This window comes from Cupriavidus sp. DB3, assembly GCF_020418465.1.
GTDB classification, from domain to species: Bacteria; Pseudomonadota; Gammaproteobacteria; order Burkholderiales; family Burkholderiaceae; genus Cupriavidus; species Cupriavidus cauae.
Window position 1 is genome coordinate 1 of sequence record NZ_JAIZPL010000009.1, and the last position, 55,754, is coordinate 55,754.

Sequence of the window (55,754 nt, forward strand, 5' to 3'; positions counted from 1 at the left end):
ATCGACTGTGACTGCCGCTATCGAGCGCCCACACTTATCGGTTGTTCGTTTGTTAAAGAACTCACGCGCCGGCTTTGCCGTTCGCGTCGCTGCATTGTCAGCAGCAGAGAAACGAGATTATGCAGAACGTTTCGCTTCTCGTCAACAGGTTGTCAGCACTTTTTTGCTGCGGCTCCAGCACCGCAGCGCTTTCGCCTTCCCCGCCAACCCCGCCGCCGTTCGGCTGCGAGGGGGCGAATATTAAGGGAGGGCGCGGCCGCCTGGCAATACCTTTGTCATCTTTTTATGCCAGGCGGCGCGGCGGCCGCTTCAGCGGTGCTGGAAGTTGGGCGCGCGCTTCTCGACGAAGGCGGCCATGCCCTCCTTCTGATCCTCGGTGGCGAAGGTCGAGTGGAACAACCGGCGCTCCAGGTGCACGCCTTCGCTCAGCGAGGTCTCGTAGGACGCGTTGACCGACTCCTTGATCATCATCACGACCGGCAGCGAGAAGCCGGCAATGGTCTCGGCAGCGGTGACCGCCTCGTCGATCAGCTTGTCGGCCGCCACCACGCGGGACACCAGGCCGGCGCGTTCGGCCTCGGTGGCGTCCATCATGCGCGCGGTCAGGCACAGATCCATCGCCTTGGCCTTGGACACCGCGCGCGGCAGCCGCTGGGTGCCGCCGGCGCCGGGCATCGTGCCGAGCTTGATCTCGGGCTGGCCAAACTTGGCGGTGTCGGCGGCGATCACGATGTCGCACATCATCGCCAGCTCACAGCCGCCGCCGAGCGCGTAACCGGCCACCGCGGCGATCACCGGCTTGCGGATGCGGCGGATCGTCTCCCAGTTGCGGGTGATGTACTCGCCCTTGTAGACATCCATATAGCTGTACTTCGCCATCATGCCGATGTCCGCACCCGCGGCGAAGGCGCGTTCGCTGCCGGTGATCACGATGCAGCCGATGCCCTCGTCCTGGTCGAAGGCCGTCAGCGCGGCGCCCAGTTCGTCCATCAGCGCGTCGTTGAGCGCGTTCAGCGCCTTCGGACGATTCAGCGTGACCAGCCCGACGCGACCACGGTTTTCCACCAGGATGTTCTCGTACGCCATGGGTTTCCTCTGTCTCCAATGAAAAAGGGATGCGGGCCTCGAATGCGAGCCCGGAAGCATCGCTGCGACCCGCAACGATACCCGGCTTCGCCGCCCCGCGGCTATTGCGGACACTACGCGGGCACGACGCGGACACGACACGCTCGCAAACCGGCGGCCGGCCATAGCAAACCGCAAAAGATTAATGCTAACATTTGCCGACCGACTGGTCGGTTAATTAAAACGACCGTCGCGCTTCCCTACAATGCCAGACGGAGCCGCCACCCGGCTCCGATCCAGAACAACCTTCCGGAGCGGCCGCTGCAGCGTCGCCGCAACCGGGACATGGCAGGAGACAAGCCCATGCACGCCACGCCCACGCCGTCGCACCGCACCGCCGTCGAGGCCGGCCCGGTACTGCTCGCCTGGCACGGCGACGTCGCCGTCGTCACGCTGAACCGCCCCGACAAGCTCAACAGCTTCACCCGCGAGATGCATGCCGCGCTGGTGCAGGCGCTGGACCATGCGGAAGCGGGCCACGCGCGCGCCCTGCTGCTGACCGGAGCCGGGCGCGGCTTCTGCGCCGGACAGGATCTGGCGGATCTGGATTTCACGCCGGGCCGCATGACCGATCTGGGCGACCTGATCGACAGCGCCTTCAATCCGCTGGTGCGCCGGCTGCAGTCGATGCCGCTGCCGGTCATCGCCGCGGTCAACGGTACGGCCGCGGGTGCCGGCGCCAATCTGGCGCTGGCCTGCGACATCGTGCTGGCCGCCCGCTCGGCCAGCTTCATCCAGGCCTTCGTCAAGATCGGACTGGTGCCGGATTCGGGCGGCACCTGGTTCCTGCCCAAGCGGCTCGGCATGGCGCGCGCGCTGGGACTGGCCATGACCGGCGACAAGCTGTCGGCTGACGAAGCCGAGAAGTGGGGCCTGATCTGGGAAGCGATGGACGACCCGCTGCTGATGGAACAGGCGCTGGCGCTGGCCACGCACCTGGCCGCGCAGCCGACCCGCGCGCTGGCGGCGATCAAGCGCGCGATATACGCCAGCGCGACGCAGACGCTCGACGCGCAGCTCGACATGGAGCGCGACCTGCAGCGCGCGCTCGGCGGATCGCACGACTACGCGGAGGGCGTCAACGCCTTCCTCGAGAAGCGCGCCCCGCGTTTCACCGGTCAGTAACGCCGCCCCCTCCCCCTTCTTCTCTTCAGGAGATCCGCTTGAGTCCCGATCCGCAAGCGCTGGCCGAAGCGGCCGCGGCCAGCATGTACGAGGCCGACAGCTGCAGCCGCTGGCTCGGCATCACCATCGACGCGATCGCCCCCGGCTATGCCCGGTTGTCGATGCCGGTGCGCAATGAATTCCTGAACGGCCACGGCATCTGCCACGGCGGCCTGATGTTCACGCTGGCCGATTCGTGCTTCGCCTTCGCCTGCAACAGCCACAACCTCAACACGGTCGCCGCCGGCTGCAGCATCGAGTTCCTGAAGCCGGTCCGCGGCGGCGACGTGCTGACCGCCGAGGCAAGCGAGCAGGTCCTGTCGGGCCGGCACGGCATCTACGACATCCGCGTGACGAACCGCGACGGCGAGGTGGTGGCGATGTTCCGCGGCAAGTCGGCGCAGATCAAGGGCCATGTCGTGCCGCCGCCCGAAGCGGGCTGACAACGGCCCGCCTTCCATCGCCCAACCGTTGCAGCCGGCCCGCAGCGATACCCATGGCAACAACCCAGGCAACACCCGGGGCCACACCAGTAGCCACGTCCGTAGCCACACCCCCAAGCGCCACCCATAGCAGGAGAGAACGATGAGCACGCGCCTGACCGATCTGCCGCTGGAGCCGATCGAGACCGCCAGCCGCGACGAATTGCAGGCCTTGCAGCTGCAGCGCCTGAAGTGGTCGCTCGACCATGCGTATCAGCATTCGCCGGTCTATCGGCGCAAGTTCGACGAGGCGGGGGTGCACCCGGAGGATCTGAAATCGCTGGCCGACCTGGCGCGCTTTCCGTTCACCACCAAGCAGGACCTGCGCGACAACTACCCGTTCGGCATGTTTGCGGTGCCGCAGGACCAGGTCGCGCGCATCCACGCCTCCTCGGGCACCACCGGCAAACCCACCGTGGTGGGCTATACGCTGCGCGACATCGACACCTGGGCCACGGTGATGGCGCGCTCGATCCGCGCCTCGGGCGCACGGCGCGGCGACAAGGTCCATATCAGCTACGGCTACGGGCTGTTCACCGGCGGCCTGGGCGCGCACTACGGCGTCGAGAAGGCGGGCCTGACGGCGATCCCCTTCGGCGGCGGCCAGACCGAGCGCCAGGTGCAGCTGATCCAGGACTTCCGCCCCGAGATCATCATGGTGACGCCCAGCTACATGCTGGCGATCGCCGACGAATTCGAGCGCCAGGGGCTCGACCCGGCCGCCAGCTCGCTGCAGGTCGGCATCTTCGGCGCGGAGCCGTGGACGCCCGAGATGCGCGTGGCGATCGAGCGGCGCATGGGCATTTCCGCGGTCGACATCTATGGGTTATCCGAGGTGATGGGCCCGGGCGTGGCCAACGAGTGCGCCGAGACCAAGGACGGCCCGACCATCTGGGAGGACCACTTCTATCCCGAGATCATCGACCCGAACACCGGCGAGGTACTGCCCGACGGCAGCTTCGGGGAGCTGGTGTTCACCTCGCTGAGCAAGGAGGCGCTGCCGATCGTCCGCTATCGCACGCGCGACCTGACCCGGCTGCTGCCCGGTACCGCGCGGCCCGCGTTCCGCCGGATGGAGAAGATCACCGGCCGCTCCGACGACATGATGATCATCCGCGGGGTCAACGTGTTTCCGTCGCAGATCGAGGAACTGATCCTGAAGCACGCCGAACTGGCGCCGCACTACCAGTGCGTGCTCGGCAAGGAGGGCCATCTCGATACGCTGACCGTGCGCGTCGAATGCGCGCATGGCGTCGAGCCCGACACCGTGCGTCAGGCGCGCGATACGTTGACGCACGAGATCAAGGCCTATATCGGCGTGACCGTGGCGCTCGAGATCCTGCCATCGGGCGGGGTCGAGCGCTCGGTCGGCAAGGCGCGGCGGATCGTCGACCAGCGGCCGCGCTGAATCGCGCCGAATCTCGCTGAAGCGCCCTGACCCACGCTTATGGGCGCTGCGGTCCCTGATCCGCGCTAACCCGCGCTAATCCGCGCCAACCAACGCTGAAGCGCGCTGCCCGACGCTGATCGGCGCGACGGCCGCCAACCACGCTGAACCACGCTGCGCCCCGCCGATACCGCGCCTCAGCTGCGCGGCATCAGCACCCACATCCGGCCGGCCTGCTTCATGCGGCCGGCCGTCTCGCCCGCGGCATCGCCCGCGCCCCAGAAGAAGTCGGCCCGCACGCCGCCCTTGATCGCGCTGCCGGTGTCCTGCGCGAACACCAGCCGCTCGATCGGCTCGCTCGACAGCGGCCGCGTGGTCGACAGGAACACCGGCACGCCGAGCGGGATGGTGGCCGGATCGACGGCGATCGAGCGCTCCGGCGTCAGCGGCACGCCCAGCGCGCCGATCGGGCCGTCGTTGTTCGGCGGCAGCTCGCGGAAGAACACATAGCGCGGATTGACGTTCAGCATCTCCTCGACCCGCGCCGGATTGGCGCGCGCCCAGGCCTTGATGCCCTGCATGGTGGCCTGCGCCGGCGTGATCTCGCCCCGGTCCAGCAGCCATTTGCCGAAGGAGCGGAACGGCTGGTCATTGGTGCCGCCGAAGCCGACCCGCATCATGGTGCCGTCGGCCAGGCGAATGCGGCCGGAGCCCTGGATCTGCAGGAAGGCGGCCTCGACCGCGTCGTCGACCCAGACCACCTCGTTGCCGCGCAGCGCCGGATCGCGCAGCAACTGCGCGCGCGGCGGCAGCGGCCGGTTGCCCCATTGCGGCGGCTTGCGGTGCAGCGGGATCTGGTAGGCGCCCTGGCGCGTGCGCGACCCATGCAGGATCGGCTCGTAGTAGCCCGTCACCAGTCCACTGTCGGTGCCGTCGCCGTTGATGACGCGATACGGCTGGAAATGCTGCTCGAAGTAGCCGCGCAGCGCCTGCGGATCGCTGGCATCGACCATCAGCCCGGCCGTGCAGGGGGCGCGCCATTCCGGGCGCTTCTTCAGCGCCTGGCAGCTGGCCTGCAGCGCCGGCCACGCGGCCCGCACGTCGTCGCGCGTCCAGCCGCCGATCTCGCTCCAGCTTGCCGGCTGCAGGCGGCCCTTGCCGCCCGCCCCGGTCACCGGGGGCGTCGGCTGTCCGGTTTCGATGCGCGGCGGCGGACCGCTGACGCAACCGGCCAGCACGGCGGCCGCACCGACGATGGCCCACAGCGCGCGGGCGCCGGGCAGGTGGCTGGCGACGCCGGCAGTGCGGGGAGAGCGGGTGGAAAACAGGGGAAGACGGCGGATGGCGAAAGCGGAGTCGTGGTCAGTCATCGTTTGCGTTGTGGTTGTCGCCCGGCGAGGCGGCGGCGGCAAGGACAGTGGCAAGGTTGGTGGCGCACAGCGGCGCGGACGCGGACCGGCCGGAGGCCGATGCCATACAATGCTCGGGCTGGTTCGGACAGAATTCTGCGGGCAATTTCCGCAGGCGAATCCGCGGGCGGATTCCGCCATGCCGGACCGGCTTTGCCTCGAACGCGGGAATCATCCATGAGTGAATTCTTTCAAGACCATCCCATGCTGCTGTTCGCCCTCGAGGCCGGCGTGGCGCTGTTCCTGCTGATCTTCATCGTCGTCTGGACGATGGGCACGGCGAAGAAGCATCCGCGCCCCAGCCGCGCCCCGGCCGATCACCCGTCGCGCGCGCCTTCGGCGGCGGCGCCGGGCCAATCCGCGCAGGCGGGCCAGGCAAACCACGCCGCGGGCCAGGCGCACAGCAAGGACAACGCGCCGGGCGCCTAGGTTCCGGCGGCGATTCCCACCGCGGCCCGAACCGGTTCCCCGCCGCGCCTCAATGCAGCATGCGCGGCAGCACCAGCGCGAACTCGGGAATCGGCACCTCGAAGCGATGGCCGTCCTCGGCCACGCAGAAATACTTGCCCTTCATCGAGCCGACCGGCGTGGAGATCGTCGCCCAGCTGGTGTACTCGAAATGCTCGCCCGGCTTGAGCAGCGGCTGGTGCCCGACCACGCCGAGCCCCGCCACCTCCTGCGTGGCGTTGTCGCTGTCGGTGATCTGCCAGTGCCGCGAGATCAGTTGGGCCGCGACCTCGCCGGTGTTCTGGATCGTGATGGTGTAGGCAAAGGCATGGCGTCCGTGTTCCGGGTCGGACTGATCGGGCAGATACTGCGTGCGCACGGAAACGGAAAAAGCGTACTCGCTCATTGTGGGGAAGGCCTGTGGCAGGACAAGGGTAGCGGCATTGTGCGGCAAGGGCAGGGGTGCGGCAAGTCGGCCCGGCGCCGCGGCCGGCCCGGACCGGCGTCCGCCCCGCCGCCCTCGCCCGCTGCAAAGGCGGCGTAAAATGGCGCCCTTGTGCGCCGGCCGCACCGGCGGGACGCGCCCTTGCATCCTTGCCACGTCGCCACCCACGTCGCCACGTCGCCGCAACCCGAGCCGCAACCCGAGCCGCAACCCAAGCCGTCACCCAAGCCGTCACCCACGCCATCATGAGCACGCCCACCTACCGCATCGCCCCGTCCATCCTGTCCGCCGACTTCGCCCGCCTGGGCGAGGAAGTGCGCCGCGTCACCGAGGCCGGCGCCGACTGGATCCACTTCGACGTGATGGACAACCACTACGTGCCGAACCTGACGGTCGGCCCGCTGGTCTGCGAGGCGATCCGCCCGCACGTGACCGCACCGATCGACGTGCACCTGATGGTCCGCCCGGTCGACCGCATCATCCCGGACTTCGCCAAGGCCGGCGCCAACATCATCACCTTCCATCCCGAGGCGAGCGATCATGTCGACCGCTCGCTGGCGCTGATCCGCGACCACGGCTGCCAGGCCGGCCTGGTGTTCAACCCGGCCACGCCGCTGCACCATCTTGACCACGTGATGGACCGGCTCGACGTGATCCTGCTGATGTCGGTCAACCCGGGCTTCGGCGGCCAGGCCTTCATCCCCGAGACGCTGAACAAGCTGCGCGCGGTGCGCGAGCGCATCGACGCCTACGCCGCCCGCACCGGGCGCGCGATCCTGCTGGAGGTCGATGGCGGCGTGAAGGTCGAGAACATCGCGCAGATCGCCGCGGCCGGGGCCGACACCTTCGTCGCCGGCTCGGCGGTGTTCGGCAAGCCCGACGCCGACGGCGGCTATCGCGGCGTGCTGTCGGCCTTGCGCGCCGAACTGGCCAAGGCGGGCCAGTGATGGAAGGGGCGACGCTCAAGCGCACCGACTGGCGCGGCATCCGCGGGGCCATCGTCGACCTGGACGGCACCATGGTCGATACCGCGGGCGACTTCCATGCGGCGGTCAACGCAATGCTGCAGGCGCTGTCGCATCTGCATCCGGCGCTTGGGGACATCGCCCCGCTGCCCCTGCCCGAGATCGTCAGCTTCGTCGGCAAGGGCTCGGAGAACCTGATCCGGCGCGTGCTCGACACGCGCCTTCCGCCCGCCGCGGCCAACGGCCTGTTCGCCGACGCGCTGGCGCTGTACAACCGCGAATACCTGCGCATCAACGGCCAGTTCTCGGCGGTCTATCCCGGCGTCGAGGCGGGGCTGGCCGCGCTGAAGGCCGCCGGCCTGCGGCTGGCCTGCGTCACCAACAAGCCGCACGACTTCACCGCGCCGCTGCTGGACAAGTCCGGCCTCGCGCCCTATTTCGAGCTGGTCTACGGCGGCGATGCCTTTCCGTTCCGCAAGCCGGACCCGCTGCCGCTGCTGAAGGTATGCGAGGCGTTCCGCCTCGAACCGGCGCAGATGGTGGCGATCGGCGACTCGGAAAACGACGCGATGGCGGCCCGCGCGGCCGGTATCGGCGTGCTGCTGGTGCCCTATGGCTACAACCATGGCAACCCTGTACAAGGCGTCGACGCCGATGGTATAGTCGGCTCGCTTGTCAAGGCTGCTGAGGTCTTGACGGCACACCGGTAGTCTCCGGGCAGTTTCCGACGCCAGCCCCGGCCGTTCCAATTGCAATGGCGCCGGGCCTCCGGCAATCCGCGAGACCGCCCTCTCCGCATCCCGCGCAGACACCCCGAACACGATTTCATGTTCCTGAACCGCAAACGCATCTTTACTGACAGTGATCGGCAGGCCTGGCCCTGGCGTCGCTGGCGCGCCTGCCAACAGGCGTAAAGTGCGTTCGCGACTGCGCTGATCGCGCCCGTCCGATTCGATCGGCGAGGCGTTTCGATCAGACCGGCGGTCCTTGCCGGCCCGGTTCCCCTTCCCGGCAATCCCTGCTAGCGTTACCCGAACGCGCATTACGCCCCCCTGGCTCGACACGGAGCGACAGCGGAACGACCGGCCCATCGGACCGTCCGCATGCCCCCTCGAGCCGCCCGACGGGGCCGGTGCTTCGGCCATCCAGCCCCTCCCAGAATCGCCCGCCGGGGATCGCGTTGCCGCAGCCCCCGTGCGCCGTCCCAGAGGACCGTCATGACCGAACTCGAATTCAAATCGCTGGCCGACCAGGGCTACAACCGCATTCCGCTGATCGCGGAGGCCTTCGCCGACCTCGAGACGCCGCTGTCGCTGTACCTGAAGCTGGCGCAGTCGCAAACCCGCGGCGTCAACACCTTCCTGCTCGAATCGGTGGTCGGCGGCGAACGCTTCGGCCGCTATTCCTTCATCGGCCTGCATGCGCGCACGCTGCTGCGCGCCTACGGGCAGCGCACCGAGGTGGTGACCGACGGCAAGGTGGTCGAGACCCACGAGGGCAATCCGCTGGACTTCATCGCCGCCTTCGAGCGGCGCTTCAAGGTCGCGCTGCGCCCCGGCCTGCCCCGCTTCTGCGGCGGCCTGGCCGGCTACTTCGGCTACGACACGGTGCGCTATATCGAGAAGAAGCTGGCCGACACGCAGAAGCCCGACGACCTGGGCCTGCCCGATATCCAGCTGCTGCTGTGCGAGGAGCTGGCCGTGATCGACAACCTGTCGGGCAAGCTCTATCTGATCGTCTACGCCGACCCCGGCATGCCCGAGGCCTATTCGCGCGCGCGCCAGCGGCTGCGCGACCTGCGCATGAAGCTGCGCCAGCCGGTCGACGTGCCGGTCACCAGCCCGTCGGTGCAGACCGAGGTCTACCGTGAATTCGACAAGGCCGACTACCTGGCCGCGGTGGCCAAGGCCAAGGAATACATCGCGGCCGGCGACATGATGCAGGTGCAGATCGGCCAGCGGCTGACCAAGCCCTACCGCGACGCGCCGCTGTCGCTGTACCGCGCGCTGCGTTCGCTGAACCCGTCGCCGTACATGTACTTCTACAACTTCGGCGACTTCCAGATCGTCGGCGCCTCGCCGGAGATCCTGGTGCGTCAGGAAACGCGCCGCACCAGCGAACAGGGCGAGACGCGCTCGCGCCGCGTGGTGACGATCCGCCCGCTGGCCGGCACGCGGCCGCGCGGCAATACGCCCGAGCGCGACGCGCAGCTGGCCACGGAGCTGCTCAACGACCCGAAGGAGATCGCCGAGCACGTGATGCTGATCGACCTGGCCCGCAACGACATCGGCCGCATCGCGGAAACCGGCTCGGTCAAGGTCACCGACCAGATGGTGATCGAGAAATACTCGCACGTGCAGCACATCGTCAGCTCGGTCGAGGGCACGCTGAAGGACGGCATCAGCAACCTGGACGTGCTGCGCGCCACCTTCCCCGCCGGCACGCTGAGCGGCGCGCCGAAGGTGCGGGCGATGGAGATCATCGACGAGCTGGAACCGCGCAAGCGCGGCATCTACGGCGGCGCGGTCGGCTATCTGTCGTTCGGCGGCGAGATGGACCTGGCGATCGCGATCCGCACCGGCATCGTCAAGGACGGCAATCTCTATGTGCAGGCGGCCGCCGGCATCGTGGCCGACTCCGATCCCGATGCCGAATGGCGCGAGACGGAGGCCAAGGCGCGCGCGGTGATCCGCGCCGCCGAGCAGGTCCAGGACGGGCTGGACTCGGACTTCGCGTAAGCGACAGGTAGAAGCCGTCGCCCCCGCGAACGCGGGGGCCAGCGGCCCCGTCGCCGCCGCATCGAAGCCATCCGGTTCCCGCCAGCGCGGAAACGACGGCCCTTACTTCACCGCCGCCGGCTCCCGGGCCAAGGTCTGCGGCAGATGCACGTCGGCGATGGTGCCGTCGCCCTCATGGTCGACCACGGCCACCTTGGCCCGCTGCAGCGCGCGAAGCTGCTGGCCCGACACGTTGAAGCTGCGCGCCAGCTCGTCGTCCCGCAGGGCCGGAATCGGCTTGCGCCGATCGAGCCCGGAGAAGCGGTACTGGTTGTACAGCGCCCAGGTCAGCAGCACCACGCCGTTGAACAGTCCCACCACCACGTAGATCGACAGCGTGCCGGCGGTCGGCAGCAGCGCCGACCAGAACGGCACGTCGGGTCCGGCATTGGCGTGCCGCAGCACCGCCAGCAGCCCGGTCACGCACAGGTAGCCGAAGCCGATCCACGCCAGCGCGGTCAGCAGCGCATCGATCAGCCAGCCCAGCCGCGTGCGCCGGGTGCGAACGATCATGTCATCGGGATTCATCACGACCTCATCGACTTGATGCCGCGATCCGGGCTGGTCCAACGGGCACGGCGCCGGGTCTTGAGCATGACTTTGGGAAAGGCCATCAGCGTGGTCAGCATGCCGATCATCCAGAAGGCAAGCGGATACCAGATGGTCCAGTACATCGAACGGCCGAGCTTGGGCTCGTAGCGGCGGTCGATCGCCACGCTGATGGCGAACTGCAGCACGCACACCACCGCCAGCACCATGCCGGTGAAGCCCGGCGGCACCAGCCGCTCGATGTGCAGGTTGTCGGGCAGGTCGACGAAATGGCCGAGCGCCCACAGGATGATCGACATCGCGAAGATGAACGCCCAGCCCGCCGACAGGCAGTACTCGGCCATCAGAGGCCACAGCCGGCGATGGCGCCAGATCCAGATCGAGCGCACGTTCTTCAGGAACACCTCGGCGCCGCCCTGGGCCCAGCGCAGCCGCTGCTTCCACAGCCCGCGCAGCGTCTCCGGCATCAGGATCCAGCACAGCGCGCGCGGCTCGTAGAAGATCGACCAGTGGTCGCGCTGCAGCTTCCAGCTGATGTCGATGTCCTCGGTGATCATGTCCAGGCTCCAGTAGCCGGCGCGATCGAGCGCGCGGCGCCGGAAGGCCGCCACCACGCCGGACACCGTGAAGACCTGGCCATAGACGCGCTGGGTGCGCTTGATCAGCCCGATGATCGAGGAGAACTCGCCCACCTGGATGCGGCCGATCAGCGTCGAACGGGTGCGGATGCGCGGGTTGCCGGTCACCGCGCCGACGCGCGGGTTGTCGACCATCGGCGCGACCAGATAGGCGGCGGCATCCGGATCGAGCACCGCGTCGCCGTCGATGCAGACCAGATACTCGCCGCGCGCGGCCAGCGCGCCCATGCGCAGCGCCATCGCCTTGCCCTGGTTCTGGGCCAGGTGGACCACGCGCAGCCGCTCGTGCTTCGCCGCCATCGCGTCGAGCAGCGCGCCGGTGCCGTCGCGCGAGCCGTCGTTGATGGCGATCACCTCGAAGTTCGGATAGCGCTGCGCCAGCGCGGCGCGCAGCGTTTCCTCGCCGTTCTTCTCCTCGTTGAAGCACGGCACCAGGATCGAGATGAAGGGCTCGCCTGCCACCTTGGGCGGCTGGCGATCCTCATCCCAGGACCACTTGCGTTCCCAGTGCCACCAGTAATAGACGCCGCCGGCCATCCACAGCCCCGACATGAACAGCGGGTAGAAGAAGACGAAGGCAAGCAGCAGGTCGCCGGTCGCCACCACGGCCAGGCCGATCGGCAGGCCGAGCGCGATGCACAGGACGATCAGGGCAAATAGACGTTCGATCATGGCGCGGGATACCAGGCGTTGGACAGCGCCGGCCGGATCACGTCGAGCCGAGGCTGGTTGTTATGGAAGTCGTCCGGGTAGTAGCCGAAGCTGCGGGCGCCGCGGCGCTGCAGGCGCTGCATCCAGCCCGCCAGCACGGCGCTGTCCACCGGCGGCGCATCGGCCTTGCGCCAGTCGCGGCCCTGCAGCTCGAACACCGTGCGGCGCAGCGCGCCGGGACGCCGGGCCACGGTGTCGACCAGCGAGTCCAGCCAGGCGTTCTCCTTGCCGGCCGGGACCTGCTCCATGTAGGGCATGGCCATCGGCGCGGTCCAGTCGTAGGCGCCGAGGAAGTCGTCGAGGTTCTGCGCGAACCAGGCCTCGCTCTCCGGCTGCAGGATCGGCGCGGCGAAGATATTGCGCGCGGTCTTGATCGCCGGGCCGCGAATGGCGCGCACCTTGGCGGTCAGCTCGTGCGTGAAGTCGACCAGGGCACGGCTCTTGAATCGCGTCCAGCGCTGCATCGTTTCCGGATTCGCGCGCAGGGCCTCGATCGAGTCGGGCAGCCCGGCCTTGCGATATGCCGCGAGGGCCGGCGCGCTGGCATCCTCGAAGTCGCTCAGCAGCGCGTCGTCGTGGAACAGGATGCCGTCGAACATCGCATGGCGCGCCAGGTCCTCGTACAGCTCGCCGATGCGCTGGCGGGCCACCGGATCGAACGGCGACAGGCGGCGGTACTGCTTCGGGTCGACGTCGGTGCGGCCGCTCTCTGGATCCCAGCGCGTCACGCGGGCGATCGACTTGTCCAGGTCCAGGCTCAGCACCGGCATCCACGCATAGAGCTTGACGTCGGCGCGGTTGCGCAGCTGCCAGGCCACGCGGTTGAACAGGTCGGCGCGGACCGGCAGCACGCGGTTGGGAAAGTAGACCGACTTCACCAGGCCGCTGGCATCCGGATCGGCGAAGGCCTGCAGGAACACCGTGTCGATCTTCAGATCGAAGATGCGCTGCACCAGCTTGTCCAGGTTGCGGTCCATCTGCGCCGGATCGGCGTCGTAGACGTAGTCCAGGTCCACGTGGGCGACGCGCATGGTCTGCTGCTCGTCCATGTCCACCACCGACTGCGCGAAGCTGCGCAGGCCCGGATCGTTGGCCAGCAGCATGCGGGCGCCCGACATCATGCGATCAACCCTGGCCAGTCCGTCCTCCAGCGTCAGCGCCATCTGGTAGCCGTTCTCGCCGATGATGCGCAGCGCCGTGCCGCCCTCGGCGCCATACGGCCAGATCCAGACGCGCACCGGCTTGCCGGTGATGCGGTGAACCTTCTCGGTGATCCGCTTGACGTCGTTGCGCACGCGGGCCTCGTAGGCGGCATCGGTCTCGTACTTGCCGGTCTGCTTGTCGAAGGCGCGCACCGCCGCGACCGGCTGCGTGTTCCCTTGCGGGTTGGCCAGCACGCCGTAGTGATGCGCGTCGGTGTGCGCGCCGATCTCGACCAGCCCCGAGGCGGCGATCTCGCGCACCTGCTGCCAGGTCAGCATGCGATCGCGCTCGGTGGGCTTGCCGCCGAAATCGACCGGCTCGGTATCCGGCGTGTCGAGCCACACGCCGACCGGTGCCAGCACGGCGGGCCAGCGATAGGCCTTCAGGATCGGCAGCACGCGCGTATAGAAGCTGCGATAGCCGTCGTCGAAGGTCAGCAGCACGGCGCGGTCGGGCAGCGCCGGCCCGCCGTTGCGCGCGGCGAGGATCTGGTCGACGGTGACCGGCCGGTAGCCGTTCTCGCGCAGCCACGCCAGTTGCTCGATCAGATGGTCGGTGCGCACGCTCAGGTAGGCCTGGTCGGCGTCCTTGTCCTCGACGTCGTGGTACGCCAGCACCGCGACATGGTTGCGCGGCCAGGGCTGCTCGGCGTTGGCGACGGGGCGTTCGGCCGGCGGCGTGAACACCGGAATGTCCTTGGCGCAGGCGGCCAGCAGCATGGTGGCGACAGCCAGCAAGAGCAGCAGAAAAGCGCGATAGGGGCGCATCAAGGTTGCGTCCATGGCATGCATCCCGTTCAGAATCGATAGGTCAGGTCGAACACGATGCGCAGTTCGCGCTCGCGCCGGCCGTCGTAGGGGCGGCTGGTGCCGGTGATCGTGGCGCCGACGTCGAACACGTCGTTGGCGCGGAAGCGCTGGCCGTAGCCGATCAGCATCATGGCGCCGGTGCCGAAGCCGCGTTGCGCGTAGGCGCCCACGCCGGCCAGGAACTGCTGCTCCCAGGCGGTCTCGTAGCGGCGGTACAGCGTGTGGGTCAGCCGCACCGACGGCAGCATCGTCAGGTCCGAGCGCGGGTTGTAGTACGGCGTGTCCTCGCGCGTATTGCGCGAGGCCCACAGATCCACCAGCAGATCGGCCTTCAGATGCGGCGCGGTGTAGAAGCGCTGCACGCCGGTCACGCCGGCCTCGAGCCGGTCGTTGCCGTCGCTGAAGCGCGACGGCGCCACCGTGAACAGCCATTCGCTGCGCTCGCTGGCGCGGTAGCGCGTGAACACCGACAGCGTGTCGGCATAGATGCCTTGCTTGAGCGCGCGCAGCGGCGTGCCGGTCGAGCGCAGCGCGCCCGATGCGCCCACCTGCCAGCGGTCGTCGATGTCGTACTGCGCCGACAGCCGGCCGCCGGCACGGCCACCGCCGCCATACGAATGCGTGGAAACCTCGCCCTCGAGGGTCAGGTCGCGCACGCGGTACTGCACGCCGGTACGCGCCCAGCGGTAGTCGACGTTGCCCTCGTCGAAGCGTCCGGTCGCATAGCCGATACCGCCGAAGGCGCGCCAGTCATAGTTGATGGGCGGGCTGTACAGCACGGCCTCGATGCCGAAGTTGCCGTTGCCGACCACCTCGCTGTCATTTGCCAGGCCGCGATAGCCCTCGATGCGCAGTTCGGCCTTGTTGTGCACGTTCCATTCGCGATCGAGGCGCTTGACGGCCAGGTCCTCGGGATAGCGGGCCAGCGTGTCGTTGCGCAGCATCTCCGCCTGGCGCCACTCCTGCAGATCGAGCGCGGCGTGGCCCTGCTGGACCTCGAGCGGCACGCTGCGCGGGTCCAGCGTTTCGGCGAGCTTCAGCTCGCTCTCGGCGCGGCGCGGCCAGGCGCGCGCCCGGTAGACGTCGGCCAGCGCGACGCGCAGGCCCGAGTTGGCCGGCGCCTTCTGCACCAGTTCCTCCAGCTGCTGCTGCGCGTCGATGGTGTCGTCCGCCTGCCGGCGCGATTGCGCACGGACCTGAGCGGCGTCCAGCCACAGGTCGTTCGGCTGCGCGGCCGGCTGGCCCTGCACCCAGCGCCAGCGCGGCTGCTCGGCGCTCGCCTGCTGCACCACGTCGCCGGCCGGCGGGAATTTCTCGGCCTCGGCGTGCGAGTAGTACAGCCCGGTCTGCGCCGCCAGCCGCGCCTCGGTGTCGCCCTCCGGCGGATAGGCCTCGCTCAGCGCCCGCTGATACAGCTGCTCGGATTGTTCGGGCTGGCGCAGATACAAATAGGCGGCGGCGACATCGGTCAGCGCGTAGGCCGGCACCTGCACGCCCTCGGCGCGCAGCGACTCGTATTCGTCGACCACCTCGCGCATGCGCACGCGGGCATGCAGCGCGGCCAGCCGGTCGACGCGCGCGCGGCGCAGTTCGCTCTCGCCCTGCGGCCCGAGCGCGCGCAGTTGCGGCATCAGTTCGTCATAGCGCGCCAGCGCGCGGTCGGCGATGGCGAAGCGCTCGGCCTCGGTGCGGGTCGGCTTGTCGGCAAGACGCACCTGCTCGGCGACCGCGTCCAGCTGCAGCGACAGCCAGTCCATCCGGTCCAGCAGGCCGGGACGCTCGCCGGCGATGCGCAGCGCGGCCTCCGGCAGGCCGGCATGCTGCAGCGTGCGGACGTATTCGCGCACGATGTCGTTGCGCTGCGGCGCCAGCGTATTGGCCTTGTCGGCCTCGTACAGCGCCTCGTAGGGTTCCCGGGCGCGGATATGGGCGTACGCCAGCGCGATGCGGGCATCGGCGTTCGACGGCTGGCGGCGCACCAGCGCCCGGCCGGCGGAGATGGCGTCGGCGGTGCGGCCGCTGTCGGCCAGCGTCAGGATCTCGCCCAGCACGAAGTCCTGGCGCGCCGGGAAGCGCTGCTGGCCTTCCCGGTAGCGCGCCAGCGACGCGTCCCACTGGCGCTCGTCGCGATGCGCGCGGGCCAGCGCGGCCAGCGCCTCGGGGGGCAGTTGCGCGGCGTCGCCCAGCTGGCGGTACGTCTCGAGAACCTCGGCCGGGCGACCCGCCCAGCCGGCGATGATCATGCGGTCCCAGGCGGCGCGGCGATCGGTCGGTGCCTGCGCCAGCCGCTCGCGCAGCGCGGTCAGGGCCGGCTCGTGGTCGCCGGCGCGGGCGCGCTGGATCAGGGCATCGTATTGCTGGTCGGCCTGCGCCGGTGCGGCATGCGCCGGCACCGCCAGGCAGGACATCGCCGCCGCCAGCCCGACGGCCAGCTGCACCGGGGTACGCCGCCGCAACGTCTGCAAACGGCGGGTATCGGCCGGAACGCGGGCAGGAGAGCGCGAATGACGCGTCATCAATGACTCCATGGGGACTCCGCAGCCTGTCTCGCTGTGATGGTCAAGCGCCCGCGGCGTGCCATCGAAGCGCGCACGCGAGTCCGTTATCGGCTAGGAAGAGGCGGCACGAGGGCACGGAACCCGATCGGGTCTGTCCCGCCTGCGGAGATCGACGGGGGAGGACCTACGGGATCCGGCGGGCACCGAAGAACCGCGCCGGATGGCCATCCGCAGCAGGGATGGCGTCGTGCAACCGCAAGCGCAAATGAAGCGCAAGGTGCGGAGCCGCAAAACTTCGCAAAGTGTAGTGAAGAAGCTGAAAATCGATTGTGAACGATGGAAAACACGCCAAATTCCGCCGCCGCAGCCCCCTACCTTGGTCGGGGATTGCGGGACGGGCCCGCCGCCGGTCGGCGCTCGCGCTCGACACCGGCATGCGAGGCAAGTTAAAGTAGCGACTTCGTTCCGGATGCGCGGTGTCCCACAGAGCGTCGCTTTCCGTGTAACCTCCTACACGCATCCCGAATCACCCGATCCCCGATCACCCAATCGCCTGACGCAGAACCACGATGACCTTCCGGGCTCCGACCGTTTCGTCGCATTCGTCCCGTTGGTGGCGCTTCCACTAGGAAGCGGCACGTCGTTGCGTTCTTGTTCGCACCTTGCCGCCGTTCCGGTTGGCAAACGTGCGGTCCGACAGCTCACCGGTGCGGCGGCTCCTAGATACCCCAGGAGATCTGCCGATGCCGTCGAATCCCTCCCCCGCTTCAATCGTTTCGAATTCCGCCGCGCGCATGCCTGCGCCGGGGACGCTTGCCGCTTCGTGCATTCATGCGTCCATGCGCGGTCCGTCCACGCACGCCGTACGCGCCTTCCGTTTCCACCAACATCAAGCCGGGTGAATCATGCTGCTGATGATCGACAACTACGACTCGTTCACCTACAACCTGGTGCAGTACTTCGGCGAGCTCGGCGCCGACGTGCGGACCCACCGCAACGACGAGATCACGATCGAGGAAATCGAGGCGCTGGCGCCCGAGCGCATCTGCATCTCGCCCGGTCCGTGCAGCCCGGCCGAGGCCGGCATCTCGGTGGCCGTGCTCAAGCACTTTGCCGGCAAGCTGCCGATCCTCGGCGTGTGCCTGGGCCACCAGGCGATCGGCGAGGCGTTCGGCGGCAAGGTGATCCGCGCCAAGCAGGTGATGCACGGCAAGGTCAGCCGCATCGAAACCACGCAGCAGGGCGTGTTCGCCGGCCTGCCGAAGGCGTTCGACGTGACGCGCTATCATTCGCTGGCGATCGAGCGCGAGACGCTGCCCGACTGTCTTGAAGTCACCGCGTGGACGCCCGACGGCGAGATCATGGGCGTGCGGCACAAGCAGTTTGCGATCGAGGGCGTGCAGTTCCATCCCGAATCGATCCTGTCCGAACACGGACACACGCTGCTGGATAACTTCCTGAAGGTGGCGCGATGAAACGGCTCGATGCCCCGCTCGCGCCTGCCCTTGCTGCCTCTGCCCTTGCCGCCCTTGCTCCTGCGCCTTCACGCGACCGATCGAACGAACCCCACGCCTGCGAGACCGCCATGCCCATCACGCCCCAGGAAGCGCTGACGCGCTGCATCGAACACCGCGAGATCTTCCACGACGAGATGCTGCATCTGATGCGGCAGATCATGCAGGCGCAGATCTCGCCGGTGATGGCGGCCGCGATCCTGACCGGCCTGCGCGTCAAGAAGGAGACCATCGGCGAGATCACCGCCGCCGCGCAGGTGATGCGCGAATTCGCCAACAAGGTCACCGTGTCCGAGCGCGAGCATTTCGTCGACATCGTCGGCACCGGCGGCGACGGCTCGCATACCTTCAACATCTCGACCGCGTCGATGTTCGTCGCCGCCGCGGCCGGCGCGCGCATCGCCAAGCACGGCAACCGCGGCGTCAGCTCCAAGTCCGGCAGCGCCGACGTGCTCGAGGCGCTCGGCGTCAACATCATGCTGACGCCCGAGCAGGTGGGCCAGTGCATCGCGCAGACCGGCATCGGCTTCATGTTCGCGCCGACCCACCATCCCGCGATGAAGAACGTCGCGCCGATCCGCAAGGAGATGGGCGTACGCACGATCTTCAACATCCTCGGACCGCTGACCAATCCGGCCGACGCGCCCAATATCCTGATGGGCGTGTTCCACCCGGACCTGGTCGGCATCCAGGTGCGCGTGATGCAGCGCCTGGGGGCGCGCCATGCGCTGGTGGTCTACGGCAAGGACGGCATGGACGAAGTGTCGCTGGGCGCCGCCACGCTGGTGGGCGAGCTCAAGGACGGCGAGGTGCGCGAGTACGAGATCCATCCGGAGGACTTCGGCCTGTCGATGATTTCCAATCGCGGCCTGAAGGTGGCCGACGCGGCCGAATCGAAGGAGATGCTGCTCGAGGCGCTGTCCAACGTGCCGGGCACCCCGCGCGAGATCGTGTCGCTGAACGCAGGCACCGCGCTGTACGCCGCCAATGTCGCCTCGTCGATCGAGGACGGCATCGGCCGCGCCCGCGAGGCGATCGCCAGCGGCGCGGCGCGCGCCAAGCTCGACGAGTTCGTGCAGGCCACGCGGCAGTTCCAGTAATCAGAGGCAAGCAAGCATGTCCGACATCCTGCAGAAGATACTGGCCGTCAAGGCCGACGAAGTCAGCGCCGCGCGCAAGCGCCGCGACCTGCCGAGCCTGCGCGCCGAAGCGGAAAGCCTGCGCGACGAGGCGGGCCTGGCACCGCGCGGATTCGGCGCGGCGCTGCGCGCGAAGATCGAGGCCGGCCACGCCGGCGTGATCGCCGAGATCAAGAAGGCGTCGCCGTCCAAGGGGGTGCTGCGCGAGCATTTCGTGCCCGAGGCGATCGCCGAGAGCTATGCCGGCCACGGCGCGGCGTGCCTGTCGGTGCTGACCGACGAGCATTTCTTCCAGGGCCATGCCGACTACCTGCGGCGCGCGCGCGGCGCCTGTCCGCTGCCGGCGCTGCGCAAGGACTTCATGGTGGACCTGTACCAGGTCTACGAGGCGCGCACCTGGGGCGCCGATGCGATCCTGCTGATCGTCGCCGCGCTCGATCCCGGCCTGATGGCCGAGCTCGAGGCCTGCGCGCACGAACTGGGCATGGACGTGCTGGTCGAGGTCCACGACGGCGCCGAGCTGGAAGCGGCGCTGCGGCTCAAGACCCCGCTGGTCGGCGTCAACAACCGCAACCTGCGCACCTTCGAGGTCTCGCTGCAGAACACGCTGGACCTGCTGCCGGCGATGCCGGCGGACCGGCTGGTGGTCACCGAGTCCGGCATTCTCGGACCGGACGACGTGGCGCGGATGCGCGAGGCCAATGTGCACGCCTTCCTGGTTGGCGAAGCGTTCATGCGCGCCAAGGACCCCGGCGCCGAGCTGGCCCGGCTGTTCGCCTGAACCCCGCCTCTGCTGACCCCGGCGCACCGACCGAACCGATGGCCCAGGAAATCGAACTGAAACTGGCGGTGCCCGATGCCGCCGCCGCGGCCGCGCTGGTCGCCTGGCTCGACGCCAATGCGCGCGCCGTCGGCGAATCGCATCTGCTCAACGTCTATTTCGACACGCCGGCCCATGAGCTGGCGCAGGCGCGCGCCGCGCTGCGGCTGCGCCGTGACGGCACCCGCTGGCTGCAGACGCTGAAGACCGCGGGACGCAGCGAGGCCGGGCTGGCGACGCGCAACGAATGGGAAAGCGAGGTCGCCGGCGAGGCGCTGGAGCCGGAGCGGCTGGAGACCGAGGCCCGCACGCTGCTCGAGCCGTTGCTGGGCCGCTTGCAGCCGGTGTTCCGCACCGATTTCGTGCGGCGGACCTGGCGGCTGCGCTGTCCGCTGACGGGCGCCGACGGAACGCAAGCCGGCACCGGGATCGAAGCCGAGATCGAAGCGGCGCTGGACGCCGGCGAGATCGCCGCGGTGGCGCAGGATGGCACCACGCCGGCGTCGGCATCGGCATCGGCATCGGCATCAGCATCGGCATCGGCAGCGGCGCGCGAGACGATCCACGAACTCGAACTGGAATGGCTGTCGGGCGACCCGTCGCAGGCTGCAGCGACGCTGCGCGCGCTCGGCGAGCGGCTCGGCGCGGTGGCCGCGCTGACGCCGTCGGACCGCAGCAAGGCCGCGCGCGGTTATGCGCTGGCGAGGCAGGCCGGTCAGGCGGATCGGGCCGGCTCGCCGGCGGGAGCCGCATGATGGGCCGCCGTCCGAGCCGATCCGCTGCCGCCGAAACCGGTCAGGGCGAGTTGTTTGCCGGCGCGGCGAGCGATGCCGGGGTCGACGCGCGCCCCGATGCACGGACCGACGCACGCGCCGATGCACGGACCGACGCACGCGCCGATGCGCGAGCCGCTGCACGGGCCGATGCACAGGCCGACGCGCGGGCCGATACGCGGGCCGATATGCGGGCCGATATGCGGGCCGATGCATCGGCCAATGCCGCCGCCGGCGCGCCGCCCCTCCAGTGGACTCCGCTTGCGGCCCAGGCCGACGCCCTGCCGCCGGCCTGGCGCGCGCTGCTGGCGCCGTGCCTGGCCACGCCCGCATGGCAGCGGCTCGCCGATTTCGTCGACGGCGAGCGCGCCGCCGGCAAGCCGGTATTCCCGCGCGACGTCTTCCACGCGCTGCACCTGACGCCGCCCGAGGCGGTCAAGGTCGTGATCCTGGGCCAGGACCCGTATCACGGCGTCGGCGTGGTCGATGGCGTCGAGGTGCCGCAGGCGCATGGGCTGGCCTTCTCGGTGCCGGACGGCGTGCGGGTGCCGCCGAGCCTGCGCAATATCTTCAAGGAGATCGCCGCCGAGTACGGCGATCCGGCGGTGGCGCGGCCCACGGCCTCCGGCAATCTGGAAGGCTGGGCACGCCAGGGCGTGCTGCTGCTGAACACCGTGCTGACGGTCGAGCAGGGACGGGCCGCCAGCCACGCCAAACGCGGCTGGGAAGCGGTCACCGACTGCCTGATCGCGGCGCTGGCGGCCAGCCGCCCGCATCTGGTCTTTCTGCTGTGGGGCAGCCACGCACAGGCCAAGAAGGACCTGCTGGCCGGCGAGCATTGCATCCTGGAGGCGCCGCACCCGTCGCCGCTGTCGGCGCATCGCGGCTTCCTCGGTTGCGGGCATTTCCGGCTGGCCAACGACTGGCTGGTGGAGCACCAGCGCGAGCCGATCGACTGGAGCGCGCACCAGGCGCGGGCGCCGATCGGTCGTTCCTAGGCGCGCCCGCCGATCCGACGCTCGCAGGCGCGGGCCTCGATCACTTGCGGGTGCCAGTCACTCTCGGGCGTCGATCACTCGCGGGCGCGGGTCGTTCTCGGGTGTCGACCACTGGCGGGCGCCGGTCACTCGCTGGAGCGCCACTCGAACAGTTCGAACTCGCCCTCGCCCGGCTCGACCTCCAACCGCTCGACCTTCGCCGCGGGCGGGCCCTGCTCCATCCATTCGCGCAGCTTCGCCAGCCGCTCCGGCGGCCCGTACGCCATCACCTCGACCGTGCCGTCGTTGCGGTTGCGTACCCAGCCGCCCAGGCCGAGATCGATCGCGAGGTCCTCGCAGGCCGCGCGATAGCCGACCCCCTGCACCTTGCCGTGCGCCACCATGTGCCAGGTTTCCATCGCCGTTCCTCCTTGCGAGTCCGTACACCCGTGCATCCGTACAACCCTAGACTAGTGCGATGACGCGGGTATGACCACCCCCGCGCGAGGCGGGCGGTCTTCAGCCTGCGCCCGCGGACCCCGGCGCCTTGCGTCCTGCGCCCTTGGGCCTTTGCGCCTTTGCGCCTTTGCGCCTTTGCGCCTTTGCGCCTTTGCGCCTTTGCGCCCTTGCGCGCTTGCGCCCTGCGTCCTGCGCCCCTCGGGCTCTCAGGCGCGCTGGCGGATCGCCCGGCCGATCGCGCCGGTGCGCAGCGCGATCTTGGCGGCGTCGGCGCGCAGCGCGCGCAGCCGGCGCTCCAGCACCGCGTTGGCGGCGCGGCCGGTCGAGCTCGCGGTACCGCCCGGTTCCGGCGCGCCGGCGGTCTGCACGAGCGTTTCGGTATGCCAGCGGTCGGCGGAATCGGCCAGCCGGGCACGGCGTTCGGTGGCTTCAACGAGCGCGGCATCGGCAGCCTCGGCCGCCTCGGTGTCGGCGGCCTGGGTATCAGCGGCCACGGCGGCTTCGGCGGCCACCGCGGCTTCCGCAGATTCCGTCGCTTCCTTTACTACGGCCATCGCGGCCGCCTCCCTTGCCTCCGCCACCTCCGTCGCTGGCTTTGCCTTCGCCGCCTCTGCAGGCGAGTGCGCTGCCGCCCCTGCGTCCACCGTCGCCGCTGTCGCCGCCGCTGGTTCGGCATGCTCGCCCGCCGCCGCGACCTTCGCAGCTGCGCCCTCAGCGGCCGCGGCCGGCTCCTCGGGCGGCGCCGCCCGCCGGCGGATGAACCCCGCGCCCCTGCCCTCGCCCCGATCGCCTTCGAGCAACCGCTCGCTGGCCAGCCGCAGGCTGCGGCTCGCCGCCTCGGTCGCTTCCTCGATCGCGGCGCGCGCGGCCGGCAGGTCGAGTTCGTCGGCGTGCTGGCGCACCTGGATGCGCGCCGCGGCGACATGGGCCGCGACCAGGTAGTTCTGCACGATGAAGCGGTTCAGGTTGTCGACCGCGCGGTGCCGGCTCCTGGGCTCGTCCAGCATGCGCTGGAACGAGCCGATCAGCGCCGACAGGCTGTCCATGAACTGCTTGCGCTCGACCCGATAGGCAAAGTCGTCGCGCGTCAGCCCGAGCAGCAGATCGCGCGTGGCGGCGATATAGCGCCGGTTCGCATTCAGCACGTTCTCGACCAGTGCCGGAATCGCGCGATATTCCCAGCTCGGCAGCACGAAGCTGAAGATCGACGCGATCACCCCGCCGATCACGGTATCGATCAGCCGCTCCCCGACCACCGTCGAGCCCGGCATCAGCAGATTGATCTGCACCAGCACCTGCACGCAGGCCGCGATCGCGGTGTAGCGGTACTTGATCGTGACGAAGGTCGCGCTGGCCACCAGCGAGACGAACAGCACAGCCAGCAGCACCAGCGGTTCGTGCACCACGCGCAGGATCGCCAGCGCGATGATGCAGCCGATCAGCGTGCCGATCAGGCGGTCGTTGTAGCGCTGCTTGGTCATGCTGAAGTTCGGCTTCAGGATGACGATGATGGTCAGCAGGATCCAGTAGCCGTGCGAGGCGTAGGGCAGATGGCTTGCGACCACCAGGCCAGCGGCGACCGCCATCGTGACGCGCAGCGCGAAGCGGAACACCGGCGCGCGCCAGTGCAGGTTGTCGCGCAGCACGCGCCATTCGTAGCGCTGGCGCGTCAGGAACGGCGTCATGTCGGGGCCGGGCAGCACCTGGCGTGGCTCGACCGGCGTGCGCGAGGCCACGTGCAGCTGCTCGACCAGCGCGATCGCGCCCTTGATCATGTCGAGCGTCTCGCCCAGCGCCGTCATCGCGGCCGGGTCGATATGGTGGTGCCGCAGCATCGCGATCTCGTCGGCGACCGCGCGCAGCGCCTCGCGATAGTCGACCTCGGCATACGACGGCCGGCCGCGCGTCACGTCGTAGGCGATCGCCTCGACGTCCTCGCACATCAGCCGGATCAGCCGCCGCAGCGCGTCCAGCACCGGCGTGCCGGCGAAGGTCTGGCGCAGCAGCGGGTAGTCGGTATTGGTCGACAGGATGTATTCGTACAGGTCCAGCATCCGCAGATGGACCTGCACCAGCAGCCCGTCGTGCGGCGTGCGGTTGCCGCGCAGCACCAGGTCGCGCGCCGCCTGCTGCCGCTCCGCGACCACGATCTGCTGGCGCACCAGCGCATTGAACTGCTCGTCGTAGTCGTTGCCGGCATCGTAGAAGCCGGCCTTGATCTCGAGGTAGCCGGCCAGCTCGTACAGCGACTCGGCCAGGATCTGCTGCTTGGTGCGCCGCTCCATCAGCCAGCTGACCGCCATCGCGTACGCCATGTACGCCGCCGCGCCGGCGCCGAACAGCAGCGCGTGCTCGATCGCCCGCCGCACGACGAAGTCCTCGCTCAACGTCAGCGTCATCACGAACAGCGTCGAGAACTGCAACGGCATGGTCTTGTTGCCGTACACCGTCATCATGCCGGCCAGGAAGGTGACCAGCACCAGCACGACCGGCAGCACGCGCGGGAACGGCGTCACCAGCGCGACGATCAGCGTCACCGCGGTACACAGCAGCACGCTGGCCAGCATCTCGTTGAACTTGTGATTCACCGGGCTGGGCAGGTCCATCAGGCTGGTACACAGCGCGCCCATCGACACCACCATCGCGGTCGGCAGGTCGGCCAGCTGCAGCGCGATCAACGTCGCGCCGATGACGCCCGTCGCCGATCGCAGCCCGCGATAGACGTAGTGCGAAAAAACGAAGGTGCGGGGATCGTGGGCGTATTGCATGCGGGCGCGGCGGGCGGCTACGGCGGACGAACTGCGGCGGACAAACTACGGCGGAAGGCCGGGCCGGTAGCTTACTGGCCCAGCCAGCGCGCGCGCAATGGATGGCGGCCGCGCTGGCGCCGATCGTCGCCTTCCTCGAGCTGCAGGCGATATTCCGTCGCCGGCTCCGGCGCGAAGGTGACCGGCAGCACGTGCAGCTCGTCGCGGCGGAACAGGTGGCAAGGCACGGTGTCGCCGGCGCGATAGCGCGCCAGCAGCTTGTCCAGCTGCCCCGCGCCGTTGGGCGTGACGCGCAGCCCGTCCACCGCGGCCAGCAGATCGCCGGCCGACCAGCCGGCCGCCTGCGCCGCGCCGCCGTCGAGCACCTGCGTCACGCGCACCCAGCCGTCCTCGCTCCTGGTCTTGATGCCCAGCGCCGCGGCGCGCGTCGGCTTGCGCGGTTCGGCCCGGATGCCGAAGGGCTTGAGCAGCGCGGGCAGCGGCAATTCGCCGGTGCCCTCGGTCCAGGCCCGCAGCTGCGTGGACACGCGCACGCCGGCCACCTCGTCGATCAGCGCATGCACCTCGTCCTCGGTGACGCCGCGCTGCACCGCGCCGGGGGCATAGAAATCGCGGCCATAACGGCGCCACAGCATCCGCATCACGTCGTCGAGCGAGCGGCGTCCGTTGGTGCGGCTGCGGATGGTCAGGTCCAGCGCCAGCCCGATCAGCGAGCCCTTGGTGTAGTAGCTGACGATCGCATTGGGCGCGTTCTCGTCCTGGCGGTAGTACTTGGTCCAGGCGTCGAAGGAGCTGTCGGCCACGCTCTGCTTGGTGCGGCCGCTGCCGCGCAGCACGCCGTTCCAGGTCTTGGCCAGCAGCTCGACGTATTGCTGCTCGGTGATGCAGCCGCTGCGCACCAGCATCAGGTCGTCGTAATAGCTGGTGAAGCCCTCGAACAGCCATAGCAGCGGCGTATGGGTTTCGGCCTGCAGCCGGTACGGCACGAAGGCCGCCGGCTTGATCCGCTTGACGTTCCAGGTATGGAAATACTCGTGGCTGCACAGGCCGAGGAAGCCGCGATAGCCCTCGCTGCTTTCCGGATTGCCGCGCACCGGCAGATCGCCGCGCGCGCACATCAGCGCTGTGCTGGCGCGATGTTCGAGGCCGCCATAGCCGTCGCCGGTGACCATCGTCATGAAGACGTAGCGGCGATTGCTGTCGAGGAACGGCGCACGTTCGCTGCGCGGCTCGAACAGCCGGATCTGTGCCTCGCAGATCCGCTTCAGGTCGCGGCAGACGCGCTCGATGTCGAGCTGGGGCACGCGGCCGGTGAACACGACGTCGTGCTGCGCGCCGCAGGCCTTGAACGTGCCCATCGTGAACTCGCCCATCTCGACCGGATGGTCCATCAGCTCGTCGTAGTCCGCGGCGCGGTAGCGGCCAAAGCCGTAGCGCTTCGCACCGCCGCGGCCGGGGGCTTCGGGCAGCGCGGTGGCGACGCGCCAGTTGCGATAGGCCTCGCCCTGCGGCGGATGGATATCGACGGTACAGGGGCGGTCGGCCTTGCCTTCGACGCAGAGGAACACCGAGGTCCCGTTGAAGAAGCCGTGGGTCTGGTCCAGATGCGCGGCGCGCACCGACAGGTCCCACGCGTAGACCTCGTACGACAGCGTCAGCGGGCCGCGCGCCGGGTCGATCGGCTCGGCCTGCCAGGTGTGCTTGTCGAGCTTGGTCAGCGCCACCGGCTGGCGCTTGGCGTCATCGCCGGCATCGCCGCCCGCATCGGCACCGACATCGGCGCGGATGCGCACGATGTTCCGCGCGAACTCGCGAATCATGTAGCTGCCGGGAATCCACGCCGGCAGCGAGAAACGTTGGCCGGCGGGATCGGGATCGTCCACCGTGACGGTGACCGCGAACAGATGCGCTTCGGGCTGAAGCGGGGCAATGGCGTAGTGGATCGGCTTCATGGCCACGATTGTAGCGTCACGGGCACGCGGGCCCGGCGCTGCGCGGCTGCGGGGCTGCGGCGCTGATGCGGTGATGAACTGATGCCGTGGTGCGTGGATGCGCTGGTGCAGCGGTGCGCTAGTGCGTTGGCGCTGCGTTGGCCCTGCGTTGGCCCTGCGTCCGTGCCGCGTTGGTGCCGCGTTGGTGCCGCGTTGGTGGCGCGTTGGTGGCGCGTTGGTGGCGGTTGGTGGCGCGTTGGTGGCGCGTTGGTGGCGCGGTGGTGCCGCGTTGGTGGCGCGGTGGCGCCGTGTTGGTGCCGCCGCCGTACGCCCGCCGCGCGCGGCACCGCCTCCGCCATCAACGATTGACGTCCACCACCACCCGCCCGCGCATGCCGCCCGCGATGATGCGCTGGCCCGCCTCGATCGCCTCGGCCAGGCCGATCTCCTGCGTGATCGCCGCCAGGCGGTCCGGCTCGAGGTCCTGAGCCAGCCGCGCCCACGCCTGCTCGCGCCGCGCCATCGGCGCCATCACGCTGTCGACGCCGTGCAGCGTCACGCCGCGCAGGATGAACGGCGCCACCGAGCCCGGGAAGTCCATGCCCTGCGCCAGCCCGCAGGCCGTCACCACGCCGCCGTAGCGCACCTGCGCGATGGCATTGACCAGCGTATGCGAACCGACCGCGTCGACCACCGCGGCCCAACGCTCCTTCTGCAGCGGCTTGCCCGGCGCCGACAGTTCTGCGCGGTCGATGACGTCGGCCGCGCCGAGCGCCTTCAGGAAATCTGCCTCGCCGGTCTTGCCGGTCGAGGCCACGACGCGATAGCCGAGCTTGCCCAGCAGCGCGATCGCGATCGTACCGACGCCACCGGAGGCGCCGGTCACCAGCACCTCGCCCTGCTCGGGCCGCACGCCGGACGCTTCCAGCGCCAGCACCGACAGCATCGCGGTATAGCCCGCGGTGCCGATCGCCATCGCCTGCCGCGTCGTCAGCGACTCGGGCAGGCGCACCAGCCAATCGCCCTTCAGGCGCGCACGCTGCGCCAGGCAGCCCCAGTGCGTCTCGCCGACGCCGTAGCCGTTCAGCACCACCTTGTCGCCCGCTTGCCAGCGCGGATTCGACGACTCCAGCACGGTGCCGGCACCGTCGATGCCGGCCACCATCGGCCATTTGCGCACGACCGGGCTGCGGCCCGTGATCGCCAGGCCGTCCTTGAAGTTGATCGTCGAATAGTCGATCTCGATCAGCACGTCGCCGTCGGCAGGCAGCTGGTCATCCTGCAGCGTCGAGATCTCGGCGCGGGTCGACGGCTTGTCGCCGTCGGTCTGGGTCAGCAGCAGCGCGCGGAAGGTCATGGTGGTGTCTCCTGTGGATGCGATCCGTTGTGCGATCCGTTGTGCGTTCTGCAATCCGGTCTGCGATCCGGTCTGCGATCCGTTTTGCGATCCGCAATGCGACCGTGCGGGCCGGAACGCCGTGCCGTCCATGCCGGCCCGCCGCGCCGGACCTCCGGGGTTTCTTACTTCTTCAGGCTCGACAGCTTGCGCTCCAGCGTGGCGACGTCGGCCGCGCCTGGAATGCGGGTGCCGTCGGTGAAGAACACCGCGGGCGTGCCGGTGACATTGAGGCTGTGGCCCAGCGCCAGGTTCTCTTCCAGTGGCGTCTTGCAATTGCCGGCGCCGCTCGGCGCGACCTTCGACAGCATCCAGTCGCGCCACGCCTTGGTGCGATCGGCCGCGCACCAGACCTGTTTGGCCTTGGCGGTCGAATCCGGCGACAGCACCGGATAGAGGAAGGTGTAGACCGTGATGTTGTCCATCTGCTGGAAGGTCTGCTCGATCTGCTTGCAATAGCCGCAGTTCGGGTCGGAGAACACCGCGACCTGGCGGCTGCCGTCGCCCTTGCTCCATTTGATCGCGCGCGACAGCGGCAGGTCGGACCACTTGATGCGATTGATCTCGGCCAGGCGCTGCTCGGTCAGGTTGGTGCCGCTGCGCGTGTCGAGCAGCTCGCCATTGAGGATGTAGCGGCCGCTCGCATCGGCGTAGACCAGCTGGCCGCCGATATTGACTTCGTAGAGTCCGGCGATCGGCGTCTTCTCGACGCTCTTGATCTCGGCGCGGCCGCCCAGCATCTTCTGCACATTGGTCTTGATGCGCTCCGCGGTCGGATCGGCCGCCGCCAGCGCCGGATGCGCGAAGGCGGCAGTGGCCACGGCGAGCGTCAGCACGGCCATAGCGCGCGCGGCGCGCTCGGTCAGCACGTTGGACCGCGTGATGGAACGCAGCGGGTTCGGGCGGGCGGAGCGCCCGAGGGAATACGACATGTTGACTCCGGGTTCTGGTTGGCTCGGATGTGGGTGGAGCTGGCGGCTTGGCCGCGGCTTATTTCGGATCAGCGGGATCAGTGTCGGATCAGTGGGATCGGTCGGATGCGTGGGTTACGCGGAGGCGGCCGGTTCGATGGCGCCGGCGTTTAGCCCAGCGCCCGTCCGATCAGGAACCGCTTCAGCAGCGCCTGCGCGCCCACGGCACGCATGCCGGTATTGCGGACCATCCGCGCCACCCCGCCCTGCAGCGAGAACAGCCGATGCAGGCCATCGGTGGCGGCCGTCAGCGACAGCAGGTCGGTGGCGCGCGCGCGCTCGTAGCGGCGCAGCAGTCGCAGGTCGCCTTCGTCGCGGAACGACTCTTTGGCGGCCATCACGCGGCCAAGTTCCGCGACATCGCGCAAACCGAGGTTCATGCCCTGCCCGGCCAGCGGATGCACCACGTGGGCCGCGTCGCCGACCAGAACCACATGCGGCTGCACCACGCAGTCGGCATGCTGCAGCACCAGCGGGAAGGCCTGCGCGGGCGTCACGCAACGCAGCGCGCCGAACTGGCGGCCGACCGCACCGCTGGCCGCGTCCATCGCCGCCTGTGCCAGCTGCTCCGGCGCCAGCGCCATCAATTCGCGCGCATGGGCCTCGTCGGCCGACCACACCATCGACAGGTAATTGCCCGGCAGCGGCAGCATCGCCAGGATTTCGCAGTTGCAGGACTCCTCGTCGGCCAGCAGCTTGGGCGGCGCGCCGAGGAACCACTGCCACGCGGTCGCGTGATGCGGCAGCTCGCAGGCGAAATTGGCGACCACGCCCGACTGCCGGTAGCGCCGCGTGCTGACGCCGATATGGCACTGGGTCCGCACCCAGGAGCGCGCGCCGTCGGCGCCCACGACGCAATTGGTACGTACGCGCGCGCCGTCGGCCAGCGTCAGCGTGACGCCCAGCTCGTCGCGCTCGAAGCCGGTGGCGGCCTGCTGGTACCAATGGACCTGATGCTGGAAGCGCAGCGCGGTGTCGAGCACGCGCTCGACATGGCTCGATTCGATGATCCAGGCCAGCTCCGGCACCGCGGCCGCGTAGGCCGAGAAATGCAGATCGCCGGTCAGCCCGGCATCGTCGCGCGCGGCGGTGTCGTCGCCAAACACGCGCATGTCGCGCACCGGCTGCATCCGCGCCGGCTCCAGCGCCTCCCAGATCCGCAGCCGGCTCAGCAGCGCCTGCGAGCTGGCCGAGAACGCGTAGACGCGGCTGTCCCACTCGCCCTCGCCCAGCGCCGGCGCCGGGGTCGAGCCGTTTCCGGGCCGCGGCGCGATCAGCGCCACCTGCATGCCCTGCTGCGCCAGCAGCAACGCGCAAGTCTTGCCGACGATGCCGCCGCCAACCACGGCAATCTGGAAATGGGAAAACGAGGTCCGCGTGGACGCGCTGGCTCTGGTCATGGGGCGATTATAGCCAGCGGCTTTGAGGGGTCACCCGGTGCTCACCCGGCGGACGGGCGAGCCCCTTGGTACGGGCGGCTCGGACGGGCGAGCAAGCCTCCTGGCATGGAGGGCTCGGACGGTCGGGCAAGCCCCCTGGCACGGGCGGTTCGGATGGGCGGGCAAGCCCCCTGGCATGGGCGGTTCGGACGGGCGGGCAAGCACCGTGGCATGGGCGGCTCGGACGGGCGGGCGTCCGGACGGCCATCCGCTAGAATACCGGCTTTGCCATCGCTTACCGCCCGGAACACCATGAGCCTCAAATGCGGCATCGTCGGCCTGCCCAACGTCGGCAAGTCCACGCTGTTCAACGCCCTGACCAAGGCCGGCATCGCCGCCGAAAACTATCCGTTCTGCACCATCGAGCCCAATGTCGGCGTCGTTGAAGTGCCGGATCCGAGGCTTAAGGCCCTCGCCGAGATCGTCAAACCCGAGCGCGTCGTCCCGGCGACGGTCGAGTTCGTCGACATCGCCGGCCTGGTGGCCGGTGCTTCCAAGGGCGAAGGCCTGGGCAACCAGTTCCTGGCCAATATCCGCGAGACCGACGCCATCACGCACGTGGTGCGCTGCTTCGAGGATCCCAACGTGATCCACGTGGCCGGCAAGGTCGATCCGCTGTCGGACATCGAGGTCATCAATACCGAACTGGCGCTGGCCGACCTGGCCACCGTCGACAAGGCGCTGGCCCGCTACGTCAAGCCGGCCCGCGCCGGCGACAAGGAAGCGCAGCGCCTGGTCGCCGTGCTGGAGAAGGCCCAGACCGTGCTCGACCAGGCCAAGGCCGTGCGCACGCTGGACCTGGCGCCCGAGGAATGGGACGCGCTGCGCCCGTTCTGCCTGATCACCGCCAAGCCGACCATGTATGTCGCCAACGTGCGCGAGGACGGCTTCGAGAACAATCCGCACCTGGACGCCGTGCGCAAGTACGCCGAGACCACCAGGTCGCCGGTCGTCGCCGTCTGCGCCGCGATCGAAGCCGAGATCGCCGACCTCGAGGACGAGGACAAGGCCGTGTTCCTGGCCGACCTCGGCATGGACGAGCCGGGCCTGGACCGCGTGATCCGCGCCGGCTTCAGCCTGCTTGGCCTGCAGACCTACTTCACCGCGGGCGTCAAGGAAGTGCGCGCCTGGACCATCCACGTCGGCGACACCGCCCCCAAGGCGGCCGGCGTGATCCACACCGACTTCGAACGCGGCTTCATCCGCGCGCAGACCATCGCCTTCGAGGACTTCATCGCCTTCAAGGGCGAACAGGGCGCCAAGGAAGCCGGCAAGATGCGGGCGGAAGGCAAGGAGTATGTGGTCAAGGATGGGGACGTGATGAACTTCTTGTTCAACGTCTGACCGCCCGACTTCAACGCCGAGTCGTCTTCAAGGGGCTGCGCCTCCATGGAATCACCATGGTTCCATCAGCCAGCCCTTTTCGCTTCCCACCAACCGGTCCGTCAGCGCCAGGTCGTCCATGAACGCATCGTCATGCGACACGACCACCAGCGCGCCTCGATAACTGCGCAACATCGCCTCCAGCGCCTGAATCGATGGCAGGTCGAGGTGATTGCTCGGTTCATCGAGCAATAGCAGCTGCGGCGGGGCTTCGGCATAAAGCAGGCAGGCCAGGGCACCCTTCAGCCGTTCCCCGCCGCTGAGGGAACCCGTCGGCGCGGCGATCTTCTGCGCATCGAGCCCAAGCTGCGCCAGCCGCATGCGCAGATCGCCTTCACTGGTGCTGCGATTGACCGCCATCAACTGCTCCAGCACCGACTGCTCGGGACGCAGATTGGCCAAGCGCTGATCGAGATAGGCGCTCTCCTGGGTGACCTTGCAGGTCCCCGCCAACGGGGCGAGATGGCCGGCCATCACCTTGAGCAGCGTCGATTTGCCACAACCGTTCGGGCCGACCACGCCCACGCGCTGCTGCCCCGTCAGGATCAGGCTGATTCGGCACGCGGCTTCCGATACGAACGGCAGCTCCACCGCATCGAGTTCCGCCACGCGCCGCTGCGCTGCCTGCATGACCGGCAGCGAATGCAGGCTGATTGGCGCCTCGTTTTCGACTTCCTGCGCGGCTTCCCGAATGCGCTCTGCGACCTGCTGCAGGGCCGCGGCCTGCTGCTGGCAGCTTGCCGGCGGAACTCTCGCTGCGCTCCTTCTGGCGACCGAGCAGGATCTTTGCCTGATTCGCTTCCTTGCCGCGCCGGTCGCCGCGTGCCTGCCTTCGCTGCTGCCGCTCGCGCTGTTCGCGGATGGCAATCTCTTCGCGCTGGCGGTCCAGCTTGCTTCGCTCCAGCTGCTGCAGGGCATTCTGCCGCTCCTGCACCTTCGCCTCGGCATAGAACGAATAACTGCCGCCGTAGCTACGCAGACCCAGGGAGGACAGCTCGACGATCCGCTCCATCGCTTCGAGCAGTTGCCGATCGTGGCTGACGATCAGCAGCCCGCGCGACCAACGCCGCAATTGTTCGATCAGCGCTTGCCGGTTGGGACGATCCAGATGATTGCTGGGCTCGTCCAGGATCAGAAAGTCCGCGTCGGACAGCATGGCGCCGAGCAGGGAGACGCGCATCGCCTCGCCACCGCTGAGACGGCTCGCCGGCGTGGTGGCCTCGAGATGGCTCAGGCCATTGCGTTCCAGTTCATGCCGCAGGCGCTGGCGAATATCCCAACGCTCGCCAACGGCGTCGAAGTCTTCCGGCGCGCTGCTGCCCGCCTCGATGCGCAGCAGCGCTTCCAGCGTGTGCTGCACGCCGGCCAGGCTGGCCACCGTGGCATCGGCTGGAGCGGATATTTGCTGGGCAAGGTAATGCACGCTGCCGGAGCGCAGGCACCGTCCGCTGGCCGGCTCCAACTGTCCGGCAAGCAGTCGCGCCAGGATGGTCTTGCCAACGCCATTGCGTCCGACCAGGCCGGTGGGGCGCTGGTCGAAGGTTTCGCTGAGCTGGGAAAAAAGCGTCCTGCCATCCGGCAGGGCGTAGGACACGCTTTCTAGCGTGAGATAGGGATTCGTCATGCTTCAATTCCAGGGATGCCAAGCACTCCCCCTGCTGCAGGGGCTGGTGGAGACTGGCCGTCATATCGACGGCGGCATCAATGGCGCATGGGACGAATACCTCGGTGAGATTAACGAAGGTCGGATTATAGCGGGGCGGATGAAATTGACGGGTTGGCCGCGTTCATGCAGCTGACTTCAACCGCCGCACGTGCAGTCCATCGCGCCGCTGATCGACCTGCCACAGGTCATACGCGGCCTGATGCGCCAACCACGATTCCGCGCTCTTGCCGAAGGCCATTTCGAGTCGCACCGCCGTTTCTGGCGTGATCGGAGCACGGCCGTTGACGATCTCGGACAGCGTTTTCCGCGACACGTCCAAGGCAGCGGCCGCCTCGGTGATGGTCAGCTTCAGCGGCTCCAGCCAGAGCTCATGCAGGATCTCGCCAGGATGCGGGGGGTTATGCATGCGCATGGTGTCTCTCCCTTGGGATGCGAATGATTTGAAGCGAAGGAGATTGCCCCAACGCGCTGCACACCTCTTCCGAAAACGGCCTTCAAACCCTCACCACCACCTTCCCAAACTGTTCATTCGATTCCAGATACCGATGCGCCTCGACGATCTGGTCGAACGCAAACGTCCGGTCCATGGCGGGTCCCTGTTGCCCCTGAGCAGCCGTTGCCATTCGTACCGTGAGTGGCACTCGGATCGCGGCGTTTTTCGGTAGAATTTTTCGTCCCGCGCGGGTAACGTGGCGATCACCGATACTGAACCAGACGGAGGCACACGTGGACCTTACCGGCATCGGCCTCTACACCTTCCAGGAAGCATCGAAACTCACAGGCATTCCGGCCCGCGACCTGCGCCGCTGGCTCGATGGCTATGCCTATCGGCGCAAGAGAGATCGCGGCACGGTCCCGGTCCGTCCGTTGTGGGAACCTGAGCTATCGCGCGCGGAAATCGACGGGATCAGTTTTCACGATCTGCTCGAGGTCCGCTTCGTTCGCGCCTTTCGTCAGCACGGTGTCAGCTTGCAGACCATCCGGCTGGCAAGCGAGAAGGCCCGTCAGCTATTCAACTTGCCCTACCCTTTCACGTCGCGTCGCTTTCAGACAGATGGCCGGACGATTTTTGCATCCGCGGTGCGTGAGACGGGCGAAATCGAATTGTTGGACCTGATCCAAGGACAGTACGCGTTCCAGAAGATCATCGAACCGTCTCTGTATCAAGGCATCGACTTCGGCCCGGACGATACCGCGCTGCGCTGGTACCCGTCGCCTTGCAGCAAGGCAGTCGTACTCGATCCGCGAATCGCGTTCGGCAAGCCAATCGTGGCCGCGGGTCAGGTCAGGACGTCCATCCTTTACGCCTCATTCCTCGCCGAGAACGACAGGCAGTTTGTCGCCAGACTGCATGAGGTTCCCCTTGTCGCGGTAGACGCCGCCATCGCCTTCGAAGAACGCCTTGCCGCGTGAAATTCTTCGTCGACAACAACCTGCCCCCTGCGTTGGCGCGGGCGTTGCATGCGCTGTCCGACGTGCATGGGCATTCCGTCGCCCATCTAAGAGACGTGTTTCCAGAGAACACCGCCGACGCCGACTGGATCGAACGTCTGTCCAGGGAAGGCGGATGGTCCGTGGTGACGCATGACAAGCTGAACAAGGGTATCGAACGGGAAGCCCTGCGTCGGGCGGGCCTGATTGTGTTCTTTCTGGACCGGAGTTGGTCTAACCATCGATTCTGGGACATTGCCTGCAACCTGGTCCGATGGTGGCCACGCGTCATCGAACAATCGGCCGGCGTTCGCGGTGGCGCAGCGTTCAAGGTTCCGTACAACTTTTCCGGTAAGGGCCGGTTCGAGCAGGTCATGCTCTAGGGCCTGCTGGGTTATCTCCTTCAAACCCTCACCACCACCTTCCCGAACTGCTCATTCGATTCCAGATACCGATGTGCCTCGACGATCTGGTCGAAATCGAACGTCCTGGCGATGACCGGCCGCAGTTCGCCCTCCTCCAGACCACGCAGGATGAACGCCTTCGCCGCGGCGAGCCTTATCGGGTCGCCAGCGATCTCGTGAACCAGATACCCCCGCAGCGTCAGCGACTTGCTCAGGACCGTGAACAGCGGAAACGGCGTCGGCGCCGGGCTGAGGCCGCCGTATTCGATCAGCATGCCGCCGCGCGACATCGCGGCCGTCAATGGTTCGAAGATCGGGCCGCCGACCGCGTCGAGGACGACGCGCACGCCCGGCTCTCCCGCGATCTCCTTTAGGCGTGCTTCGAGGTCTTCCTCGTCCGAGGCCACCACATGCCGGGCACCGGCGTCGAGCAAGGCGGCCCGCTTCGCCGACGATCGCGTGATGGCGATCGGCACGGCGCCGACGCGATTGGCGATCTGGATCGCGGCGAGGCCGACGCTGCTCGATGCCGCCGTGATGGCCACGACGTCGCCGTTGCCGAGTCCGGCGATATCGACCAGCGCGCCATAAGCGGTCAGATACGGCATCCAGAGCGCCGCGGCGGCTTCCCAGCTCAGCGAGGGCGGATGCTTGACCACGAGCTCGGCGGGAAAGCGGACCAGTTCGCCATATGCCGGCCAGCGCACCATCGAGCGTGGCGGCACGATGCTGACGGCGTCGCCCGGCGCAAGGCCTTCCACGTCCGGACCGACGGATTCGATCACGCCCGCCGCCTCAAGCCCGAGCCCCGACGGCAAGTCCGGCGTCTCGATATAGCGGCCGGTACGCAGCAGAGACTCGGCGCGATTCAGTCCGAGCGCCTTGACGCGGATCCGCACCTCGCCGGCCGCGGGTTCCGGCACCTCGGCCGATTCGATGCGCAGGACTTCGGGCCCGCCATATTGGTGGAAACGAACGACACGAGCGGTTTGCATGGTTGGTTTGACTCCAAATCGAAGAGGAGGAATCCAGTATGATTTGGCGCCTAACCCGGATAAATAGCCGCTCCGGCACAACGGTACAAACCACCGGTTTTCAATATGGACCGCCTGACCAGCATGGCCGTGTTCGTCAAAGCCGTCGACCTCGGCTCGTTCGCGGCCGCCGCCGACGCACTCGGCATCACGGGTCCGATGGTCTGCAAGCATGTCCGCTTCCTCGAGGAGCGCCTCGGCACGCGGCTGCTGAACCGGACCACGCGCCGCCAAAGCCTGACCGACTTCGGACGCGCCTATTACGAACGCTGCCGCCTGATCCTGGCCGAGGCCGAGGCCGCCGACGCCCTGGCGGCCGATCAACTGGCCGAGCCGCGGGGCAAGCTGCGGGTCACGATGCCGGTGCATTTCGGCCGGCATTGCGCGATGCCGATCCTGCTGGACCTTGCGCGGCAATATCCGGCGCTGGAACTCGAGCTGTCGTTCAGCGACCGGCTGATCGATCTGGCCGAAGACGGCTACGACCTCGCGATCCGCACCGGAAGCCTGCAGGACCGGGCCGACACCATTGCGCGCCGGGTGGGTAGGCAGCGAATGATTGTCTGCGCGTCCCCCGCCTACCTCGGCCGGCAAGGCGAACCGCAATCGATCGACGACCTGCGCCAGCACCATGCGATCGTCTATCGCCGCTCCGGACCCGTCGCGCCGTGGCTGTTCCCTAGCGAGGATGGGCGGCCGGTGGAATTGCGGCCCACCGGCCGGCTGATGCTCGACGACCTCGATGCGATCGCCGACGCGGCGACGGAAGGCATGGGCGTCGCGTGGCTGCCATATTGGCTTGTCCGCGATCGGATTCACGCCGGAGCACTGCTTCAGCTGCTGCCAAATGAACCGACGTTCCTGTACGACGCCTACGCACTCTGGCTGCGCACGCCGCATCTCCCGCGCAAGGTACGGCTTGCGGTCGATGCGCTGGCGGCAGATTTGCCGAGATTGATGCAGTAGAAAAACGAGACTCGCCCACTGAGATGCAGCTTGCACTACCCATACCGCCGCAATTAGATTGCTCGAAGCGGTACGTAAGCGCGGGGGAAAAGCCGACACTGGCTGGCCAAAGTGGAAAGGCTCCCGGCGGCTTGAACTATGCGGGGTTTTCTTCGTGACGCGGGAGGCAGGAAACCCTCATGTATTTGAGTAACGCCGTCGAATAGTGAAGGCTGAAATTCCATCGTTTGCTCGGCGCGCTCCAACCGCTTGCGCAATGTAGCGTTCGAAATGGCCAGGTGGTTTGCAATGGCGGTCAGATCGTTGGCCATATTGGCAAAGACGCGGAGATAGGCCACCGCCTCGGCAAAACGACCCAACACCGTCTTGTCTTGTTGGCTTTCCTCTTCGTATGTTTCGAGCATCCGGTGCGGCTCGTTGGCCTCAGGCGCGCTGAGCGTCGCCGCAAACCAGTTTTCGTGCGTTCCGCCGTCATCATCCTCACTCTGTTCATCCAGTCTCACTGCGAAACGCAGACGCTTATCCGCGTACCTTACGAATCGATTGAACAGCCGAGCAAGGATCTGCTGTTGGAAGTCTCTGTCGGCCAGGTCCGGCTGCGGGTCGCGGTCGCGGCTCAGTTTGTCTGCAAGAATCCACGCTTCACCTTGTAGATCGTCCACGGTCATTTCGCCCCGCGACTGTTTCGCGATTCGAGCCAGGTCAGGAAGGATTGCAGGGATAAGTTTGGCGAAGAACGCGCCAGCGAGGTCAGAGGACATCGTTGCTCCGATAAACAACGTGCAGCCATTGACACCACAACACACTTGAGGCAGCGACAGCAGCGCGTCACCTATTGCTCCGCCGATACCCCATCCCCACCGCCACCCCACCCAACACCGCCACCGACGCCACCACCAGCCGCCACGTCACCGCCTCCCCCAACAGGACCACGCCACCCGCCGCGGCGATCACCGGCACGCTCAGTTGCACCAGTCCAGCCGTGGTCACCGTCAGACCCCGCAGCGCGACGTACCAGATGGCATAGCCCAGCGCCGAGGCGATGGCGCCGGACAGCACCGCGTACAGCATGCCTTCGGCATCGTGGCTGGCCCACGGCAGCGCGGCCAGATAGAGCGGCACGCAGCAGAGCGCGGCGCGCAGGAAGTTGCCCGCATTGGCGCGCACCGGATCGCGTACGCCCTTGGCGCGGATCGAGTAGACGCCCCAAGCCGCGCCCGACGCCAGCATCAGAAGCGCGCCCAGCAGCGGAGGCGCGGACAGGCCGGGCAGCAGCATGCCGACCAGTCCCGAGACCGCGATCAGATAGCCGGCCGTCTGCACGAGATGAGGCCGTTCGCCGAGCCACAGGCCGCGGCCGATCATCGTGACCTGCACCGCGCCGAACAGCAGCAGCGCGCCGGTGGCGGCCGATAGTTGCGCGTAGGCGTACGAGAAAAAGACGGCGTAGGCGAACAGTGCCAGCGCGGAACGCCAGTTGCCGCTCGATGCCTCGGGCGTTGGCTCGGCAGCGTGCGAGACGCCATGACGCAGCCGGACCAGCACCCACAGCGTGATCGCGCCAGACAACAACCGCACGGTCGTGAAGCTGGCGGCGTCGATGGTGGTGTCCCGCAGCGCAAGCCGGCACAGCAGCGAATTGCCGGCGAAGGCGAGCATCGACAGCGCGGTACAGCCGAGCACCAGCGGGACCGAGGGCGCGGTGCTCGACGTCTTCACAGCGGATGTCCTTCGGCGTCGCGCAGCTCCACCAGCAGCGCCTGCCCCTGTGCATCGACACGAAACGCGCCGAACTGCGCGCCCTCATAGCGGCGCCCTTGGCCTTCCTGGAAGAAGAAGGCATCCGTCGAGATATGGACCTGGTCCGTTCCCCAGCGCGACGGCCGCAGCTGGAAGCGCAGCAGATGCTCGCCGGCGACCAGCGGCTCGCCGCGATGCAGCCGTACGAAGCTGGCCTCGCCACGCGCGTCGAGCCGGACCACCGCGGTGCGGATACGGTCGTCGGTGGTCTCCAGCGCGCGCAGGATCGGCGCGCCGATGGCGAAATTCAGCGCCATATAGTCGCCCTGCATCAGCGAGCGCGGGTCGACCGGCGCCAGCCGCAACAGCACCACATCGCCACGCGCCAGCAGCCTTTCCTTGTCGATCACGCCCACGCCTGCGACCGCGAGCGTCAGTACCCAGGCAATCAGGATCCAACGTTTCATCGGCCGCCCTCCTCCGCGACGTCGGCGGTGCCCAGCGGGGGCCCGGGGCGCGCCAGCCAGGCGCGTGCAAACAGCACGACGATGCCGGCCGCTACCAGCGTTGCCGACTTGATCGCCAGCGTCCAGTGCAGCGCGCTGTAGTACCAGAGGAAACCGAGGCCGATGGTCGCAAGGCCGAGCCCGAGCCAGGACAGGGACGCCCTTCGCAAGGCCAGCCCGGTCGCGAGCACGCCTGCCACCACGGCAGGTGCGCCGATCATCAGCGCGGCACAGAGTGCGAGCACACCGCAGACCGCGGTGCGCCGGCGCGGCGATCCTTGCAGTCGGGCCGTCTCGACGATGCCAAAGCCGACCAGCAGCACCGCAAACAACGCGCCCGCCAGCCAATGCGGCACGCCGCGCGCCGCCGGTTCGGTGAAGAGGCCGAGGGGATGCCCGATGCCGGTCACGATCAGCGCGCCGAGCAGGCTGCAGGACAGCAAGGCGTCCGCGGCCGGGGCGAGCCGGTGATGTCGCCCGAGCGCGGCGAGCCGCACTTCGGCGACCGCGAACAGCGCCGCCTTCAGCGCGGCGACGGGCGCCAGCCAGACCAGCGCCCAGCCAATCCCCTGCCAAGGCGTGGACGGCCCCATCGCGATGGCGATGGTCAACGCGATTGCAATCGAAACCATCGCCGCAAGCGCGCACAACAAGCGATGCAGCCGGTTGCCGATCGCCGCATAGAGCAGCATCTCGCAGGCCGCGATGCCGCACCAGAACGCCGCGGTCTCTACCGCGCGGGCGCGGCCGAGCAGGTCGGCGGCGGCATAGAACGCGAGCCCCTGCCCGGTCAGGCTGCTGGCCAGCGCGAATTGCTCGAAGCCGGTATGGCCGGCGCGGCGCCGGTACAGCAGCGCGGCCAGTGCGATCAGCGCCAGTCCGCAGACGAGAATGGCGCCGCTGTTCTCGCGCGCGGCGACGAACACGGTGCCGAGCAGGAACAGCTGGAAGAAGACCGCGCCGAGCCAGCCGGCCAACCCCGTCAACAGACGCACGGACCAGGGTGCATCGGTGTCCGCCGGCGGTTGCCCTTCGACGGCGCCCTCGGCGGCCAGCTTGCGCCACAGCGCCTGCGCGGCCGCCGCCGGTCGCGCAGGCTCGTCCTGTTCACGGTACCGCGGCTCCCCGTTAGCCAGCGACGTCTGCGCATGACCGCGATGCAAGCGCATCAACCACGTCGCCGACACGGCCGACAGGCCGAGCGTCAGCAGGCCCAGCAGCAGGAAGCCGCCGAATTCCGCGCCGGCCTCGAACAGCAGGCGCCCAAGCCCCGCGACGATCAGCGCGATCAGGGACAGCGCAATCCCGCTCAGCACCAGCAGATCGACGTTGCGCCGCCAGAACCAGGCGCCGAGTCCCAGCAAGGCGGCCAGCGCGACGATCAGCATCGCGCCGTCGAAGCGGTCGCCGAACAAGGCGGCGAGACCGAGCCAGACCGCATGCGCGCAAGCGAGAAACGCCAGCAGCCGCACGCCGCCCTGGCCGCGCACGCCGACACGCGGCACGTGGGCGGACAGCACCAGCCATAGCACCAGCTGCAGCAAGGCGGCGGCAAGCAGCCACAGGCCGACCAGCTTGCCGTCCTCCACGCCGAACAGCAGCGTGAAAGGCAAACCGGCGCCGACTTCGACGCTGAAGAAGCGCAGCAGCGCGACATTGGCCAGCACCACCACCAGCCACCAATGCGGCGGGGCGTGCGCGGCCAGCGCCCAGGGCACGGCGAGCAGCGCCCACCAGGCGAACAGTTGCCACGCGTCGGCGCCGGTCTGGTAGACCTGTCCGATCACCGCCAGCAACGCCCCGGTGATCATTTGCGCGGCGAACAGCGCGGCGCGGCCGGCGGCGTCGCCGTCCGGCCGCCGCCAGGCGAAGGCCGCCAGCGCGCTGATCAGCACGGCGAGCACGCCGAAGCGGGTGAACTTGTGCAGGGCCTGCCAGTTGAAGGCGAAGAAGACGATCACGCCGGCGCAGAGCAGTGCCACACCAAGAGCGAGCAGCGCCCGTTGCAGCCAGCGGTGCCAGTCGGCAAGTCGCGGCTCGGTATCGGCCCAGGCCTGGCGCGCTGGCTCCATCGCCAGTCGCCCCTGTGCGCACCAGTCCGCCAGCGCGCGCCGCTGGGCATGCCGGATGTTCAGAGGGTGGGCTTGGCGATCGGTCGGCATGGGATGAGCAGCGCTCCGGAAAGGCGTTGGCTGCACTCTAGCAAAGCGCCGTGGTGGGCGCACGGTCAAAGGCGGTGGGGCGCAAACCAGCGAAGCACCGGGCTGTGCCGGTATGCTGTCGGCTTTTCCGGCTCACGGCTTGCGGTTCGCGGGACCGGGCCGCGGCACCGGGCACCGGGCACCGGGCACCGGGCACCGGGCACCGGGCTCCGGGCTCCGGGCTGCGGGCTCCGGGCTGCGGGCTCCGGGCTCCGGACTTTGGACTCTGGATCTGGACTCTGGACTCTGGACTCTGGACTCTGGACTCTGGACTCTGGACTCTGGGCGCAAGGCTCAGGGCTCAGGGCTCAGGGCTCAGGGCTCAGGGCTCAGGGCTCAGGGCTTAAGGCTTAGGTCCCGGGCTTGCGGTTCGGGCCCCCGGCTCCCGCTGCCCGTTCAGCCGCACCGTGATCCATCCCGTTTTCCGTTTCGATCACCAGACACCATGACTCTCGGCATCCTCGCCGCCCTGCATGACGAAATCGACGGCCTGATCGCCGCGATGCGCCACGACCACGCCCGCGCCACCGTGCATCGGATCGGCATGCGGGACTACTACGTCGGCGAGCTGTACGGGCAGCGCTGCGTGGTGGTGCTGGCGCGGGTCGGCAAGGTGGCAGCCGCGGCGACCACGGTGACGCTGATCCGCGAGTTCGCGGTCGACGGCATCGTCTTCACCGGCCTGGCCGGCGGCATCGGCGCGGGCGTGCAGGTTGGCGATCTGGTGATAGCCGATCGCACCGTGCAGCACGACATGGACGCGCGTCCGCTGTTTCCGCGCCATCAAGTGCCGCTGCTGGGCCGGGACGAATTCCCCACCGATCCAGCGCTGACGGCCGCGCTGCGCGAGGCGGCGCAGGCCTTCCTGGCGGAGGATCTGCCCAGCGCCGTGCCGGCCGCGGTGCGTGCCCGATTTGGCGTCACTGCGGGCGTCAGCGCGCCGAACCTGCATCTGGGCATGATCGCCAGCGGCGACCAGTTCATCGGCGCGCCGACCACGGTGGCGGAATTGCGGGCGCGGCTGCCGGGCTTGCTGGCGGTCGAAATGGAAGGCGCCGCGGTCGGCCAGGTCTGCCACGAATATGGCGTGCCGCACGCGGTCATGCGGACCGTGTCGGATCGGGCCGACGACAGCGCGCATGTCGATTTCCCGGCGTTCCTGGCCGAGGTGGCCAGTCATTACTCCGAGGGGGTGATCCGGCGGCTGCTGCCGACGCTGCGGTAGCAAACCCATGGCGTTGCCCCGAAACGGGGATCCGGTGACATTCGGGCTTGCTGCCGGCGATGGAAGACGCGAGGTCCTCGCTTGCGCGGAGAGGACGGCGTCAAGCCAGGGCGGGCCTGCCTTTGCTCAGCGGCCGCGCCGGGCGAACAGGCCGGCCAGCCCGACCAGCAGCGCAGCGCCGAGGATCGCGGCGGTCCAGCCGCTGAGTTGCCCGTCGATGAACCAGCGCAGCGCGCGGCCCAGGTAGAAGCTGGCGAGGGCGCCGACGCCACCGAGCAGCAGCGCCATCGCGACGGTCAGCCCCGGTCCGCGCGGATGCATCGCGCGCGCCACCAGTCCGACCACCATGCCCACCAAGAACGTCCCCAGCATCGCCCGCTTCCGTTGTTCGACTATCCGCTCGATCTGCCGCCGCCCCCGGGCTGCAGCGGCGTAACGATAACTCAACTCGGAACGCCGGCCGATACCCGACAGGCTCGGCCGGCCCCCGAACGCAAGGATCGCGCCCGGGCGGTATAATGCAAGCCGTCCCGGCGGCGCTCGACCAGGGCCCGAATAGATTCAAGACGCTCAAGACGCTCCGCAACCTGCGCAGGCAGTACGCAGGCGATGCAAGAGCAATATGTGCGCCGCCATGCCCAGCGCAGGCAAGCTGCCGCAAGGCCGGAATGGCCCGGCAGCCGGACAGCGACAAGTCCCCAAACCATGCAACTGCTCGCAATCGGAATCAATCACAACACGGCGCCCGTCTCGCTACGCGAACGGGTGGCGTTTCCGCTCGAGCAGATCAAGCCGGCGCTGGGGGCGCTGCGCACCCAGCTGGCCGGCAAGCGCGGCACCGAGGCGGCGATCCTGTCGACCTGCAACCGGACCGAGATCTACTGCGCCACCGACCTGGTGCTGTCCGGCTCGGAAGGCTTCGATCACACGCTGCGCTGGCTGGCGCAGCACCACAACATCCCTGCCGGCGAACTGGCTCCGCACCTGTACGCGCTGCCGCAATCCGAGGCGGTGCGCCACGCCTTCCGCGTCGCCAGCGGCCTCGATTCGATGGTGCTGGGCGAGACCCAGATCCTGGGCCAGATGAAGGACGCGGTGCGCACCGCCGGCGAGGCCGGCACGCTCGGCACCTATCTGAACCAGCTGTTCCAGCGCACCTTCGCGGTGGCCAAGGAAGTGCGCGGCCAGACCGAGATCGGCGCGCATTCGGTGTCGATGGCGGCGGCGGCGGTACGGCTGGGACAGCGCATCTTCGAGAGCATTTCGGGCCAGCGCGTGCTGTTCATCGGCGCGGGCGAGATGATCGAGCTCTGCGCGACGCATTTCGCCGCGCAGAGCCCGCGCCAGATCGTCGTCGCCAACCGCACGGTGGAACGCGGCGAGAAGCTGGCCGAGCAGCTGGCGGCACAAGGACTCAATACCGAAGCGATCCGCCTGTCCGAGCTCGGCTCGCGGCTGCACGAGTTCGACATCGTCGTCTCCAGCACCGCCAGCTCGCTGCCGATCATCGGGCTGGGTGCGGTCGAACGCGCGGTCAAGCAGCGCAAGCACCGGCCGATCATGATGGTCGACCTGGCCGTGCCGCGCGATGTCGAGCCCGAAGTGGCGCGGCTCGATGACGTCTTCCTCTATACCGTCGACGACCTCGGCGCGATCGTGCGCGAAGGCAACGCGATGCGGCAGGCCGCGGTCGCGCAGGCCGAGGCGATCATCGAAACGCGCGTCCAGCATTTCATGCACTGGCTGGAGACGCGCAGCGTGGTGCCGGTGATCCGCGAACTGCAGGCCAACGGCGAGGCGATGCGCCAGGCCGAGCTCGAACGCGCGCGCAAGATGCTGGCGCGCGGCGACGATCCCGAGGCCGTGCTCGAGGCGCTGTCGGGCGCGCTGACCCGCAAGTTCCTGCACGGTCCGACCCACGCGCTGAACCACACCCAGGGCGAGGACCGCGAGGCGCTGCTGCGCCTGGTGCCCGGCCTGTTCCGCCACAGCAGCCACTCCGAGCGCTAGCCGCGCTCGCCGCGGGCGTCCGCGCCGCCTTTGCGCCTTTGCGCCGGCGGCCTTGCCCGCACCGCCGCGCCCCGCCCCTGCGGCATCCGCCCGCATCAGGCGGCGCCCCGCACCAAGACGCCAAATCCGGATTCCGATGAAAGCCAGCATGCAAGCCAAGCTCGACCAACTGGCCGAGCGCCTCGACGAAGTCAACGCCCTGCTCGCGCGCGAGGACGCGACCGCGAACATGGAGCAGTACCGCAAGCTGACGCGCGAGCATGCCGAGCTGTCGCCGGTGGCCGAGCAATATGCGCACTACCGGCAGGCGCAGGACGATCTGGCCACCGCGCAGGCGCTGCTCGACGACCCGGAGATGAAGGCCTTCGCCAGCGACGAGATCGATGCCGCGCGCGCCAGGCTCGAACAACTGGAGGCCAGCCTGCAGACGCTGCTGCTGCCCAAGGACCCCAACGACGACCGCAACCTGATCCTGGAAATCCGCGCCGGCACCGGCGGCGAGGAAAGCGCGCTGTTTGCCGGCGACCTGCTGCGGATGTACACGCGCTATGCGGAGCGGCAGCGCTGGCAGGTCGAGATCATGAGCGAATCGCCGTCGGACCTGGGCGGCTACAAGGAAGTGATCGTCCGCATCGCGGGCGAGGCGGCGTTCTCCAGATTGAAGTTCGAATCGGGCGGCCATCGCGTGCAGCGCGTGCCGGCCACCGAGGCGCAGGGCCGCATCCATACCTCGGCCTGCACGGTCGCGGTGATGCCCGAGGCCGACGAGCTCGGCGAGATCGAGATCAATCCGGGCGATCTGCGCGTGGACACCTTCCGCGCCTCGGGCGCCGGCGGCCAGCACATCAACAAGACCGATTCGGCGGTGCGGCTGACCCACCTGCCGACCGGCATCGTGGTCGAATGCCAGGACGACCGGAGCCAGCATCGCAACAAGGACAAGGCGATGAAGGTACTGGCGGCCCGGCTCAAGGACATGCAACTGCGCGCGGCGCAGGCGAAGGAAGCCACCACGCGCCGCAATCTGATCGGCTCGGGCGATCGCAGCGACCGCATCCGCACGTACAACTTCCCGCAGGGCCGGGTGACCGACCATCGCATCAATCTGACGCTGTACAAGATCGACATGATCATGGACGGCGATCTCGACGAATTGGTGGGAGCGCTGGCGGCCGAGCACCAGGCCGATCAGTTGGCGGCGCTGGGTGAAGACGCGTAACGAGGCATAAAGACGCGTAAATACCGGCGGCGATAATCGCTACGGTTGTTTTCCGCCGGCAAAATACTTGTATTTCTTGTAAATGCCTGAAACAGCCATGGTAACGACATGGTTGGTCGCTATAATCGGAAACGGCTAACCCGGCACAAATACCGGGCGAGTCTTTTCTCGATAACGGACAAAAGGACGAAATCATGAAGAAACTGCTTGCGTTGTTGATGGTCACCGCTGCAGTGGCTGCTTGCGGCAAGAAGGATGAAGCCCCCGCCTCGTCGAACGTCGACAGCGCGATGGCGAGCGCCGCCGAATCGGCGAAGTCCGCCGCCAGCGACGCCGCCGCGGCTGCGGAATCCGCCGCCGACGCCGCCAAGGCCGCGGCCAGCAACGCAGCTTCGGACGTGTCCGCCGCCGCCGAGCGCGCCAAGGACGAGGCGGCTGCCGCCATGGCGAACGCCAAGGACGCCGCCAGCAACGCGGTCAACGAGACCGCCGACAAGGCCAAGGAAGCGACCAAGAACTAAGCCGTCGCCCGCGCCGTACCGAGCCCCGCCACGGCAGTGCGCCGGCGGGGCTCTTCTCTTTTGAAGGCGCATGGCGCATGGCGCTTGGCGCCGCGGCCAATACTCTCGCCCTCGCGCGCTTCACCTCCGACTGCTCCGATGACCGATTCCCCGTCCTCCGCACCGCTCCCCGCCGGCCCCCTGCCGGCGCAGGCGACGCTGCGCGAGGCCCTCGCCGCCATGACGCAGGCCGGGCTGCCGGCGCTGGAAGCGCGCATGCTGCTGACCCACGTGACGGGCCTGACCCGCACCCAGCTGATCACACGCGATACGCAGCCGCTCGACGCCGCCCAGCATGCCGCGCTCGCCGCGCTGCTCGCACGGCGGCTGGCGGGTGAGCCGATGGCCTATCTGGTCGGCGAGCGCGAGTTCTACGGCCGTCCGTTCCACGTCAGTCCCGCGGTGCTGATCCCGCGCCCGGACACCGAGATCGCGGTGCAGGCGGCCCTCGTGCGCCTGACCGGCACGCAGGCGCCGCGGGTGCTGGATCTGGGCACCGGCTCCGGCATCCTCGCCATCACGCTGGCCTGCGAACGGCCCGATGCGCAGGTCTGGGCAACGGACATCTCGCCTGCCGCGCTCGATATTGCGCGCGCCAACGCGGCGGCGCTGCGCGCCGACAACGTCCGCTTCCTCGCATCCGACTGGTATGCGGCCGTGCCGGCCGACGCCCGCTTCACGCTGATCGTCAGCAACCCGCCCTATATCGCGGCCGGCGATCCGCACCTGTCCAGCGGCGACCTGCGCTTCGAGCCGGTCGATGCGCTGACCGACCATGGGGACGGGCTGTCCGACCTCGCGACCATCGTCGCCGGCGCCGGCGCGCATCTGGAAGCGGGAGGATGGCTGCTGATGGAGCATGGCTTCGACCAGGGCGAGGCGGCCCGGCAATTGCTGCGCGATGCGGGCTTTGCCGAGGTCTTCACCGAGCGCGACCTGGGCGGCAACGAACGCTGCAGCGGCGGGCGGTGGCCGGGCGGGAACGCCGGGTAGAGGACTGGGTAGACGGCCAGGTACAGGGCCGGGCAGAGGGCCGGCGTCCACGCGCCCGAGGCCGGGTTCAACGAGGCCCCGGCGCGGGTCCAGCGCCTGAAGCCGCAGTCCGAATCCGGTAGAATCTTCCCGATCCCGCGCGCCACCCTTCGGCTTTTCATCCCATCGGCCGGCGCGCGTCTCCGATTCCATGGCGCGCGGTTCGCCTCAGCGCCAACCTTCCGAAGCGAAAATCATGAGTGACGTGCAACAAAAGATCGACCAGATCGTCAAGGGCCATCCCGTCGTGCTGTTCATGAAGGGCACGGCGCAGTTCCCGATGTGCGGTTTCTCCGGCCGCGCGATCCAGATCCTGAAGGCCTGCGGCGTCGACGCGCCGATGACGGTCAACGTGCTGGAAGACGACGGCATCCGCCAGGGCATCAAGGAATACGCCAACTGGCCGACCATTCCCCAGCTCTACGTCAACGGCGAATTCGTCGGGGGCTCGGACATCATGATGGAGATGTACCAGAGCGGCGAGCTGCAAACCCTGCTGAAGGGCTGAGGTTCTGGAGCCCGCGATGAGCGCCGGGCCCGCCGCCGCGCCGCGGCGCGTGATCGTCGCGATCACCGGTGCCACCGGCGCCGTCTATGGCGTGCGCCTGCTGCAGGTGCTGGGCGCGGTCGCCGACGTCGAGACGCATCTGCTGATCTCGCCGGCGGGCGTGATGAACCTGCAGCACGAACTGGACATCGGCAAGGCCGAGGCCGAGGCGCTGGCCGACGTGGTGCACAACGTGCGCGATATCGGCGCGACCATCGCCAGCGGCTCGTTCCGCGCGCAGGCGATGGTGATCGCGCCGTGCTCGATGCGCACGCTCGCCGCGATCGCGCATGGCCTGTCCGACAACCTGATCACCCGCGCGGCCGACGTCACGCTGAAGGAGCGCCGCAAGCTGGTGCTGATGGTGCGCGAGACGCCGCTGAACCTGGCGCATCTGCGCAATATGACTGCCGTCACCGAAATGGGCGGCATCGTCTTTCCGCCGGTACCGGGCTTCTATCAGAAGCCCGATACCATCGCGCAGCTGGTCGACCATACGATCGGCCGCGTGCTCGACCTGATCGATGTGCCGCAGACGCTGGCGCCGAGCTGGGCCGGCCTGAATGGACAGATCTGAGCCGCACGCATCGCGGCGCCTCGCCGGCCACGGCGGCCACCCTCCCGTTCTGACGCTTTAACGCTTTTACGCTTCCGCGCTCAGCGCCAGTGCCCCCGTCCATGGCCGTGGCCATGCCCATGCCAGTGGCCGTGTCCGCCGCGGTAATAGCCGCGGTACGGATAGCCGTAGTAGTAAGGCCGCGGCGCGACCACCACCGGCGGCGGCGCGACATAGACGGGTGCCCCCACGCCGACCGTGACGCCGGCATCGACCGGCGCCGGGTAGACGGCGCAGCCGGACAAGCCTGCCGCCGCCACTGCCCCCAGACCTGCCAACCACGCTTTCATTTTTTGCCCCTGTTATACGGAATCGATGACGCCGTTATACGGGGCGGCTTGGTAATACGGGGTCAGGGCCCTGTAACCCACGTTACCGTTCCCTACAAGCCGGGGGGCCAAGCCCGACCGCGGTTCGGCATAGGACCGGACAGGGACTGGACACGGACCGGAGAGGGAAGACGCACCTAGAAGGACGCGCCGCCGCGGTAACCCTCGTTAACCCTTGCAGCGGCCCGCCTTCGCCCGCCTCCGCCCGCCTCCGCCCGCCTCCGCCCGCCTTCGCCCGCCTTCGCCCGCCTCACAGATCGAAGCGGATGCCCTGCGCCAGCGGCAGCGCGTCGCCGTAGTTGATCGTATTGGTCGCCCGCCGCATATAGCCCTTCCAGGCATCCGAGCCGGATTCGCGCCCGCCGCCGGTCGCCTTTTCGCCGCCGAAGGCGCCGCCGATCTCCGCGCCGCTGGTGCCGATATTGACGTTGGCGATGCCGCAGTCGCTGCCGGCCGACGACAGGAAGCGCTCGGCCTCGCGCAGCGACTCGGTGAAGATGCACGACGACAGGCCGTGCGCCGCCGCGTTGTTCAGCGCGATGGCCTCCTCCAGCGAGGTGTACGGCATCAGGTACAGGATCGGCGCAAAGGTCTCGGTCAACATGGTGTCGTGCTGCGTATCGGTGACCACCAGCGCCGGCCGCATATAGCAGGCATGCGGATAGCGATCGGCCAGCAGCCGTTCGCCGCCATGCACCGCGTTGCCCTGGGCGCGGCAGCTGGCGAGCGCGTTGGCCATGTTGTCGCCCGCGGCGCGGTCGATCAGCGGGCCGACCAGCGTGCCCGCTTCCAGCGGATCGCCGACCGGCAGCCGCGCGAAGATCTGCGTCAACTGCTCGCGCACCGTGTCGAACAGGTCGACATGGACGAAGGCGCGGCGCAGCGTGGTGCAGCGCTGCCCGGCGGTACCGGCCGCGGCGAAGGTCATCGCGCGCAGCGTCAACGACAGGTCGGCCGACGGCGCCACGATGGCCGCGTTGTTGCCGCCGAGTTCGAGGATGCTGCGCTTGAACTGGCCGGCGCAGGCGATGCCCACCTCCCGTCCCATCCGCGTCGACCCGGTGGCGCTGACCAGCCGCACATGGGGATGCGCGACCAGCCGTTCGCCGAGTTGCCGCCCGCCGCACAGCACGGTGGCGATGCCCACGTGCTCGGGCGCCGTGGCTTCGATCACGCGATCGAGCAGCGCCTGCACCGCCAGCGCGCACTGCGGCGTCTTCTCCGACGGCTTCCATACCACCGCGTTGCCGCACACCAGCGCCAGCGCGGCATTCCACGCCCACACCGCCACCGGGAAGTTGAACGCCGAAATCACGCCGCAGACACCGAACGGATGCCAGGTCTCGCGCATCGCATGCTGCGGCCGCTCGCTGGCGATCGTCAGTCCATGCAGCTGGCGCGACAGGCCGACCGCGAAGTCGCAGATGTCGATCATCTCCTGCACTTCGCCCAGCCCTTCCTGCAGGATCTTGCCGGTCTCGAGCGAGACCAGTTCGCCAAGCGCGCTTCGATGTTCGCGCAGCACCTCGCCCAAGCGCCGCACCACCTCGCCGCGCACGGGCGCGGGCACCAGCGCCCAGCCGCTCTGCGCGGCGTGCGCCTGCGCGATGCGCGCGTCCGCCTCGTCGGCGCTGCACGCGGCGATATGCCCGAACACCTCGCCGTCGATCGGCGAGCGTGCCGGCAGCGCGCCGTGGCCGCCGGGCCCGTCGCGCCAGGGAATGGGCTGGCCGATGGCGCGCCAGCAGCGCTCGAATGCGTCGGCTTTCATGCGAGGGCCTCCTGTAGCGGATGGCAGGTGTAGTGCCTGCCGAAACGGTTGGCGAGGAAGGCCTCGAGCCGCATGTCCTCCTGGCGGACGAAGCCCCGTTGCGGCAACTGGCCGGCGATCACCATGTCGAGCGCGGCGCAGACGCCCGCGGCGGTGGTCAGCTGGATCGCGTTCAGATGGCCGTGCTCGCCCTCGGCGCCGCCGATGCGGGCGGAGAACGAGGCCTGCGTCAGCGGGCCGAGGCGTCCGTCCTCGCCAGCCGTGCGGCCCGTGGCGCTGGCGAACACCACCACCACGTCCTGCTCGGTCAGCGGAATCGCGCTGTCGAAGATCTCGCGCAGCCAGTCGCGCCGTTCGCGCAACCGCAGATCGTCGAGCAGCAGCTTGATCACCGCGCAATGGCCAGGATAGCGGATCGACTTGTAGTCGACGTGGCGGGCGCGCCCGGCCAGCGTTTCGGGCAGCGTACCGAGCCCGCCCGAGGTATGGAAGGCCTCGTACTCAATGCCGTCCAGCGCGAAGCTCTCCAGCCCCTCGAGCGCCGGCACCTCGACGCGGCGCCCATCGACGATCGCCTCGCAGGGATTGCAGTACTCGTTGATCAGCCCCTCGGTGCTCCAGGTCAGGTTGTACTTCAGCGCATTGTTCGGATAGCGCGGCAGCGCGCCGACGCGCATGCGCAGGTCGAGCAGCTGGCCGCCGCCGCGCAGGAAGCGCTGCGCCAGGTCGTGGCCGACCACGCCGATGAAGCCCGGCGCCAACCCGCACTGCGGCATCAGCACGGCCCGCGCATCGGCGGCCAGCGCGCGGATCGCCCGCGTGGCCGCGACGTCCTCGGTCAGGTCGAAATAGTGCACGCCCAGTTCGGCGGCGACCGTCGCGACCGGCACCGCCGCATGGAAGGGCAAGGCATTGATCACCGCGGCCGCGCCGGCCAGCGCTTCCATGCACGCCTGTCGTTCCAACGGGTCGGCCACGCGGGTGGAGACGCCCGCTGGCAGCGCGTCGAGCGCGTCGCGGTAACGGTCGACCACGGTCACCGCGTAGTCGCCGCTGTCCTGCAGCATGGCGGCGATGGTGCGGCCGATCTTGCCGGCACCGAGCACGGTGACGGGCAGCGCCGCACCGGAACGAGCCGAAGGGAAGGAAAGGTTGTTGTTCATGACGGTCCTCCGACGCGGGAAATGGAAGCGTGCCAATGTCGCGCGGGATGGCCGGGTGCCGGCGCATCGAGCCATCCCGTACCCAAAGTATGGTGTCGCGCGCCGTCGGATTGAACAGACAACAATGACGAAAACCCGCCATAATCGGGCGAATCGACGATGTATCTCGACGAAACGACGAGACGCCGGCACCGCACCAGACCGAAGCCCGAAGCCCGGAGCCCGGAGCCCGGAGCCCGGAGCCCGGAGCCCGGAGCCCGGAGCCCGGAGCCCGGAGCCCGGAGCCCCGGAGCCCGCAGCCCGCAGCCTGAAGCCCGTAGACGGAGACCGCATGACCGACCTCGACCAGACCGACCGTCACCTGCTGTCGCTATTGCAGGCCAATGCGCGCGACAGCGCCGCCAATCTGGCGCGCAAGCTCGGCATCGCCCGCACCACGGTGGTCGCCCGCATCGCCCGGCTGGAGCGGCTCGGCGTGATCGCCGGCTATGGCGTGCGGCTGGGCCAGCAGATGGAGGACAACGCGATCCTGGCGTTCTGCGGGCTGTCGGTGCAGCCCAAGACCGCGCCCACGGTACTGCGCGCGCTGCAGCGCTTCCCCGAGGTGGTGGAGCTCGATTCGGTCAGCGGGCCGGTCGACTACATGGCGGTGATCCGCTGCGATACGCATGCGCGGCTGGACCGGCTGCTCGACGAGATCGGCGCGCTCGATGGCGTGAACCACACCAGCACGTCGATCGTGCTGGCGCGCAAGATCGACCGGCGGCGGCCGGTGGGGTGACGGGCAGCCTCGGCTTCGGCATTGGGGCTCCTTGGCGTCCCCGCCCCCTCCCCTCTGCCCCTGCTCCTGCCCTCTTGCTCTCTTGCCCGCGCCCCCGCGCCCCCGCGTCCCCGCCCGCCGCGCGTCTCCTTGCCCCCGCGTCCCCGCGCTCCCGCGTCCCGATGCCCTCGCGCCCCGGCGCCCCCGCCCCGCACTCCCTGCGCCCGCCTGCGCACATCGCGCAAACGCGGCAAACTGGCGGCCCGTTCGCAAGAACGCAGCATCGCAACATCGCTTCAGGAGGAATCCCGATGAACACACCAATCCGTGTCGCCGTGGGCGGCGTGACCGGCTGGGCCGGCGGCGAACTGGCGCGCGGCGTCGCGCACGCGCCGGACATGACGCTGGTGGCTGGACTGTCGCGCGGCGCGGCCGGCCAGACGCTGGCGCAGCTGACAGGCCACGCCGACACGCCGGGCAAGGCCGTCGCCAGCATCGCCGAGCTGGCCGGCACGCCGTACGACGTCTACGTCGAAAACACCAAGCCGGACATCGCCAAGCACAACATCCTGCAGGCGCTGGCGCAGGGCGCGCACGTGGTGGTCGGCACCTCGGGGTTGTCCGACGAGGACTATGCGGAGATCGACGCCGCCGCTCGGGCGGCCGACCGCGGCGTGCTCGCCTGCGGCAATTTCGCCATCACGGTGGTGCTGCTGCAGAAGTTCGCCGAGATGGCCGCGCGCCATCTGGACCAGTGGGAAATCATCGACTACGCCAAGGCCGGCAAGGTCGACGTGCCGTCGGGCACCGTGCGCGAGCTGGCCTACCGGCTCGGGCAGGTCAAGACCGCCACGCAGACGGTGCCGCTGGACCAGGTCAAGGGACCGGTGGAGACGCGCGGCGCCACGATGTCCGGCACGCAGGTGCATGCGGTGCGGCTGCCCGGCTATCAGCTCGGTGTCGAGGTGATCTTCGGCGCCGACGGCCAGCGCCTGCATCTGAAGCACGAGGCCGGCGACGGCTCCAAGCCCTATGTGTCCGGCGCGCTGCTGGCGATCCGCAAGGTGCATACCCTGCGCGGCGTCGTGCGGGGCCTGGACAAGGTGATGGAAGGGCTGTAGGCCGGCAGGGACTCCGAATGGGCTGGCACGGACCCCCAGTACGCCGACAGGGACTCCAAGTTCGCCGGGCCCCGCAAAAGGCGGAGGCCCGGCGACTTTCGCTCTGCTCGGCAACCGGCACATCGCCCGATCAACCGGCCGGGGTCCCGCCTGCGCGGGAACGACAGCAAATGCGGACGACGCAGGCCGGGCTTACCAGCTGCCCGGCTTGCCGTCGCCCTCGCCCTTCTTCGGCTTCTGCACCACGGCCTTCGGCGCGCTCGGCGCCGACGCGGCGCCCGGGTTCAGCTGCTGCGTGATGGCCGCATCCTTCTGCGCCATCACGGTGCGGGCCCGCGGCAGCAACAGCTCGATGCTGCCCGTGTCGGGATCGTCGGGAATCGAATAGACCTCGACGGTCAGCGGCGCCTGCATCCATCCGGCATGGACGCTGTTGACCGTCTTGCCGTCCTTGTCCAGCAGCGCCACCTGCTCCTCGCGGAACGGCTTGCCATAGCGCGCGGTCAGCGTGCGCAGCGTCGACTGTTCGGAGCGCACGCCATCGGTCGGCACGATCAGGCCCACCAGCGCATTGCGATCGACCACCGCCAGCGCATGCGGGCCGTCCATGAAGGCCGGCCGCTGCTTGCGCGGCACACCGACCTGGCGCATCGCGCCATCGCCACGCACTTCTACGCAGAAGGCGGTCACATCGGTGCCGTCCGGGGTGCGCTTGTCCGCGCAGTCCGGCAGATCCGGCATCGGATTGCCGATCTTCAGCGCGCCGAGCAGCGGCGCCAGCATGTCGGCTCCGGGCGACGCGGGCGGCGTCGCGGGGGACGCAGGGGAAGCAGGGGACGCGGAAGTGGCGGGGTTGGCGGCAGTGGCCGGCTTGGCGGCGTTCGCCGACTGCGCGCCGGCCGCGCTGGCCGCATGGACTGCAGGCGCCGCGGCCAGCACACCGGCCGCGGTAAAACCGGCCACAGCCAGGCCGGCAAGTTGGAATCGCATTCAAACTCCTGATTTTGGGGTCGGGCGTTGGAGCGGCCGGGCCGCCCGATGTTCCGGATGTGACGCCGCCGCGAGCGATCGCCCCGCCCGGATCCACGCGGGCGTTGCCGGCGGCTCACATTGAGCGGGCGTGGCGACGGCGATGCGCGAGCGCCCGCGGAGCCCGCGGGCCCGCGCGGCTGACGCAGGCGGCCGTGAGCGACAACGGCGCACAACTATACCGGCTTCCGAGCCCCGCTCCCGCGGCGCCCGCCCTCCCCCTCAATCCAGCGAAATATTCTTCG

51 protein-coding genes and 3 pseudogenes (1 of these 54 running past the window's edge) are annotated in these 55,754 nt (G+C 68.8%); 27 read left to right on the forward strand and 27 right to left on the reverse strand.

Translation table 11 applies throughout. The features are described 5' to 3' along the window. The coding region (locus K7G19_RS23365; protein WP_226109424.1) for a hypothetical protein at positions 1-244 on the forward strand (244 nt) is incomplete at its 5' end. 65 nt (positions 245-309) lie between these two features. Here K7G19_RS23365 and K7G19_RS23370 read toward each other — a convergent pair. Beyond that, on the reverse strand, positions 310-1,086 hold the full coding sequence (locus tag K7G19_RS23370) for an enoyl-CoA hydratase (RefSeq protein WP_226109426.1): 777 nt from the start codon (positions 1,084-1,086) through the stop codon (positions 310-312). Positions 1,087-1,428: 342 nt separating this feature from the next. Between K7G19_RS23370 and paaG the strand changes: the two genes are divergently transcribed. From paaG to paaK, 3 genes are all read left to right on the forward strand, one after another. Then, the gene (gene paaG, locus K7G19_RS23375; RefSeq protein WP_150082558.1) at positions 1,429-2,250 is read left to right on the forward strand and encodes a 2-(1,2-epoxy-1,2-dihydrophenyl)acetyl-CoA isomerase PaaG; all 822 of its coding nucleotides are present in this window, start codon (positions 1,429-1,431) and stop codon (positions 2,248-2,250) included. 38 nt (positions 2,251-2,288) lie between these two features. Further along, the gene (gene paaI / locus K7G19_RS23380; protein ID WP_226109428.1) at positions 2,289-2,732 is read left to right on the forward strand and encodes a hydroxyphenylacetyl-CoA thioesterase PaaI; all 444 of its coding nucleotides are present in this window, start codon (positions 2,289-2,291) and stop codon (positions 2,730-2,732) included. A gap of 142 nt (positions 2,733-2,874) precedes the next feature. After that, a complete protein-coding gene (gene paaK, locus K7G19_RS23385) occupies positions 2,875-4,179 on the forward strand; it encodes a phenylacetate--CoA ligase PaaK (RefSeq protein WP_149319637.1) in 1,305 nt (434 codons plus the stop codon). A 176-nt stretch (positions 4,180-4,355) separates the two neighbouring features. Here paaK and K7G19_RS23390 read toward each other — a convergent pair whose 3' ends face one another. Further along, positions 4,356-5,528, reverse strand: coding sequence for a murein transglycosylase A (locus tag K7G19_RS23390; RefSeq protein WP_150082561.1), 1,173 nt, complete (start codon positions 5,526-5,528; stop codon positions 4,356-4,358). A gap of 216 nt (positions 5,529-5,744) precedes the next feature. On the opposite strand from K7G19_RS23390, the gene K7G19_RS23395 reads away from it, so the two are divergent. Next, entirely contained in the window at positions 5,745-5,996 is a 252-nt protein-coding gene (locus K7G19_RS23395; RefSeq protein WP_149319639.1) for a hypothetical protein, read from the forward strand. Between the two features lie 49 nt (positions 5,997-6,045). Here the strand turns inward: K7G19_RS23395 and apaG are convergent, their stop codons facing one another. After that, positions 6,046-6,420: a Co2+/Mg2+ efflux protein ApaG gene (apaG, locus tag K7G19_RS23400; protein ID WP_006579374.1), complete on the reverse strand. Its 375-nt coding sequence runs from the start codon at positions 6,418-6,420 to the stop codon at positions 6,046-6,048. A gap of 284 nt (positions 6,421-6,704) precedes the next feature. On the opposite strand from apaG, the gene rpe reads away from it, so the two are divergent. From rpe to trpE, 3 genes are all read left to right on the forward strand, one after another. Then, positions 6,705-7,406 carry a ribulose-phosphate 3-epimerase gene (gene rpe, locus K7G19_RS23405; protein ID WP_226109430.1) on the forward strand — a complete coding sequence of 234 codons (702 nt, stop codon included), beginning with the start codon at positions 6,705-6,707 and terminating at the stop codon, positions 7,404-7,406. Beyond that, a complete protein-coding gene (gene gph / locus K7G19_RS23410) occupies positions 7,406-8,134 on the forward strand; it encodes a phosphoglycolate phosphatase (RefSeq protein WP_226109431.1) in 729 nt (242 codons plus the stop codon). The genes rpe and gph overlap by 1 nt, the downstream gene beginning before the upstream one ends. A gap of 507 nt (positions 8,135-8,641) precedes the next feature. Next, positions 8,642-10,162, forward strand: a complete 1,521-nt coding sequence (gene trpE / locus K7G19_RS23415) for an anthranilate synthase component I (protein ID WP_226109432.1) — start codon at positions 8,642-8,644, stop codon at positions 10,160-10,162. Positions 10,163-10,264: 102 nt separating this feature from the next. On the opposite strand, the gene pgaD is transcribed toward trpE, so the two are convergent. Genes pgaD through pgaA form a run of 4 tightly spaced genes read right to left on the reverse strand, consistent with a single transcriptional unit; the run spans position 10,265 to position 16,627 of the window. Then, entirely contained in the window at positions 10,265-10,729 is a 465-nt protein-coding gene (pgaD, locus tag K7G19_RS23420) for a poly-beta-1,6-N-acetyl-D-glucosamine biosynthesis protein PgaD (protein ID WP_149319643.1), read from the reverse strand. Continuing rightward, complete coding sequence (gene pgaC, locus K7G19_RS23425; protein WP_149319644.1) at positions 10,729-12,060, reverse strand: poly-beta-1,6-N-acetyl-D-glucosamine synthase; 1,332 nt, start codon at positions 12,058-12,060, stop codon at positions 10,729-10,731. Before pgaC ends, pgaD begins: the two co-directional genes overlap by 1 nt. Next, on the reverse strand, positions 12,057-14,084 hold the full coding sequence (gene pgaB, locus K7G19_RS23430; protein WP_226109433.1) for a poly-beta-1,6-N-acetyl-D-glucosamine N-deacetylase PgaB: 2,028 nt from the start codon (positions 14,082-14,084) through the stop codon (positions 12,057-12,059). Before pgaB ends, pgaC begins: the two co-directional genes overlap by 4 nt. A gap of 14 nt (positions 14,085-14,098) precedes the next feature. Then, positions 14,099-16,627: a poly-beta-1,6 N-acetyl-D-glucosamine export porin PgaA gene (gene pgaA / locus K7G19_RS23435; RefSeq protein WP_226109434.1), complete on the reverse strand. Its 2,529-nt coding sequence runs from the start codon at positions 16,625-16,627 to the stop codon at positions 14,099-14,101. A gap of 887 nt (positions 16,628-17,514) precedes the next feature. Between pgaA and K7G19_RS23440 the strand changes: the two genes are divergently transcribed. From K7G19_RS23440 to K7G19_RS23460, 5 genes are all read left to right on the forward strand, one after another. Next, positions 17,515-18,084 carry an aminodeoxychorismate/anthranilate synthase component II gene (locus K7G19_RS23440; protein ID WP_149319646.1) on the forward strand — a complete coding sequence of 190 codons (570 nt, stop codon included), beginning with the start codon at positions 17,515-17,517 and terminating at the stop codon, positions 18,082-18,084. Positions 18,085-18,194: 110 nt separating this feature from the next. Next, on the forward strand, positions 18,195-19,223 hold the full coding sequence (trpD, locus tag K7G19_RS23445; RefSeq protein WP_149319647.1) for an anthranilate phosphoribosyltransferase: 1,029 nt from the start codon (positions 18,195-18,197) through the stop codon (positions 19,221-19,223). Positions 19,224-19,239: 16 nt separating this feature from the next. After that, a complete protein-coding gene (gene trpC / locus K7G19_RS23450) occupies positions 19,240-20,043 on the forward strand; it encodes an indole-3-glycerol phosphate synthase TrpC (protein WP_226109435.1) in 804 nt (267 codons plus the stop codon). A 38-nt stretch (positions 20,044-20,081) separates the two neighbouring features. After that, positions 20,082-20,837 (forward strand): CYTH domain-containing protein, encoded by a 756-nt coding sequence (locus tag K7G19_RS23455; protein WP_226109436.1) that lies wholly within the window; start codon positions 20,082-20,084, stop codon positions 20,835-20,837. A 218-nt stretch (positions 20,838-21,055) separates the two neighbouring features. After that, positions 21,056-21,853, forward strand: coding sequence for a uracil-DNA glycosylase (locus tag K7G19_RS23460; RefSeq protein WP_226109519.1), 798 nt, complete (start codon positions 21,056-21,058; stop codon positions 21,851-21,853). 125 nt (positions 21,854-21,978) lie between these two features. Here the strand turns inward: K7G19_RS23460 and K7G19_RS23465 are convergent, their stop codons facing one another. The 6 genes from K7G19_RS23465 to K7G19_RS23490 all read right to left on the reverse strand — a co-directional run bounded on the left by K7G19_RS23465 (position 21,979) and on the right by K7G19_RS23490 (position 30,757). After that, positions 21,979-22,251 carry an acylphosphatase gene (locus tag K7G19_RS23465; RefSeq protein WP_226109438.1) on the reverse strand — a complete coding sequence of 91 codons (273 nt, stop codon included), beginning with the start codon at positions 22,249-22,251 and terminating at the stop codon, positions 21,979-21,981. A 246-nt stretch (positions 22,252-22,497) separates the two neighbouring features. Beyond that, complete coding sequence (locus K7G19_RS23470; protein WP_226109440.1) at positions 22,498-25,059, reverse strand: FUSC family protein; 2,562 nt, start codon at positions 25,057-25,059, stop codon at positions 22,498-22,500. A gap of 71 nt (positions 25,060-25,130) precedes the next feature. After that, entirely contained in the window at positions 25,131-27,011 is a 1,881-nt protein-coding gene (locus K7G19_RS23475; RefSeq protein WP_226109443.1) for a M61 family metallopeptidase, read from the reverse strand. Between the two features lie 337 nt (positions 27,012-27,348). After that, a complete protein-coding gene (locus K7G19_RS23480; protein ID WP_226109445.1) occupies positions 27,349-28,347 on the reverse strand; it encodes an MDR family oxidoreductase in 999 nt (332 codons plus the stop codon). A gap of 164 nt (positions 28,348-28,511) precedes the next feature. Further along, positions 28,512-29,228 carry a DsbC family protein gene (locus K7G19_RS23485; protein WP_150082632.1) on the reverse strand — a complete coding sequence of 239 codons (717 nt, stop codon included), beginning with the start codon at positions 29,226-29,228 and terminating at the stop codon, positions 28,512-28,514. Positions 29,229-29,467: 239 nt separating this feature from the next. Continuing rightward, a complete protein-coding gene (locus tag K7G19_RS23490; RefSeq protein WP_226109448.1) occupies positions 29,468-30,757 on the reverse strand; it encodes a UbiH/UbiF family hydroxylase in 1,290 nt (429 codons plus the stop codon). Positions 30,758-31,048: 291 nt separating this feature from the next. On the opposite strand from K7G19_RS23490, the gene ychF reads away from it, so the two are divergent. Further along, a complete protein-coding gene (ychF, locus tag K7G19_RS23495) occupies positions 31,049-32,140 on the forward strand; it encodes a redox-regulated ATPase YchF (RefSeq protein ID WP_226109450.1) in 1,092 nt (363 codons plus the stop codon). Positions 32,141-32,191: 51 nt separating this feature from the next. On the opposite strand, the pseudogene K7G19_RS23500 reads toward ychF, so the two are convergent. From K7G19_RS23500 to K7G19_RS23510, 3 genes and pseudogenes are all read right to left on the reverse strand, one after another. Beyond that, a pseudogene (locus tag K7G19_RS23500) lies at positions 32,192-33,803 on the reverse strand (ABC-F family ATP-binding cassette domain-containing protein). Positions 33,804-33,966: 163 nt separating this feature from the next. Further along, on the reverse strand, positions 33,967-34,257 hold the full coding sequence (locus K7G19_RS23505) for a HigA family addiction module antitoxin (protein WP_226109452.1): 291 nt from the start codon (positions 34,255-34,257) through the stop codon (positions 33,967-33,969). A gap of 82 nt (positions 34,258-34,339) precedes the next feature. Beyond that, positions 34,340-34,456: pseudogene (locus tag K7G19_RS23510) on the reverse strand (zinc-binding dehydrogenase); the annotation flags it as partial. 115 nt (positions 34,457-34,571) lie between these two features. Here K7G19_RS23510 and K7G19_RS23515 point away from each other — a divergent pair. Both K7G19_RS23515 and K7G19_RS23520 read left to right on the forward strand, forming a co-directional pair. Beyond that, the gene (locus tag K7G19_RS23515; RefSeq protein ID WP_226109454.1) at positions 34,572-35,258 is read left to right on the forward strand and encodes a DUF433 domain-containing protein; all 687 of its coding nucleotides are present in this window, start codon (positions 34,572-34,574) and stop codon (positions 35,256-35,258) included. After that, positions 35,255-35,659, forward strand: coding sequence for a DUF5615 family PIN-like protein (locus K7G19_RS23520; protein ID WP_226109456.1), 405 nt, complete (start codon positions 35,255-35,257; stop codon positions 35,657-35,659). The genes K7G19_RS23515 and K7G19_RS23520 overlap by 4 nt, the downstream gene beginning before the upstream one ends. Before the next feature lie 20 nt (positions 35,660-35,679). Here the strand turns inward: K7G19_RS23520 and K7G19_RS23525 are convergent, their stop codons facing one another. Further along, on the reverse strand, positions 35,680-36,675 hold the full coding sequence (locus tag K7G19_RS23525; RefSeq protein WP_226109520.1) for a zinc-dependent alcohol dehydrogenase family protein: 996 nt from the start codon (positions 36,673-36,675) through the stop codon (positions 35,680-35,682). Between the two features lie 123 nt (positions 36,676-36,798). Here K7G19_RS23525 and K7G19_RS24995 point away from each other — a divergent pair. Together K7G19_RS24995 and K7G19_RS23530 are read left to right on the forward strand one after the other, a co-directional pair. Further along, positions 36,799-36,909 (forward strand): annotated as a pseudogene (locus tag K7G19_RS24995) (LysR family transcriptional regulator); the annotation flags it as partial. Positions 36,910-37,101: 192 nt separating this feature from the next. Then, a complete protein-coding gene (locus K7G19_RS23530; protein ID WP_255650894.1) occupies positions 37,102-37,680 on the forward strand; it encodes a LysR substrate-binding domain-containing protein in 579 nt (192 codons plus the stop codon). Positions 37,681-37,733: 53 nt separating this feature from the next. On the opposite strand, the gene K7G19_RS23535 is transcribed toward K7G19_RS23530, so the two are convergent. The 4 genes from K7G19_RS23535 to K7G19_RS25135 all read right to left on the reverse strand — a co-directional run bounded on the left by K7G19_RS23535 (position 37,734) and on the right by K7G19_RS25135 (position 42,088). Next, a complete protein-coding gene (locus tag K7G19_RS23535) occupies positions 37,734-38,441 on the reverse strand; it encodes a hypothetical protein (RefSeq protein ID WP_150082575.1) in 708 nt (235 codons plus the stop codon). Between the two features lie 67 nt (positions 38,442-38,508). Then, on the reverse strand, positions 38,509-39,339 hold the full coding sequence (locus K7G19_RS23540; protein WP_226109524.1) for a DMT family transporter: 831 nt from the start codon (positions 39,337-39,339) through the stop codon (positions 38,509-38,511). A gap of 56 nt (positions 39,340-39,395) precedes the next feature. Then, entirely contained in the window at positions 39,396-39,887 is a 492-nt protein-coding gene (locus K7G19_RS23545) for a GDYXXLXY domain-containing protein (RefSeq protein WP_226109458.1), read from the reverse strand. Then, entirely contained in the window at positions 39,884-42,088 is a 2,205-nt protein-coding gene (locus tag K7G19_RS25135) for a DUF4401 domain-containing protein (protein WP_370639594.1), read from the reverse strand. Before K7G19_RS25135 ends, K7G19_RS23545 begins: the two co-directional genes overlap by 4 nt. 484 nt (positions 42,089-42,572) lie before the next feature. Between K7G19_RS25135 and K7G19_RS23560 the strand changes: the two genes are divergently transcribed. Continuing rightward, positions 42,573-43,352: a 5'-methylthioadenosine/adenosylhomocysteine nucleosidase gene (locus K7G19_RS23560; protein WP_226109459.1), complete on the forward strand. Its 780-nt coding sequence runs from the start codon at positions 42,573-42,575 to the stop codon at positions 43,350-43,352. 126 nt (positions 43,353-43,478) lie between these two features. On the opposite strand, the gene K7G19_RS23565 is transcribed toward K7G19_RS23560, so the two are convergent. Then, positions 43,479-43,724 (reverse strand): hypothetical protein, encoded by a 246-nt coding sequence (locus K7G19_RS23565; RefSeq protein WP_149319664.1) that lies wholly within the window; start codon positions 43,722-43,724, stop codon positions 43,479-43,481. 333 nt (positions 43,725-44,057) lie between these two features. Between K7G19_RS23565 and hemA the strand changes: the two genes are divergently transcribed. From hemA to K7G19_RS23595, 6 genes are all read left to right on the forward strand, one after another. Beyond that, positions 44,058-45,362 carry a glutamyl-tRNA reductase gene (hemA, locus tag K7G19_RS23570; protein WP_149319665.1) on the forward strand — a complete coding sequence of 435 codons (1,305 nt, stop codon included), beginning with the start codon at positions 44,058-44,060 and terminating at the stop codon, positions 45,360-45,362. Between the two features lie 136 nt (positions 45,363-45,498). Then, complete coding sequence (gene prfA, locus K7G19_RS23575) at positions 45,499-46,581, forward strand: peptide chain release factor 1 (protein ID WP_226109460.1); 1,083 nt, start codon at positions 45,499-45,501, stop codon at positions 46,579-46,581. Positions 46,582-46,775: 194 nt separating this feature from the next. Beyond that, entirely contained in the window at positions 46,776-47,102 is a 327-nt protein-coding gene (locus K7G19_RS23580; RefSeq protein ID WP_006577776.1) for a hypothetical protein, read from the forward strand. A gap of 138 nt (positions 47,103-47,240) precedes the next feature. Continuing rightward, positions 47,241-48,134 carry a peptide chain release factor N(5)-glutamine methyltransferase gene (prmC, locus tag K7G19_RS23585; RefSeq protein ID WP_226109461.1) on the forward strand — a complete coding sequence of 298 codons (894 nt, stop codon included), beginning with the start codon at positions 47,241-47,243 and terminating at the stop codon, positions 48,132-48,134. A 235-nt stretch (positions 48,135-48,369) separates the two neighbouring features. Then, a complete protein-coding gene (gene grxD / locus K7G19_RS23590; RefSeq protein WP_006577774.1) occupies positions 48,370-48,681 on the forward strand; it encodes a Grx4 family monothiol glutaredoxin in 312 nt (103 codons plus the stop codon). A 16-nt stretch (positions 48,682-48,697) separates the two neighbouring features. After that, positions 48,698-49,297 (forward strand): UbiX family flavin prenyltransferase, encoded by a 600-nt coding sequence (locus K7G19_RS23595; RefSeq protein ID WP_149319668.1) that lies wholly within the window; start codon positions 48,698-48,700, stop codon positions 49,295-49,297. Positions 49,298-49,377: 80 nt separating this feature from the next. Here K7G19_RS23595 and K7G19_RS23600 read toward each other — a convergent pair whose 3' ends face one another. The 3 genes from K7G19_RS23600 to K7G19_RS23610 all read right to left on the reverse strand — a co-directional run bounded on the left by K7G19_RS23600 (position 49,378) and on the right by K7G19_RS23610 (position 52,599). Continuing rightward, positions 49,378-49,626: a hypothetical protein gene (locus tag K7G19_RS23600; RefSeq protein ID WP_149319669.1), complete on the reverse strand. Its 249-nt coding sequence runs from the start codon at positions 49,624-49,626 to the stop codon at positions 49,378-49,380. Positions 49,627-49,915: 289 nt separating this feature from the next. Next, positions 49,916-51,436 carry an aldehyde dehydrogenase family protein gene (locus K7G19_RS23605; RefSeq protein WP_149319670.1) on the reverse strand — a complete coding sequence of 507 codons (1,521 nt, stop codon included), beginning with the start codon at positions 51,434-51,436 and terminating at the stop codon, positions 49,916-49,918. Next, positions 51,433-52,599 carry a saccharopine dehydrogenase family protein gene (locus K7G19_RS23610; protein ID WP_226109462.1) on the reverse strand — a complete coding sequence of 389 codons (1,167 nt, stop codon included), beginning with the start codon at positions 52,597-52,599 and terminating at the stop codon, positions 51,433-51,435. The genes K7G19_RS23605 and K7G19_RS23610 overlap by 4 nt, the downstream gene beginning before the upstream one ends. A 331-nt stretch (positions 52,600-52,930) precedes the next feature. Here K7G19_RS23610 and K7G19_RS23615 point away from each other — a divergent pair, with 331 nt between their 5' ends. Further along, positions 52,931-53,380: an Lrp/AsnC family transcriptional regulator gene (locus tag K7G19_RS23615; RefSeq protein ID WP_053822624.1), complete on the forward strand. Its 450-nt coding sequence runs from the start codon at positions 52,931-52,933 to the stop codon at positions 53,378-53,380. A 290-nt stretch (positions 53,381-53,670) separates the two neighbouring features. Beyond that, entirely contained in the window at positions 53,671-54,480 is an 810-nt protein-coding gene (gene dapB, locus K7G19_RS23620) for a 4-hydroxy-tetrahydrodipicolinate reductase (protein WP_226109463.1), read from the forward strand. Positions 54,481-54,672: 192 nt separating this feature from the next. On the opposite strand, the gene K7G19_RS23625 is transcribed toward dapB, so the two are convergent. Together K7G19_RS23625 and K7G19_RS23630 are read right to left on the reverse strand one after the other, a co-directional pair. Further along, a complete protein-coding gene (locus K7G19_RS23625; RefSeq protein ID WP_226109464.1) occupies positions 54,673-55,470 on the reverse strand; it encodes a hypothetical protein in 798 nt (265 codons plus the stop codon). A gap of 261 nt (positions 55,471-55,731) precedes the next feature. Next, positions 55,732-55,754 carry the final stretch of a tripartite tricarboxylate transporter substrate binding protein gene (locus K7G19_RS23630; RefSeq protein ID WP_149319761.1) on the reverse strand. 919 nt of this gene lie beyond the right edge of the window, so 23 of the gene's 942 nt are visible here — the last part of the coding sequence; its start codon lies off the right edge, out of view; it ends in the stop codon at positions 55,732-55,734.

What these genes read in the sequence shown, in the direction of transcription:
- K7G19_RS23370 (WP_226109426.1), bottom strand. Translation starts at nt 1,086, where the DNA reads ATGGCGTACGAGAACATCCTGGTGGAAAACCGTGGTCGCGTCGGGCTG.
- paaG (WP_150082558.1), top strand. Translation starts at nt 1,429, where the DNA reads ATGCACGCCACGCCCACGCCGTCGCACCGCACCGCCGTCGAGGCCGGC.
- paaK (WP_149319637.1), top strand. Translation starts at nt 2,875, where the DNA reads ATGAGCACGCGCCTGACCGATCTGCCGCTGGAGCCGATCGAGACCGCC.
- K7G19_RS23390 (WP_150082561.1), bottom strand. Translation starts at nt 5,528, where the DNA reads ATGACTGACCACGACTCCGCTTTCGCCATCCGCCGTCTTCCCCTGTTT.
- K7G19_RS23395 (WP_149319639.1), top strand. Translation starts at nt 5,745, where the DNA reads ATGAGTGAATTCTTTCAAGACCATCCCATGCTGCTGTTCGCCCTCGAG.
- apaG (WP_006579374.1), bottom strand. Translation starts at nt 6,420, where the DNA reads ATGAGCGAGTACGCTTTTTCCGTTTCCGTGCGCACGCAGTATCTGCCC.
- rpe (WP_226109430.1), top strand. Translation starts at nt 6,705, where the DNA reads ATGAGCACGCCCACCTACCGCATCGCCCCGTCCATCCTGTCCGCCGAC.
- gph (WP_226109431.1), top strand. Translation starts at nt 7,406, where the DNA reads ATGGAAGGGGCGACGCTCAAGCGCACCGACTGGCGCGGCATCCGCGGG.
- trpE (WP_226109432.1), top strand. Translation starts at nt 8,642, where the DNA reads ATGACCGAACTCGAATTCAAATCGCTGGCCGACCAGGGCTACAACCGC.
- pgaD (WP_149319643.1), bottom strand. Translation starts at nt 10,729, where the DNA reads ATGAATCCCGATGACATGATCGTTCGCACCCGGCGCACGCGGCTGGGC.
- pgaC (WP_149319644.1), bottom strand. Translation starts at nt 12,060, where the DNA reads ATGATCGAACGTCTATTTGCCCTGATCGTCCTGTGCATCGCGCTCGGC.
- pgaB (WP_226109433.1), bottom strand. Translation starts at nt 14,084, where the DNA reads ATGGACGCAACCTTGATGCGCCCCTATCGCGCTTTTCTGCTGCTCTTG.
- pgaA (WP_226109434.1), bottom strand. Translation starts at nt 16,627, where the DNA reads ATGACGCGTCATTCGCGCTCTCCTGCCCGCGTTCCGGCCGATACCCGC.
- K7G19_RS23440 (WP_149319646.1), top strand. Translation starts at nt 17,515, where the DNA reads ATGCTGCTGATGATCGACAACTACGACTCGTTCACCTACAACCTGGTG.
- trpD (WP_149319647.1), top strand. Translation starts at nt 18,195, where the DNA reads ATGCCCATCACGCCCCAGGAAGCGCTGACGCGCTGCATCGAACACCGC.
- trpC (WP_226109435.1), top strand. Translation starts at nt 19,240, where the DNA reads ATGTCCGACATCCTGCAGAAGATACTGGCCGTCAAGGCCGACGAAGTC.
- K7G19_RS23455 (WP_226109436.1), top strand. Translation starts at nt 20,082, where the DNA reads ATGGCCCAGGAAATCGAACTGAAACTGGCGGTGCCCGATGCCGCCGCC.
- K7G19_RS23460 (WP_226109519.1), top strand. Translation starts at nt 21,056, where the DNA reads ATGCGGGCCGATGCATCGGCCAATGCCGCCGCCGGCGCGCCGCCCCTC.
- K7G19_RS23465 (WP_226109438.1), bottom strand. Translation starts at nt 22,251, where the DNA reads ATGGAAACCTGGCACATGGTGGCGCACGGCAAGGTGCAGGGGGTCGGC.
- K7G19_RS23470 (WP_226109440.1), bottom strand. Translation starts at nt 25,059, where the DNA reads ATGCAATACGCCCACGATCCCCGCACCTTCGTTTTTTCGCACTACGTC.
- K7G19_RS23475 (WP_226109443.1), bottom strand. Translation starts at nt 27,011, where the DNA reads ATGAAGCCGATCCACTACGCCATTGCCCCGCTTCAGCCCGAAGCGCAT.
- K7G19_RS23480 (WP_226109445.1), bottom strand. Translation starts at nt 28,347, where the DNA reads ATGACCTTCCGCGCGCTGCTGCTGACCCAGACCGACGGCGACAAGCCG.
- K7G19_RS23485 (WP_150082632.1), bottom strand. Translation starts at nt 29,228, where the DNA reads ATGGCCGTGCTGACGCTCGCCGTGGCCACTGCCGCCTTCGCGCATCCG.
- K7G19_RS23490 (WP_226109448.1), bottom strand. Translation starts at nt 30,757, where the DNA reads ATGACCAGAGCCAGCGCGTCCACGCGGACCTCGTTTTCCCATTTCCAG.
- ychF (WP_226109450.1), top strand. Translation starts at nt 31,049, where the DNA reads ATGAGCCTCAAATGCGGCATCGTCGGCCTGCCCAACGTCGGCAAGTCC.
- K7G19_RS23505 (WP_226109452.1), bottom strand. Translation starts at nt 34,257, where the DNA reads ATGCGCATGCATAACCCCCCGCATCCTGGCGAGATCCTGCATGAGCTC.
- K7G19_RS23525 (WP_226109520.1), bottom strand. Translation starts at nt 36,675, where the DNA reads ATGCAAACCGCTCGTGTCGTTCGTTTCCACCAATATGGCGGGCCCGAA.
- K7G19_RS23530 (WP_255650894.1), top strand. Translation starts at nt 37,102, where the DNA reads ATGCCGATCCTGCTGGACCTTGCGCGGCAATATCCGGCGCTGGAACTC.
- K7G19_RS23535 (WP_150082575.1), bottom strand. Translation starts at nt 38,441, where the DNA reads ATGTCCTCTGACCTCGCTGGCGCGTTCTTCGCCAAACTTATCCCTGCA.
- K7G19_RS23540 (WP_226109524.1), bottom strand. Translation starts at nt 39,339, where the DNA reads ATGCTCGCCTTCGCCGGCAATTCGCTGCTGTGCCGGCTTGCGCTGCGG.
- K7G19_RS23545 (WP_226109458.1), bottom strand. Translation starts at nt 39,887, where the DNA reads ATGAAACGTTGGATCCTGATTGCCTGGGTACTGACGCTCGCGGTCGCA.
- K7G19_RS25135 (WP_370639594.1), bottom strand. Translation starts at nt 42,088, where the DNA reads ATGCCGACCGATCGCCAAGCCCACCCTCTGAACATCCGGCATGCCCAG.
- K7G19_RS23560 (WP_226109459.1), top strand. Translation starts at nt 42,573, where the DNA reads ATGACTCTCGGCATCCTCGCCGCCCTGCATGACGAAATCGACGGCCTG.
- K7G19_RS23565 (WP_149319664.1), bottom strand. Translation starts at nt 43,724, where the DNA reads ATGCTGGGGACGTTCTTGGTGGGCATGGTGGTCGGACTGGTGGCGCGC.
- hemA (WP_149319665.1), top strand. Translation starts at nt 44,058, where the DNA reads ATGCAACTGCTCGCAATCGGAATCAATCACAACACGGCGCCCGTCTCG.
- prfA (WP_226109460.1), top strand. Translation starts at nt 45,499, where the DNA reads ATGAAAGCCAGCATGCAAGCCAAGCTCGACCAACTGGCCGAGCGCCTC.
- K7G19_RS23580 (WP_006577776.1), top strand. Translation starts at nt 46,776, where the DNA reads ATGAAGAAACTGCTTGCGTTGTTGATGGTCACCGCTGCAGTGGCTGCT.
- prmC (WP_226109461.1), top strand. Translation starts at nt 47,241, where the DNA reads ATGACCGATTCCCCGTCCTCCGCACCGCTCCCCGCCGGCCCCCTGCCG.
- grxD (WP_006577774.1), top strand. Translation starts at nt 48,370, where the DNA reads ATGAGTGACGTGCAACAAAAGATCGACCAGATCGTCAAGGGCCATCCC.
- K7G19_RS23595 (WP_149319668.1), top strand. Translation starts at nt 48,698, where the DNA reads ATGAGCGCCGGGCCCGCCGCCGCGCCGCGGCGCGTGATCGTCGCGATC.
- K7G19_RS23600 (WP_149319669.1), bottom strand. Translation starts at nt 49,626, where the DNA reads ATGAAAGCGTGGTTGGCAGGTCTGGGGGCAGTGGCGGCGGCAGGCTTG.
- K7G19_RS23605 (WP_149319670.1), bottom strand. Translation starts at nt 51,436, where the DNA reads ATGAAAGCCGACGCATTCGAGCGCTGCTGGCGCGCCATCGGCCAGCCC.
- K7G19_RS23610 (WP_226109462.1), bottom strand. Translation starts at nt 52,599, where the DNA reads ATGAACAACAACCTTTCCTTCCCTTCGGCTCGTTCCGGTGCGGCGCTG.
- K7G19_RS23615 (WP_053822624.1), top strand. Translation starts at nt 52,931, where the DNA reads ATGACCGACCTCGACCAGACCGACCGTCACCTGCTGTCGCTATTGCAG.
- dapB (WP_226109463.1), top strand. Translation starts at nt 53,671, where the DNA reads ATGAACACACCAATCCGTGTCGCCGTGGGCGGCGTGACCGGCTGGGCC.
- K7G19_RS23625 (WP_226109464.1), bottom strand. Translation starts at nt 55,470, where the DNA reads ATGCGATTCCAACTTGCCGGCCTGGCTGTGGCCGGTTTTACCGCGGCC.